Here is a 55,930-nt window from a genome sequence, read left to right as displayed (position 1 = left end):
CCAGGGCCGTTACTACGCCACTTACGACAACGTGTCGGGCTCGCACAATGGCATTAAACTGCGTCAGGAAAACCTGTTGGGCAGCTACGATCTGTTCTACCCGGTGGGCGGCAGCACCAAATTGTTCGGCGGTGCCACGGCCGGCCTGACCAAAATGACTCAGGAGTCCCCAGGTTTCAGCCGCGACAGCAACATCGGTTATGCCGTCGGCGGCCAGGTTGGCGTGTTGCAGCAAGTGTCGCAAAACACCTCGGTCGAGATGGGTTACCGTTACCTGCGCAGCAACGCCAGCACCGAGATGAGCGAGCGCGGTGGCAGCAAACAGGGTTCGCTGGACCTGACCAGCAGCGCCCAGACGTACCTGTCGGCGAACTACGCTTTCTGATAAGTAATGCCTGTCAGATAGGCGCAATCCCTGTAGGAGCGAGCCTGCTCGCGATGCGGTCAGCACATTCGACATTGATGTCGACTGACACACCGCTATCGCGAGCAGGCTCACTCCTACAGGTTCCGCGAGCTGACTGAGAACTATGCTGCTGGAGATAACGATTTGCCTAGGAGAGCGTTATGAAACTGCTGGTCGTCGAAGATGAAGCGCTGTTGCGCCATCACCTGCAAACCCGCCTGACGGACAGCGGCCACGTGGTCGAGTCCGTGGCCAACGCCGAAGAGGCGCTGTACCAGACCGAGCAGTTCAACCACGACCTGGCGGTGATCGACCTTGGCCTGCCGGGCATGAGCGGGCTCGACCTGATCCGCCAACTGCGCTCGGGCGGCAAGACCTTCCCGATCCTGATCCTCACCGCGCGCGGCAACTGGCAGGACAAGGTCGAAGGCCTCGCCGCCGGTGCCGATGATTACGTGGTCAAGCCATTCCAGTTCGAGGAGCTCGACGCGCGCCTGAATGCTTTGCTGCGCCGCTCCAGCGGATTCACCCAGTCGACCATCGTCGCCGGGCCGCTGCTGCTCGACCTCAACCGCAAACAGGCCTCCCTGGATGAACAACCGCTGGCGCTGACCGCGTACGAGTACCGAATCCTCGAGTACCTGATGCGGCATCATCAGCAAGTGGTGGCCAAGGACCGCTTGATGGAACAGCTCTACCCGGACGACGACGAGCGCGATCCGAACGTCATCGAAGTGCTGGTCGGGCGTTTGCGCCGCAAACTCGAAGGCCCGTCCGGTTTCAAACCAATCGATACCGTGCGTGGCCTCGGCTACCTGTTCAATGAGCGCTGCACTTGATTCGTTCTCTTCGTGTCCGGTTGATGCTCGCCGCCACGATCCTGGCGGTGCTGTTCATGCTGGCGTTGCTGCCAGCGATGCAGGGCGCGTTCAGCCTGGCGTTGCAGGATTCCATCGAGCAGCGCCTGGCATCGGATGTCACCACGTTGATCTCCGCCGCACGGGTGGAAAACAACTCCCTGCAAATGCCGGCGCAGTTGCCCGATGAGCGCTTCAACCTGACTGACAGTCGCTTGCTCGGCTACATCTATGACCGCGAAGGTCACCTGGTGTGGCGCTCGAAGGCCACCCGCGAAGAGAAGATCAACTACAAACCGCGTTACGACGGACGCGGCAACGAATTTGCGCGTATTCGCGAGGCCGACGGTCAGGAATTCTTCGTCTATGACGTCGAAGTCAAACTGCTCGGCGGCAAAAGCGCGGCGTTCAGCATCGTTGCCCTGCAACCGGTGCGCGAATACGAAGTCACCCTCGAAGGCCTGCGCGAAAACCTCTACCTCGGTTTCGGCGCCGCGTTGCTGGTGCTGCTGGCGCTGCTGTGGATCGGCCTGACCTGGGGCTTGCAGGCCTTGCGCCGACTCAGTCAGGAACTCGACGAAATCGAAAGCGGCGCCCGCGAAAGCCTCAGCGAACAACACCCACGCGAACTGCTGCGCCTGACCGGCTCCCTCAACCGCTTGCTGCACAGCGAACGCGAACAGCGCAGCCGCTACCGTGATTCCCTCGACGACCTGGCCCACAGCCTGAAAACCCCGCTGACCGTGCTGCAAGGCGTCAGCGAAGACATGGCCCAACGCCCGGAAAACCGCGATCAGGCCTGGATGCTGCAAACCCAGATCGAACGCATGAGCCAGCAGATCGGCTATCAACTGCAGCGCGCCAGCCTGCGCAAAAGCGGACTGGTACGCCACCAGGTGCGCCTGCGTCCGGTGTTGCAAAGCCTGTGCGACACACTGGACAAGGTCTACCGCGACAAACGCGTGCGCGTCGCTTTCGACCTGCCGGATCAGTGCTACGTGCCGATCGAACAAGGCGCGCTACTGGAAATGATGGGCAACCTGCTGGAAAACGCCTATCGCCTGTGCCTGAGCGAAGTGCGCATCAGCGTGCGCGAAACCCTGAGCGGGGTTGAGTTGTGCGTGGAAGATGACGGGCCGGGCGTGCCGCCGGACCAGCGTGCTCGGATTCTGCAAAGGGGCGAGCGGCTGGATCGACAGCATCCGGGGCAGGGGATTGGGCTGGCGGTGGTGAAGGACATTATCGAGAGCTACAGCGCGAAGCTGACGCTGGGGGATTCGTCGATGGGCGGCGCGGCGTTCCGGATTCATTTCCCGGTGGTTTGATGGTGTTTTTACGGGCCTCATCGCGAGCAGGCTCGCTCCCACAGGGGTTCTCCTGTGTAGTCAGATTTTGCGAGCGACGCAGATTCAAATGTGGGAGTGAGCCTGCTCGCGATGAGGCCCGCCCATACAACGCAAATCCCACAGAATCTCAGCAGTAAACAGCGCTGTTTAAAACACATCTCCAGACACTCACTCAGGCTACACCTCCTTGCGCCGTTACCTACGACTACGCCAGAATTCGCCGGCTTGTGCGCCTGGGGCGTGGGCTCTATCGTTTCCGGGTCGCTGACGAATCAGCGATCGGGTTTAGCAGCCCGGGTCTCTCTAGACGCACAACGTCCGTCGTTCATGTCATGGCGGCTTTGCGTGGGGCACTTCGGTGCGCCGGGTTCTAGAGTCCTGGTCTGCTAACCCGCGTACAGCCGCCACCTCTTTTTCGTTTAGCAGCGATGTGTTGCGGCTCCATTACTCTAGGAGCTTCATAGGTTCAAGATCACACCCAACCCACCAGAAGCCGACGACGTTTCGCCCTACGAGTCCACCGACTCCAAAAAGCTCAACGAAGCCGCCGACCGCGCCCTCGATTACTGCCTCAAACCGGTCATTCCCAAAGACACTCCTCGTAAACCCAGCACGATTTACCTCGTGGCCCCTGATACCGATGACGAAACGCTGCTGGTCAACGCCTGCGAATCCATGGCGTCGGCGAGTGTGATGCTGAGTAATTTTGCGGGGTTGATGGAGGGGCCGCATCGCAACACCGTGTTGGGGATTCAGCAGGTGGTGATGCTGGGGGAGCTGGCGGTGAATCGGATGCTGGACAGGCTTGATCCGCCGTAGGCGTTCAGTCAGGTAGACCGCGTTATCGTTCTTCGCGAGCAGGCTCACTCCTACCGGGATCTTCAGTGAATACAAAATTTGCGTTCACACCGATCAAATGTGGGAGTGAGCCGGCTCCGGGCGGCGTTCCGACGATGGGGTCAGCCAATTCAACCCAAAAATCAGTTCTCTTGTGCGCGATAAGCCCCAGGTGTAAGGCCAGTCCACTTCTTGAACGCCCGGTGAAACGCCGAAGGCTCGGAAAACCCCAACTGCTCGGCAATCTGTTGCAACGACAGATCCGCCCGCCCCAAATAATAAATCGCGATGTCCCGGCGCAACTGATCCTTCAATTCCTGAAAACTCGACCCTTCTTCCCGCAAGTGCCGGCGCAAGGTCTGCGGGCTGATGTGCAGGTGCGCGGCCACGGCTTCGAGGTCTGGCCAGCGTGCACTGTCGCGGCTGAGCAAACGGCGCAACTGACTGCTCAGGCTGTCGCCGTCATCCGGGCGCGACAGCAGGTCGGCGGGAGAGTGTTGGAGGAAATGTTTGAGGGTGCGCTCGTCCTGCAACAACGGCATGTGCAGGTAGCGGCTGTGAAACAGCAGGCTGCTCTGGGTCGCGGAAAACACCATGGGGCAGGGGAACAGCAAGTCGTATTCGGCACCGTGCTCGGGCCTTGGATAACTGAACGTCGCCTGCTCCAGGCGTATGCGCTGGCCGATCAGCCAGCTGCCGAGGCGATGCCACACCATCAACTGGCTTTCGGTGAGGAAATGGTCCGGGTCCTGGAATTTCGAGTCATCGAGGCTCAGGCGGATCATGTCGTCTTCGCGGGTCAGGGTCAGGCGCGGGCCATCAGGGAATAGGCTGTAAAACAATAAGCCGCGATGCAGCGCCTTTTCCAGGTTACGGCAGTGAATCACGGCATGGCACATCATCGCGAAACTGCCGGTTTTACTCGGCACCGGCCCGAATCCAAGGTACTCGTCGTCGAGTGCCAGCCACAAACCCTGGATCAATCGCGTGAACTGCTCCGGTGCGATCCGCGCGCGCGGCTCATCCAGCAACTCGGGGCTGATGCCGAGCTGTTGCAGCAAATTTGAATAGTCATAACCCAACCGGCGCGCGCCACCGAGGGCGGCACGGGCGAAATGACTGGCGATAGTGCGTTCGCGCATAGAAGGCAGGTCCGTCCATTGAGCGTCGGATGGTAGCCGTGGTGGCCGACGATGAACAAGGCGGATATCCGCCAAATTGCAGGATGTGATTTAGTCGAAGGGCGGAAATCCGCCACACCAATGTAACCGAACAGTGACCCAGAAAAACCTGTAACCCTTGATGTCAAAAGGCATGCAGGCATTTTTAGAAAGGTGGCACGGGCCTTGCGATACAACCAGCAGATGCCTGCCGGTGCGCAGCTCGACAAAACAAATCCCTCCAGTGCAGGAGGGTTCGCAAATGAGGTGTCGTTGACAACAGATGGATGTTGTCGCGGGACGCTCTTGAGGAACTTTGCAATGACGACTCGTCAGCCACTGTACAAATCCCTGTATTTCCAGGTGATCGTTGCTATTGCCATCGGCATCCTGCTCGGTCACTTCTACCCGCAGACCGGTGTGGCCCTCAAGCCGCTGGGTGACGGGTTCATCAAACTGATCAAAATGGTCATCGCGCCAATCATCTTCTGTACGGTCGTCAGCGGTATCGCCGGCATGCAGAACATGAAGTCGGTCGGCAAAACCGGCGGCTATGCGCTGCTGTACTTCGAGATCGTTTCCACCCTTGCCTTGCTGATCGGTCTGGTCGTGGTCAACGTCGTGCAACCGGGCGCCGGCATGCACATCGACGTGACGACCCTGGACACCAGCAAAATCGCTGGCTTCATCTCGGCCGGTAAAGACCAGAGCATCATCGCCTTTGTCCTCAACGTGATCCCGAACACCATCGTCGGCGCCTTCGCCAACGGCGATATCCTGCAAGTGCTGATGTTCTCGGTGATCTTCGGTTTCGCCCTGCATCGCCTGGGTGCTTACGGCAAGCCGGTGCTGGACTTCATCGATCGCTTTGCTCACGTGATGTTCAACATCATCAACATGATCATGAAGCTCGCTCCAGTCGGCGCATTCGGCGCGATGGCCTTCACCATCGGTGCCTACGGTGTCGGCTCGCTGGTTCAGCTGGGTCAGCTGATGATCTGCTTCTACATCACCTGCATCCTGTTTGTGCTCCTGGTACTGGGCGCCATCTGCCGCGCGCACGGTTTCAGCGTACTCAAGCTGATCCGCTACATCCGTGAAGAACTGCTGATCGTACTGGGCACTTCGTCGTCGGAATCGGCTCTGCCACGCATGCTGATCAAGATGGAACGCCTGGGCGCGGATAAATCGGTTGTGGGTCTGGTAATCCCGACTGGTTACTCCTTCAACCTCGACGGTACGTCGATCTACCTGACCATGGCCGCTGTGTTCATCGCTCAGGCGACTGATACCCCAATGGACCTCACCCACCAGATCACTCTGCTGCTGGTGCTGTTGCTGTCCTCCAAAGGTGCTGCGGGCGTGACCGGCAGTGGTTTCATCGTGCTGGCAGCCACCCTGTCGGCCGTAGGTACTCTGCCGGTGGCCGGTCTGGCGCTGATCCTCGGTATCGACCGCTTCATGTCCGAAGCCCGTGCGCTGACCAACCTTGTTGGTAACGCTGTTGCCACCCTCGTGGTCGCCAAGTGGGTGAAAGAGCTGGACGAAGACAAGCTGCAAGTCGAGCTGGCTTCCGGCGGTCGCGGTATCTCCGACGAGCGTGAAGTAGACGACCTGGGCGTGGCTGAAGGCCCAACCCCAAGCAACGTCAAGTAAGACTGGCTGCATCGAAAAACCCGCTTCGGCGGGTTTTTTGATGCCTGGGATTTGAGCGTAACGGTCACCGTTGCTGACACTTCAGGTGATTGCTGCAATGGGTTTGCCTGCCTAGGCTGGAAGCATCGTTTACGGAGAACGCTCATGCCCGGTCCACTGGTATCACTCAAGGTTCTGGATTTCTCGACACTGCTGCCGGGGCCGTTTGCCTCGTTGTTGCTGGCGGACATGGGCGCGGAAGTCTTGCGCATCGAATCGCCGACCCGAATGGATTTGCTTCGGGTGTTGCCGCCGCACGATCACGGGGTGTCGGCCAGCCACGCTTATCTCAATCGCAACAAGCGCAGCCTGGCGCTGGACCTCAAGCAGCCCGAGGCGCTGGAGGTGATCAAGCAGTTGCTGGTGGACCACGACATCGTGCTGGAGCAGTTCCGCCCCGGCGTGATGGAACGCCTGGGCCTGGGTTATGAAGCCTTGAAGGCGATCAATCCACGGTTGATCTACGTGTCGATTACCGGTTACGGCCAGACCGGCCCCTACAAGGACCGCGCTGGCCATGACATCAACTACCTGGCGCTGGCGGGACTGGCAAGCTACACCGGCCGCACCGAGAGTGGGCCGTTGCCGTTGGGCATGCAGGTGGCGGATGTCGCCGGAGGTTCGCTGCACGGTGTGATCGGCTTGCTGGCGGCGGTGATCGCTCGGCAGCAAAGCGGGGTGGGGCAGCATCTGGATGTGAGCATGACCGACTGTGCCTTCAGCCTGAACGCCATGGCCGGGGCCGGGTACCTGGCCTGCGGCGTAGAGCCGGGCAGGGAAGATCAGATGCTCAATGGCGGCAGTTTCTACGACTATTACCGTTCGCGGGACGGGCGCTGGTTATCGGTGGGCAGTCTGGAGCCGCCGTTCATGAAGCAGCTATGTACGGCGCTGGGGCTGGAAGAGTTGGTGACGTTGGGCCTGTCACCTCAGCCTGCCCAGCAAAAGAAGCTGAAGGACGCGCTGCAGACTGAATTCGAGAAATACGACTTTACCGAGTTGTGCGGGCTGTTTGCCGAGCTCGATGCGTGTGTCGAGCCGGTGCTGACCTTGGGTGAGGCGGTTCGGCATCCGCAGTTGCAGGCGCGGGAACTGGTGACCGAGGTGCCGCGAGGGGATGGCACGAGCCAGGCGCAGATGGCGTGTCCGTTGAAGTTTTCGGACGGGTTGCCAGAGCCAAGGCATATTGGTGCGGCATTGGGTGAGCATACGGATCAGGTGTTGGGGGAGTTGGGGTTTGGTGCTGAGCGGATTGCAGCATTGCGGCGTGCCAAAGTGATTCTCTAGCGCCTCTACCGGCCTCATCGCGAGCAGGCTCGCTCCCACAGGGATCTTCGGTGTGACACAAATCCAATGTGGGAGTGAGCCTGCTCGCGATGAGGCCGGCACAGCCACCACAAATCCTGCTACTCGACCCGCATCTCCCCACTAAACACCAACGTACTCCGGCACCTGCGACACAAATACCGCCGACCCTGCCGCACCAGACCATGGCGCTGCGCCGAAAACGGGAAATCGCTGTCAACGCACGGGCATTTGTAGATGTAGCGGGTCACGCTGCGGCGTTTGACGTCGTAGGTGTGGCAGCGATTGGGCGGCAGTTCGTACACGCCACGCATGATCAATTGCCACTCTTCGCCATGGGGCTGAATGCGGTCGCCAAACAGTTGATGGGCGATCAGGTGCGCCACTTCGTGGGCCACGGTCTGCTTGAGAAAGTCTTCGGTGTTTTCCCGGTACAGCTGCGGGTTGAAGCGCAGCAGGTTCTCGTGCAAATGCGCGACACCGGCTTTTTGACCGCGCAGCTTGAGGCTCACCACGGGGCGTTTGAAAGTTCGTTTGAAAAAGGATTCGGCCAGTTGGTAACAGTCTTCGACGCGGGTATTGAGTTGCTCGGGCATGCTTGATGGATCTCCAGAGACGTCGAGTATGCCGCAACGCCGGGGCCTTGCGAATCGCCGAGGCGCCGAATGGTCGTTACCCCACACACATTAGAAGGCCGCCTTGCGGCGGCCTGTGTTGGCAGATCTTGTTTTTGGGTGGAATGTTGCTAATTGGTATAGACCGGCCCCACGCCGAGTCCCCAGACAATCACTGTAAACGCCATGATGGCGACCAGCACCACAAGGCCTACGGCAAGTACCGAACTGGAAAACAGGAAGCCCTCGTCTGATGGAATGTTCATGAAAGTGGGTAGCCCCACATACAGTAAATACACCGTGTAGCAGATGGCCGCCGTCCCGACGATCATCCCCAGCCACATGTGTGGGTACAACGCCGCCAGACCGCCGATGAACAGCGGGGTCGCGGTATAGGTCGCAAATGCAACGCAGCGGGCCAGACTTGGATTGGCGTCATAGGTACGGGCCATCCAGTGGATGAATGCGCCCATGACCGCAACACCGCCGAGCATCGCCAGGTACGACATGATCGTCATCCATAGCGCGCTTTCCTGGGTCAACATCACCGGCGCCCGGCTGCCGATGACCCAACCGACCTGAGTGGTGCCGATAAACGCCGACACAGCGGGGATCGCCGCCAGAATCAGCGTGTGAGTCAGGTACATGTGGCTGATGCTTTCCTCTTGGTCGCCACGGATTTCTTTCCATTCCTGGTCGGGGTGGGTGAAGAGCCCCACTACGTGATGGATCATGCCAGTCACTCCTCTTGTTTTTACCGTCGCCCCCCAGTGGAGCGCCTACAGGCCAAAGTGGCCACGTAAGTAAAAGGTCTGGATATGTGTGCGACCTTATGTCGCAGTATAGAAAGGTCTTAACGGCGCAGGTTGTAGGGCGTTAGAGCAAATTGCGCTGTAAACGCCCCTGTTAATCGCCGTAGGGTCTGTTGGGTCAGAGGAGAAGGGCATACGCGACCTGTAGCAGCTGGCGAAGCCTGCGTTCGGCGGCGAAGCCGTCGTAATACCATGCACCTCGGTGTGTCAGGCGAACCGCGTAGCCCGGATTGACGACGGCTTCGCCGCCGAACGCAGGCTTCGCCAGCTGCTACAAAGATTGCGTCGGCGCATAATTCCTTTGGGTATCCGGCTTTCGCCAAGTACTTCGCCGACGATGGGTTTTTGCGTAAAATGCCGGCCTTTCGTCACACCTCACGGATTTCGCGTCATGGGCACTCTCACGGTCAACCAGAACAAACTGCAAAAGCGCCTTCGCCGCCAGGCGGGTGAGGCTGTTGCCGATTTCAACATGATTGAAGACGGCGACAAGGTCATGGTCTGCCTGTCCGGTGGCAAGGACAGCTACACCCTGCTCGACGTGCTTTTGCACTTGCAGAAGGTCGCTCCGATCAAGTTCGAGATCGTGGCCGTGAACATGGATCAGAAACAACCAGGCTTTCCTGAGCACGTGCTACCGGCCTACCTCAAAGAATTGGGCATCGAGTATCACATCGTCGAGAAAGACACCTACTCGGTGGTCAAGGAGCTGATTCCGGAAGGCAAGACCACCTGCTCGCTGTGCTCGCGCCTGCGTCGCGGCACGCTCTACACCTTTGCCGACGAAATCGGCGCGACCAAAATGGCCCTCGGTCACCACCGCGACGACATCGTCGAGACGTTCTTCCTCAACATGTTCTTCAATGGTTCGCTCAAGGCCATGCCGCCCAAGCTGCGTGCCGACGACGGCCGCAACGTGGTGATCCGCCCGCTGGCCTACTGCAACGAAAAAGACATCCAGGCCTACTCGGACTTCAAGCAATTCCCGATCATCCCGTGCAACCTCTGCGGTTCCCAGGAAAACCTGCAACGTCAGGTGGTCAAGGACATGCTGCACGAGTGGGAGCGCCAAACCCCCGGCCGTACCGAAAGCATTTTCCGCAGCTTGCAGAACGTGCAACCGTCGCAATTGGCGGACCGTAACCTGTTCGACTTCACCAGCCTCAAGATCGACGAAACCGCCATGTCGCGGTTCGTCAACGTGGTCAACCTCTAACACAATCACTGTAGGAGCCAGCCTGCTGGCGATGGCGGTGGGTCAGACACATCATTGTTGACTGACTCACCGCCATCGCCAGCAGGCTGGCTCCCACAGGGGTCTATTCACTTATTCATCAGGAGAGGGCATGCGCGATTACAAGTGGCTGCACGAATACTGTCTGAACCGTTTCGGCTCGGCAGCAGAACTGGAAGCCCATCTGCCCGTTCCCAAGACCCCGGCGCAATTGCGCAAGATCAGCGACGACCGATACCTCTCGACCATGGCGCTGCGCGTGTTCCGCGCAGGGCTCAAGCACAGCCTGGTGGACGCCAAGTGGCCGTCGTTCGAAGAAGTGTTCTTCAAGTTCGACCCGGAAAAGGTCGTGCTGATGAGCGCCGAACACCTTGAGCGCCTGATGCAGGACGCGCGGATCATCCGTCACCTGGGCAAGCTCAAGAGCGTGCCGCGCAATGCACAGTTCATCCTGGACGAGGCACATGAGAGGGGCAGTTTCGGCGCGTTGATCGCCGATTGGCCGGTGACGGATATCGTCGGGCTGTGGACGTACCTGAAAAAGCGCGGCCATCAATTGGGCGGGTTGTCGGCGCCGCGCTTCTTGCGCATGGTCGGCAAGGACACGTTTGTGCCGAGCTACGACGTGGTCGCGGCGTTGAACGCGCAGAAGATCGTCGACAAGGTGCCGACCAGTTTGCGCGACCAGGCGTTGGTGCAGGATGTGTTCAACCAGTGGCATGAACAGAGTGGCGGGCGGCCGATGAGCCAGATTTCGATGATGCTCGCGTATACAGTGAATCATTAACACCGAGGGGCGGCCTTCGCGAGCAAGCTTCGCTCCTACAGGTACGGTGGCGCCCTTGTAGGAGCGAGGCTTGCCCGCGAAAGCGTCCGATCAAGCGACTGAGATTTCACCCTCGCCCGCCAACTTTCGGTTCAACTGAAACCGCCACCGCACATACAACAGCGCCGAACAAAACACCGCCAGGCTCGCGCCCATTTCCAGCAAGCCAAACAGCTGCCGGTTCGGGTCATACGCGGCCAGTGCGCCCTTGATGAAATACAGATTCACCACAAAACACATCCACGAGTGCCCACGTGCGCTGCCGATGATCATCCCCGGCGCCAGCAACAGCAGCGGCACCAGTTCGATCAACAAAATCACCCACGGCCGGGCGCCGTGCAGGTCGGCAAATAGCAGGTAATAGGCGCACAGCAGCCCTAGCAACCCGAAAAAGCAAAGCAGGCTGATAACCCGCATCGCCCGGACCCGCGGTTCGAGCCACTCGATGGAGGGCAGAATCTTCGGCTTTTTCGCCACGTCAGTTCCCCAGTTTTTGCGCAGTCTTCGCCAGACGCAGGCCCAAGGCCCGGCACAGCGCGACTTCATGTTCATTCAAACCGCTTTTGCCATCCGCCCCGGCGTGATGACTCGCGCCATACGGCGTGCCGCCGCCACGGGTTTCCAGCAGCGCCGATTCACTGTAAGGCAGGCCGGTGATCAGCATGCCGTGGTGCAGCAGCGGCAACATCATCGACAGCAGCGTGGTTTCCTGACCGCCGTGCAGGCTAGCGGTGGAGGTGAACACTCCCGCGGGTTTGCCCACCAGGGCGCCTGTCAGCCAAAGATTACTGGTGCCATCGAGGAAGTACTTGAGCGGCGCCGCCATGTTGCCGAACCGGGTCGGGCTGCCCATGGCCAGGCCCGCGCAGTTCTTCAGGTCGTCGAGGCTGGCGTACAGCGCGCCTTCGTCGGGGATGTCCGGCGACACGGCTTCGCATTCCGTAGAAATCGGCGGGACCGTGCGCAGACGCGCTTCCATCCCAGCCTGCTCGACGCCACGGGCGATCTGCCGGGCCATCTCATTGGTCGAACCGCTGCGGCTGTAATACAGAACCAGAATGTACGGCGCACTCACGGCAGCAACTCCAGCACATTCTCCGGCGGACGGCCGATGATGGCTTTGTCACCGACTTCGAGAATCGGTCGCTCCATGAGTTTCGGATTGGCGGCGATGGCGGCGATCAGTTGCGCCTCGTTCAGACTGCTGTCGGCCAGATTGAGGGTTTTGTACTCGTCCTCGCCGGTGCGCAGCAGTTGCCGGGCGCTGATGCCGAGTTTGGTCAGCAGGCTTTGGATTTGCGCGGCGTCCAGCGGGGTGTCCAGGTAGCGGACCACGGTCGGGGCCAGGCCACGGGCTTCCAGCAGTTCGAGCGCACCGCGGGATTTCGAGCAGCGCGGATTGTGATAAAGCGTCAGATCGGTCATGTGCGGGTCGCATCTTGCGTAAGGTGGCGGCTATTCTAACTGTGCAGCGCGCAATCCAGAACCTCGGGGAGGCGATGGGTCGCAGGCGCATTCAATTTTGAACAAGGATCAAGACATGACAAGACGACTGGCAGCGGCATTGGCGATCATGGGTACGTTGATGCTGGGGGGCTGTGGCAACGACTATGGCATCGACCAGAACGGCCAGAAAGTCGCCGCCGAACGTCTGGACAAACAATGGCTGGTGCTCAACTACTGGGCCGAATGGTGTGGCCCGTGCCGTACCGAGATCCCGGAGTTGAATGCGCTGGCCGATCAGCTGAAGGACAAGAAGATTGGTGTGTTCGGGGTCAATTTCGACAATGTGCAGGGCGAAGAGCTGAAAAGTGCCAGTGAGAAACTGGGGATCAAGTTCACTGTGCTGGCGTCAGACCCGGCGGATCTTTTCGAGTTGCCGCGCAGCGAGGCGTTGCCGGTGACGTACATCATCGATAACAAGGGCAAGGTGCGCGAGCAGTTGATGGGCGAGCAGACAGCGGCGGGGGTGATGGAGAAGCTTAAGGCGTTGCAGGCAGTCAACTGATCCGTTAGACGTAACGCGACCTGTAGCAGCTGGCGAAGCCTGCGTTCGGCTGCGAAGCAGTCGTAAACCCTGAGAATGCGGTCTATCTGTTAGACCGCACAGCCTGATTTCACGACTGCTTCGCAGCCGAACGCAGGCTTCGCCAGCTGCTACAAGGGTTGCGTTGCGTCGATCAACCCTCTTCAAGCCACCAACGCAACGGCTTGCCTTGCGCCGGCCAGAAGCGCATCTGCTCGATCGGCGAAACGTCCCAGCGCTGCACATTTTCCAGGGCCTGCATGAAGCGCTTTTCCTGCTCCATCACGGCTGGCGCGCACAGCTTGCGGGTGCTGCCGATCTTGCCGAAGCTCAGCTTGTCGCCTTCCAGCGTGTACGGCGCAAACCAGTGGTTGCAGCCGCCATTGCCGTAAGCCCGGCCGTCTTCACCAAGGATGATGGTCAGGTGGCTGTAGTCCATCAACGGACGTTCGCCGATCCATTCCAGAATGTAGCTGCGGTTTTGTTGCAATTTCACCGGCTCGGCGGCGCAGCCCAGCAGGCTGGCACCGACCAGGGCGGTCAGGGCGAGGCGTTTCATCACGCGGGCTCCTGGCATTTCGGGCACAGGTGCTTCTCGCCAACGGTGCTCCAGCCCAACTCGGCAGTCCGCGCGGTGGCGGCAGGCTTTTCAGCCTTGTTGCCCAGCTTGGCGTCAACTGCGAACTCGAAACTCAGCTCTTTGGCGCAGCTGTCGCAATTGACTTTCCAGGTGTGGATCGCCAATTCGCCGAACACCGGACCACTGGCCACCGCGACCCATTGGCCGGGCGGGTTGATCAAGTGGCGAACCGTTTCCACGGTCAGGCGCATGGACAAGTCCTTGGCACCTTTGAGGGTCACGACCAGCACGTCATTGTTACGAATCGAGCCGCCGTTGCCGGTGACTTGATAACGCCCCGGCACGAGGGCGCGGCATTCGGTGAGGGTGTGTTGCGGGTTCATCAGGTTATAGCGGAAATCGTGTTCGACCATGGGTCCTCCAAATATGCGCGGTATGCTATCACGGGCCTGCACGCAGCATGGCGTGGGCATATGACCTTCGATCTGGTTCAAATTACCGGCCGACTCATGGCACACTGCCGCTTTTGCATCTCTAAGGAACGGACATGGCGTTAATCGAATGTTTTGAGTGCAAGCAACGCATCAGCTCCACGGCGCCTGCTTGTATTCATTGCGGTGCACCGGCGGGAACGGTGCAAGCGACCACTTCGACGGCAGCGCCCGTGCAGGCGCCGCTTTCTTTCGGGCGTTTGCCAGAAGATGAGAAAGTCGCCAGGGTGACCCCGGCCGCGTTTGGACGTAAACGCAAAACCGAAGTCCCGGCCGAAACGGCGGCGCCGATGGCCGCCCCCAACGGCGTGCGTCCGGTGGAACTCTGGCTGAAGCTGATGATTTTCTTTCTGCCGCCGTTTTTTGTCTGGTTCCTGCTACGTCGCGGGCATTCAGTGGGGCAACGCTTGTTGGGGTTCGGCTGGCTGGGCCTGATGATCCTCTTGTCCAAGGCCTGATCGGCTCAGCCCTCGACTCGATTCTGCGGCGTGCCGGCGGCCCAGGCCGCGATATTCTGCAAAGTCGTCGTGGCAATCGCGTACAGGGCTTCGCGGGTCAGGAAGGCCTGGTGCGCGGTGATGATCACGTTCGGAAAGGTCAGCAGCCGCGCCAGCACATCGTCCTGCAACGGCAGGTCGGACCGGTCCTCGAAGAACAGCTGCGCTTCCTCTTCATAGACATCCAGCCCCAGATAACCCAATTGGCCGTCCTTCAACGCGTCGATCAGCGCCGGCGTGTCCACCAGACCGCCGCGTCCGGTGTTGATCAGCATCGCGCCCGGCTGCATGTGCGCCAGTGATTCGCGGTTGATCAGGTGTTTGCTCTGCTCGTTGAGCGGGCAGTGCAGGCTGATGATCTGCGACTCGGCGAGCAGCTCCGGCAAGCTCAGGTAACGAGCACCGAGGGCTTCGACTTGCGGGTTGGGGTAGGGGTCGTAGGCCAGCAATTGGCAGCCGAAACCGTTCATGATTTTCGCGAAGGTTGCGCCGATCTGCCCGGTGCCGACCACGCCGACAGTCTTGCCCACCAAGTCGAAACCGGTCAGGCCGTGCAGGCTGAAATCCCCTTCGCGGGTGCGGTTGTAGGCGCGGTGCAGGCGCCGGTTGAGCGCGAGGATCAGCGCCACCGCGTGTTCGGCCACCGCATGCGGCGAGTAGGCCGGGACCCGCACAATCGAAAGCCCCAAAAGCTTTGCGGCCTCGAGGTCGACATGGTTGTAGCCCGCCGAGCGCAGGGCGATCAAGCGTGTGCCGCCCGCTGCCAGGCGTTCCAGCACCGGGGCGCTCAGGTCATCATTGATGAATGCGCAGACCACCTCGTGATGCTCCGCCAACGCCACCGTATCGAGGCTCAGCCGCGCCGATTGAAAGTGCAGCTCGATATCGGCGGGCAGCTCGGCGCCGAGGAAGCTGTCGCGGTCGTAGGTCTGGCTGCTGAAAAGAATCGTGCGCATACGGTCCTCCTGGATAACTCGGTCACGATGTAGCAGCTGGCGAAGCCCTGTGGCGAGGGGATTTATCCCCGTCCGGCTGCGCAGCAGTCGTAAACCCGGTATGCACAGTTTTCCTGAAACACCGTGGTTGAATGGTTTCACGACTGCTGCGCAGCCGGACGGGGATAAATCCCCTCGCCACAGGGCTTCGCCAGCTGCTACAGAACCCGGTGAGCTTAGCGCCGATGGTGTTCGGCGCCATTGCGCTGCATCAAGCGTTTATTCGGGCGTGGGCGGCCAGACGATTGATCGCCCGGTCGAGTTCTTCCAGCGCGCCGGGGGCTTTCGGGTCCTGTTGCTTGAGCAGGGTTTCGCTGCGCTGGCAGGCGGCGCGCAGTTGCGGGACGCCGCAATATCGGGTCGCGCCGTGCAGGCGGTGGACGCGTTCGATCAGGGCGTTCTGGTCATTGATTTCCCGAGCCAGGCGAATCGCCTCGCGGTCGGCTTCCAGGGAAGCCAGCAACATCGCCAGCATGTCCGCTGCCAGATCGGCTTTGCCGGCGGCCAGGCGCAAGCCTTCGTCGTGGTCGAGCACCTGCAATTCATGGGCGCCGCCATGGCTGTCGCTGGAGCGCTCCGGCCCGTGATTGCGCAACGCCAGGCCGGTCCACTTCAACACCACCTGGGCCAGTTGCCGTTCGCTGATCGGTTTGGTCAGGTAATCATCCATACCGCTTTGCAGCAGCGCGCGTTTTTCGTTGGCCATGGCGTGGGCGGTGAGGGCGACGATCGGCAGCGGCGTGCAATGGCGCTCACTTTCCCACTGACGAATCGCTTCGGTGCTTTGACGCCCGTCCATGCCGGGCATTTGCACGTCCATCAACACCAGGTCAAAGGTCTCGCTCTGCACGGCTTTCACCGCGGCGTAACCGCTTTCCACCGCGAGCACCTTGGCGCCCATGTCTTCGAGCAGGGTTTGCACCAGCAACAGGTTGGCCGGGTTGTCGTCGACGCACAGCACCTTCGGCGCGCGGCTGGATACCGGTTCGCCGGGTTCGCTGCGCTGCTGGCGCGGGTTGACCAGATCGGACAATGCCCGGCGCAACTTGCGGGTGCAGGCCGGTTTGGCCTGCAGCTGACTGTGCGGGTTGGGTACCGAAAGGTGAAACAGCGTCTGTTCGGTGGTCGGGCACAGCACCAACACTTTGCAGCCCAGGTGCTCGAGGTCCCAGATGTGCTGGTTGAGGCGCTCCGGCGGCATGTCGTTGCTGGTGATGCCGAGCACCGCCAGATCGATCGCCTGATCGGTCTGATGCGCGCCGGTCACGCCATTGGTCAGGCTTTCCAGGGTATTGAACGGCGTCACGACCAGGCCGCAATCTTCCAGTTGATGCTGCAAGGCCTGGCGCGCCAGTTCATGGTTTTCCAGCACCGCCACGCGGCGCCCGAGCAGCGGTGGGGCGGGAAGGTCTTCGGCATCGTCGCGGGTCTTGGGCAGGCTGAGGCTGATCCAGAATTCAGAGCCTTCGCCCGGCGTGCTGTCGACGCCGATCTCTCCACCCATCTGTTCGATCAGGCGCTTGGAAATCACCAGCCCGAGACCGGTGCCACCTGGCTGGCGGGACAGCGAGTTATCGGCCTGGCTGAACGCCTGGAACAGGGCGCGCACGTCCTGGTTCGACAGGCCGATGCCAGTGTCCTGAATGCTGATGCGCAGTTGCACGCTGTCTTCGTGTTCTTCCTCAAGCATGGCCCTGGCGACGATGGTGCCTTCGCGGGTGAACTTGATCGCGTTGCTCACCAGGTTCGTGAGGATCTGCTTGAGTCGCAGTGGATCGCCCACCAGCGACAACGGCGTATCGCGATAAACCAGGCTCACCAGCTCAAGCTGTTTGGCGTGGGCGGCCGGGGCGAGGATGGTCAGCGTGTCCTGCAGCAGGTCGCGCAGGTTGAACGGAATATTGTCGAGCACCAGTTTGCCGGCCTCGATTTTCGAGAAGTCGAGGATCTCGTTGATGATCCCCAGCAGGCTGTCGGCAGACTTTTCGATGGTGCCCAGATAGTCGAGCTGTCGCGGGGTCAGCTCGCTTTTTTGCAACAGGTGGGTGAAACCGAGAATACCGTTGAGCGGCGTGCGGATTTCATGGCTCATGTTGGCCAGGAACTCGGATTTGATCCGGCTCGCTTCCAGGGCTTCCTTGCGCGCCAGGTCCAGCTCGATGTTCTGGATCTCGATGGTTTCCAGGTTCTGGCGCACGTCTTCGGTGGCCTGGTCGACGCTGTGCTGCAATTCTTCCTGAGCATTTTGCAGCGTGCCGGCCATGCGGTTGATGCCCGACGCCAGTTCATCCAGTTCCTGACTGCCAAGGGGCGGCAGGCGGGTTTCCAGGTGACCGTCCTTGAGTTGTGCCACCGCCAGTTTGATCTGGCTGATCGGCCGATTGATCGTTCGGCCCATGCGCAAGGCGAGCAGCGCCGCGCCGGCCAGGCCTGCGCCAATCAGCAGCAGGCTGGCGAACAGGCTGCGGTAACCGCGCAGCAGCATGCCGCTGTGGGACAGTTCGAGCTCGACCCAGCCCAGCAGGCGCTCGGCTTCATCAGGTATCAGGTCGCCAGCCAGGTTGCGGTGCTTGCCGAACACCGGCAGCAAATAACGTGTCGCATCGTTGCCACTGCGGCGCAGCATCTGCGAGCCATTGCCCATCGGCGCCGGGTTGAGCATGGTCGGGCCGGCGTGGGCCACGGGGGTGCGGTCGGGGGCGAGGAAGGTCACGGCGCGCACGTCCGGCGTTTCCAGCGACTGCGTGGCGATGCGCTCCAGCAACTCATTGTCTTTGTGGCCCATGGCCGGGGCCACCAACGGCGCGAGCTGTTCAGCGATCATCTCGCCGCGCTGCATCAGTTGGGTTTGCAGGTCGGATTGCTGCGTCCAGGTGAAATAGCCGCCCAGGACCAGCGCCATCAGAGTGGTCGGCAACAGGGTCAGCAACAGCACGCGGCCTTTAATTCCCAGTTTCTTGAGCACGCATCTCTCCTGCATCCAGCTATTGATTGACCTGCGCGTACGTCCGGCACGCGCCACCGGGCCAGTGTAGCGATTTGCAGGCAGGCAATCTTCGTAAAATTGATGTCGTCATTCGTCGGCCGGGTCGCCGCTTTTGCGTCACGGGCAAACCTTGGGTTGCCCATCGTCAGGCAATCTTGAATAATCGCCAACTGAGAATTATTTGCAGATACTCATGACTCCCATCTCTGTTAGCCATCCCCGCATCCTGTCCATCGAAGACGACCTCATCCTTGGCGCTTATGTGCACGAGCATTTGGGCCGTTGTGGTTTTCAGGTGACCTGGTGCCAGAACGGGCAGGAAGGCCTGGACATTGCCCGCGAGCAGCCCTTCGATGTCGTGCTGATGGATATTTTGCTGCCGGGGCTGAACGGACTGAACGTGCTGACGCAATTGCGCCAGAGCCATTCCACCCCGGTGGTATTGATGTCAGCGCTGGGCGCCGAGGCGGATCGCATCAGCGGTTTTCGCCTGGGGGCCGATGATTACCTGCCAAAACCCTTCAGCATGGCCGAGTTGCGCGTGCGCATCGAAGCGATCCTGCGCCGGGTGGCGCTCGACCGTCGGCCGGAGCCGGCAGCGGTGGCGTCCCCCATCGATAGCCTGCGTTTCGATGATGAGGTCTGTGAGGTTTTCTATGGCGAACACGCCGCCGGCCTGACCCGTAGCGAGTATCGACTGCTGGACACACTGAATCGCAATGGCGATGAAGTGCTGAGCAAAGCCTTCCTTTATCAGCACGTACTGCAACGCGGTTTCGCCCCCCATGACCGCAGCCTCGATATGCACATCAGTCAGATCCGCCGCAAACTCAAAGGCATCGGCTACACCGAACGGGAAGTGCGTACGGTCTGGGGCAAGGGTTACGTATTGAGTGCCGGCGATGAAATGGTCTGACCTGCCGGGCCGGCACTCGCTGTTCTGGAAACTGGCGTGTTTGCTGGTGGCGTTCTGTCTGCTGATGATCTGGCTGAGCTGGTCCTGGGGCCGCTACATGGAGCAACGAAACCAGTACCTGTCGGATCAGGCCCGACGCACGCTGGTGGGGTATGCCGCCGAGGCCGAACAGGCGTGGCGTCAGGGGCATAGCGAGGGTATCGATGCCTGGCTGCAAGGTATGAAACAGCGCGAGACAGGCTGGGTTGGCGTCATCGGCGGTGATTTACAGTCGTTGAGCAGCCTGCCGCTGACGGACAAGGAGATCGAACACCTGACTTTTCTGCGCGGCCTGGATTGGCCTATTCACAAGAAACGTCTGCCGTGGCTGCGCGTGCCTTTCCCCGGCGATTCCTACGCCGGCAGTCTGGTCATCGAACTACCCCAGCGCTTCATGCCCGGACAATACCGGGTGTTCTGGCGCGTGATCACCAACGGCATCATCCCGGGATTGTTCACGCTGTTGCTGTGCGTCGGTCTGTACCGGCTGTTGGTCGTGCCGTTGAACAGCCTGCGCGAACAAGCCAACGCCTGGCGTGCCGACCAGTTGAGCGTGCGCGTGTCGAGCAGCACCACCAATCGCACGGATGAACTCGGTGAGTTGGGCCGGGCGTTCGATCACATGGCCGAGCGGCTGCAAAGCACTGTGGCCCTGCAACAGCAATTGCTGCGCGACCTGTCCCATGAACTGCGTACGCCGCTGAGCCGTTTGCGGGTCGCCAGCGAAAGCGAGCAGGGGCTGGCGCAATTGCGCGAGCGCATTGGCCGGGAAGTCGATGGCATGCAGCGGCTGGTGGACGACACGTTGCAACTGGCCTGGCTCGACACCGAGCGCGCGCCGTTGCCCGACGAAGCGATTCAGGTCCAGGCGCTGTGGGAAATGCTCACGGAAAACGCCTGCTATGAAAGCGGCTGGCCGGCGAGCCAGTTGCAGTGTGTGGTGGATTCGTCGTGCTGGGTCCGGGGCAATCTCAACACCCTGGCGCAGGCGCTGGAAAACATTCTGCGCAACGCCATTCGTCATTCACCGAGTGGCGGCATCGTGCGGCTCGGCGGTCAGCGCGATGGCGACTTCTGGCATTTGTGGCTGGAGGATGAGGGCGGCGGGGTGGCTGAAACGGACCTTGAACGGATCTTTTGTCCATTCATTCGGCTCGACGGTTCTCGGCCGGGGGATGGCGGGTTCGGGTTGGGGTTGAGCATTGCGCGCAATGCGGTGAAGCGTCAGGGCGGGAGTCTTTGGGCGCAGAACACTGATTTTGGGTTGCGGTTGAATATGCGCTTGGTTGCTGAGATTGATGGCGTCTTCAAAGACGCCATCGCGAGCAGGCTCACTCCCACAGTGGATGTGTGCCGACCTCAAATCGTCTGATCAACCCCGATCCCTGTAGGAGTGAGCCTGCTCGCGATGAGGCCCGTCGCTCACCATCACGAAAAAGTCTCACCGCTGGTGAGACAATTTTCCTGGACCCGACAACCGTCGGATCTATAAGACGTGTCACGCTGAAGTGAAAGTCGCACCACCGGTGCGACAATTCCCTGGTCGCACAACTTGATCATTTTTCTCCCAGTGCAAACCTTGATTAAAGCAGCACTGTTCGGGCGCAGCGACGTCCAGCCGGTAAAAGTGTCAGCACTGCTGACACAAATTCGCCCGCTCGGCGCGAGCGTTGTTCAGTTAGAGTTTTTGAGCTGCTGCCCAGATCTGTGTCGAGCAAACAGCCGCTTATTCCCATAAGCCATAAGCACCACACTTTGCGTGATATGGCCTGCGCGGGTTTGCCGGTATGATAGGCGCCCCCGCAGTCTGGATTGCGAATACGCCATGACCTTGCAGTACCCAACCATCGCCGATTGCGTCGGCAACACTCCGCTGGTCCGTTTGCAGCGCCTGCCTGGCGCCACCAGCAATACCCTTTTGCTCAAGCTCGAAGGGAATAACCCGGCGGGTTCAGTCAAGGACCGGCCGGCGCTGTCGATGATTACCCGCGCTGAATTGCGCGGGCAGATCCACGCCGGCGATACGCTGATCGAAGCGACCTCGGGTAACACCGGTATCGCTTTGGCGATGGCTGCCGCGATCAAGGGTTACAAGATGATCCTGATCATGCCGGATAACTCCAGCGCCGAACGTAAAGCCGCGATGACGGCCTATGGCGCCGAGCTGATTCTGGTCACCCAGGAAGAAGGCATGGAAGGCGCGCGCGACCTCGCTCAGCGAATGGAAGCCGAAGGCCGTGGCAAGGTGCTGGATCAGTTCGCCAACGGCGATAACCCCGAAGCGCACTACACCACCACCGGCCCGGAAATCTGGCGCCAGACCGAGGGCACCATCACCCATTTCGTCAGTTCTATGGGCACCACCGGCACCATCATGGGCGTCTCGCGCTACTTGAAAGAGCAGAGCGACAACGTGCAGATCATCGGCCTGCAACCGATGGAAGGTTCGGCGATCCCGGGCATCCGTCGCTGGCCGCAGGAATACCTGCCGAAGATCTACCAGGCCGAGCGCGTGGACCGGATCGTCGACATGGCGCAAAGCGAAGCCGAAGACGTAACCCGTCGACTGGCCCGTGAAGAAGGCATCTTCTGCGGCGTGTCTTCGGGCGGCGCCGTGGCAGCGATGCTGCGCCTGTCCCAGGAAGTTGAAAACGCGGTGATCGTCGCGATCATCTGCGACCGTGGCGACCGTTACTTGTCGACCGGCATTTTCGACGCGCCCAACTGATGGCCAAGCAAGAGAGAGGCCTGCGCTTCCAACCCACCGGTGGCAGCAAGGCCCCGCAAATTCCGACCGGCAAAAAGCAGCGCTTGAGCATCGAGCGCCTGGCCAATGACGGTCGCGGTATCGCGTTTTTCGAAGGTCGCACCTGGTTCGTCATCGGCGCATTGGCCGGTGAAGAAATCGAGGCGCGCGTGTTGGGCGCCCACGGCAAAGTGGTCGAGGCGCGCACCGAACGTGTGTTCCAGGCCAGCGAATTGCGCCGTCCGGCACCGTGCCCGCATGCCGGTCGCTGCGGCGGTTGCAGCGTGCAACATCTGCCGCACGCCGAACAACTCGCCCTGAAACAGCGCATGCTTGCCGAGCAACTGTCCAAGGTCGCCGGTGTCGAACCCCAAGAGTGGGCAGCGCCGTTGAGTGGTCCGGAATTCGGTTACCGCCGTCGCGCCCGAGTGGCGGTGCGTTGGGACATGAAGGCGAAAAAGCTCGAAGTCGGTTTCCGTGCGGCGGGCAGTCAGGACATCGTGGCCATCAACGAGTGCACGGTGCTGGTACAGCCCTTGCAGCCGATCATGACCCGCTTGCCGGAAATGCTCAGACGTTTGAGCAAACCTCAGGCGCTCGGGCATGTGGAATTGTTCGCCGGATCGTCATTGGCAGTTCTGCTGCGGCACATGGCGCCGTTGTCCGACGCCGACCTGACGATCCTCAAGGATTTCTGCGCGTTCCATGAAGCGCAATTGTGGCTGCATGGAGAGGGCGAACCACAACCGGTCGAAGTCGATCAGTCGTTGGGCTATCGACTTGAGCAGTGGGATTTGAACCTGGCGTACCGGCCGGGGGATTTCATCCAGGTCAATGCCGGGGTCAACGAAGCGATGATCGCCCAGGCGCTGGACTGGTTGAAGCCGACAGCGGATGAGCGCGTTCTCGATCTATTCTGTGGGTTGGGTAACTTTGCTTTGCCCTTGGCCAAAGCCGTTCGCGAAGTGGTGGCGGTCGAAGGCGTGCAGGCGATGGTCGAGCGGGCCGCCGAAAATGCGGCTAGCAACAATCTTCATAATGCGAAGTTTTTTCAGGCCGATTTATCCCAGCCTTTGACCGATGCCGAATGGGCGCGCGAAGGCTTTTGTGCGGTACTCTTGGACCCACCGCGTGACGGTGCTTTCGAGGTCGTGCGCAAGCTGGCGTCCCTGGGCGCCAAGCGGTTGGTGTACGTGTCTTGCAACCCGGCAACGCTGGCGCGCGATACGGCCGAATTGATCAAGCAGGGCTACCGGTTAAAACGTGCCGGGATTCTCGATATGTTTCCTCAGACGGCACATGTCGAGGCCATGGCGTTATTTGAAGCGAGCTAGGACGGCTCGTCTGGTCCGACTGGCCGCCCATGCAGCTCTCGCATTAGCCCCGTGAGGGTAATCGGGCAATGAAGGTCAGCGATTTGACGCATTGAATCTGCGTCGTAGGGAAGGTAAGCAAGATGGTACAGGTGAGAGCACACCAGCCGATCAACACCGACGGCAGTATCAATCTCGAGGCTTGGCTCGATCATGCGGTCAGTGTCGATCTGGCACTGGATCGCGAAGCCTTGAAGGACGCGTGCGAGTTCGCTCGCGCGTCTGAACAACAAGCCAATGCGGCGAAGAATCTATGGTCCGAAGGGACCTCCAGTTTCCGCACGGGCCTTGAGATCGCCGAGATTCTCGCCGACCTCAAACTGGATCAGGATTCGTTGGTCGCGGCGGTCTTGTACCGCGGCGTGCGCGAAGGCCAGATCGAACTGCCGGCAGTCAGCCAGCGCTTCGGTCCGGTGGTCGCCAAACTCATCGACGGCGTGTTGCGCATGGCGGCGATCAGCGCCAGCCTCAGCCCACGTCAATCGTTGGTGCTGGGCACCCAGGGCCAGGTCGAAAACCTGCGCAAAATGCTGGTGGCCATGGTCGACGACGTTCGCGTCGCACTGATCAAACTGGCTGAGCGCACCTGCGCGATCCGTGCGGTGAAAACCGCCGACGACGAGAAGCGCAACCGCGTTGCCCGTGAAGTCTTCGACATTTACGCGCCGCTCGCTCACCGTCTCGGCATCGGTCATATCAAGTGGGAACTGGAGGATTTGTCCTTCCGTTACCTGGAGCCCGATCAGTACAAGCAGATCGCCAAGTTGCTCCACGAGCGGCGTCTTGATCGCGAGCGCTTCATCGCTGATGTGATGAGCCAGCTCAAGAATGAATTGCAGGCCACCGGCGTCGATGCCGACATCAGCGGCCGGGCCAAACACATCTATTCGATCTGGCGCAAAATGCAGCGCAAGGGTCTGGAGTTCAGCCAGATCTACGACGTGCGCGCGGTGCGCGTGCTGGTGCCGGAAATGCGCGATTGCTACACCGCGCTCGGCATCGTCCACACCCTGTGGCGGCACATCCCGAAAGAGTTCGACGATTACATCGCCAACCCGAAAGAGAACGGCTACCGCTCGCTGCACACCGCGGTGATCGGCCCCGAGGGCAAGGTGCTGGAAGTGCAGATCCGCACCCACGCCATGCACGAAGAAGCCGAGCTGGGCGTTTGCGCGCACTGGAAGTACAAGGGCACCGATGTCAAATCTGGCTCCAACCACTACGAAGAGAAAATCTCCTGGCTGCGTCAGGTCCTCGAGTGGCATGAAGAGCTGGGCGACATCGGCGGTCTGGCCGAACAACTGCGGGTCGATATCGAGCCGGACCGGGTCTACATTTTCACCCCGGATGGTCACGCCATCGACCTGCCGAAGGGCGCGACGCCGCTGGACTTCGCCTACCGTGTACACACCGAGATCGGTCATAACTGCCGTGGCGCGAAGATCAACGGGCGCATCGTACCGCTCAACTACAGCCTGCAAACCGGTGAGCAGGTCGAGATCATCACCAGTAAGCACGGCACACCGAGTCGTGACTGGCTGAACTCGAACCTGGGTTACATCACCACCTCGCGAGCGCGGGCGAAGATTGTTCACTGGTTCAAATTGCAGGCCCGCGATCAGAACGTCGCCGCCGGCAAAACCTTGCTCGAACGCGAACTCACTCGCCTTGGCTTGCCGGCGGTGGACTTCGACAAGCTGGCCGACAAGGCCAACATGAAGACCGCCGAGGACATGTACGCCGCATTGGGTGCCGGCGATTTGCGCCTGGCACAACTGGTGAACCTGGCGCAGCAACTGGTCGAACCGGAACGCGGCAACGAGCAACTGGAACTGATCCCGCGCAAAGCCACCGGCTACAAACCGGGCAAGCGCGGCGACATTCAGATCCAGGGCGTCGGCAACCTGATGACGCAAATGGCCGGTTGCTGTCAGCCATTGCCGGGGGATGCCATCGTCGGTTACATCACCCAGGGCCGTGGCGTGAGCATTCACCGTCAGGACTGCGCCTCGGTGCTGCAACTGGGTGGGCGCGAGCCGGAGCGGATCATCCAGGTCAGCTGGGGCCCGGTGCCGGTGCTCACCTACCCGGTGGACATCATCATCCGCGCCTACGACCGGTCCGGTTTGCTGCGTGACGTGTCGCAAGTGCTGCTCAATGAGCGGATCAACGTGCTGGCGGTCAACACCCGCTCGAACAAAGAGGACAACACCGCGCTGATGTCCCTGACCATCGAGATTCCGGGGCTGGATGCACTGGGTCGGTTGCTGGGGCGAATTTCCCAGTTGCCGAACATCATCGAAACCCGGCGTAACCGTACCCCGTGAAGACACGCCCTCTGTAGGAGCGAGGCTTGCCCGCGAAGGCGTCATACCTGACACACCGCCTTCGCGGGCAAGCCTCGCTCCTACAAGTGCAATGTGTAGAGACTGATTGATGTATTCACTTGAAGATTTGCTGCACCTGATGAGCCGTCTGCGCGACCCGCAGTTCGGCTGCCCGTGGGATATCAAGCAAACCTACGCCACCATCGTCCCGCACACCCTTGAAGAGGCTTACGAAGTCGCCGACGCCATCGAGCGCGGTGACTTCGATCACTTGCAGGGTGAGTTGGGCGATTTGCTGTTCCAGGTGGTTTATTACAGCCAGCTGGCCCGGGAAGAAGGGCGCTTTGAATTTGCCGGCGTCATCGACAGCATCACCCGCAAGCTGATCCGTCGTCATCCTCATGTGTTTCCCACCGGGGATCTGTACGCTCCGCTGGATGTACCGCGCCTGAGTGAAGAACAGGTCAAGCAGCGCTGGGAAGAGATCAAGGCTGAAGAGCGCGCCGAGAAATCTGCCGCACCCGAACAGCTGTCCTTGCTCGACGACGTGCCCGCCGCACTGCCGGCGCTGTCTCGTTCGGCCAAGTTGCAGAAGCGCGCAGGGCAGGTCGGTTTCGACTGGCCGGACGCCTTGCCGGTGCTGGACAAGGTCCGCGAAGAACTCGATGAAGTACTCGAAGCCATGGCCGACAACGACTCGGCAGCCATTGCTGATGAAGTCGGTGATCTGCTGTTTTCCGTGGTCAATCTGGCGCGTCATTTGAAGGTTGATCCGGAAACTGCACTGCGTGGCGCCAACAGCAAATTCGAAAGACGCTTCCGTTTTATCGAACAGGCATTGCGCGACACCCTCCGTCCCATAGAAAATTGCACCCTCGAAGAGTTGGACGCCCTATGGGGTGAAGCCAAACGTCAGGAAAAGAATTTGCCCAGCTGCGGTTGAGCAGTTGCCTAAGTGAGAAATAAGCACCATGAGCATTTCCCTTCGCGACCAGTTGCTCAAAGCAGGGCTGGTCAACCAAAAGCAGGCCAAACAGGTCGGCAAAGAGAAACAGAAGCAGCAACGCCTGGCCCACAAAGGCCAGATTGAACTCGATGACTCCCAGCAGCGTGCGGCTCAGGAAGCGAAGGCCGAGAAGGTCAAGCGCGACCAGGAGCTGAACCGTCAGCAGCAGGAAAAAGTCGAGGCCAAGGCCCGCGCGGCCCAGATCAAGCAGTTGATCGAAGTCTCGCGCTTGCCGAAGCTGACCACCGAGGACTACTACAACTTCGTTGACGACAAGAAGGTCAAGCGCATCTCCGTCAACACGCTGATGCGCAACCAGCTCAGTAATGGTTTCCTGGCAATCGTGCACCATGCCGGCGGTTACGAAGTGATCCCACGTGAGGCGGCCCTGAAGATCCAGGAGCGCGATCCGCAGCGGATTGTGCAGCTGAATGTGAAGACCGAAGAAGTCGCTGCCGAGGACGATCCGTACGCGGCCTATCAGATTCCTGATGATCTAATGTGGTAAACAATTAGTTGTTACTTTTGGCTTCTACATGCCTGCTAGTAATTGCGAATATTTGATCTATTGAACTTGAAAGCTCGTGTCGCTACGATCTTTCAAGTTCTTCTTTTTCAGTGTTTATCCTTTCTGCTATAGAGTCGTCGTGACGTGTTTGTTGTCGTGCGTGTCGTTATTGTGTGGAGGTGTTTATTTGAACAAGGGGGCGAAATTATCGGAATGAACTGTTAAGTATAAGGATATTACAAATGCTAGTCAGCATTGCTTCGTTGTGTCAGCCAACTTTTAAACCGAACTTTACACACTTGAGAGCGCCCGGCCAATCAATCACTGAGTACGTCAAGAGTGAATTGGGTATACGGGTTGAACATGTTCGCAGGAAAATAAAGATTGCTGCAAAAGCCGCGCGTGAGGATCATGGTGGATCGGAGTGCCTTTTCTTCACGCTGCCGGAATTCTTCTGGAATGTCCCTTGGCGTGAAGTCGACAGTGAGGAGGAACTACAGGAACTGACCACGGCTTATCTGAACGAGGTGCCGCAATACGTTCAGTCGTTGATGAGTGACTTGCCGACGGAGCAGTACGGAAAGATTGTATTGCTAGCGGGAAGTTGCGCGACGCTTATCAAGGTTGGAGAGGGGGATGACAGCTATTACGATGTTATTAATTATTTGTTGTCCATGACTAATCATAATTATAAGGCTAGTGGTACGCCGCTCATGTCGATGTGGCCGAAGCGATATGTCTCGGGTATCGATTTTGGCGTAAATGTCGGGTTCGTGGATGGATATTGGCTTTTTCAGCTTTCTGATGAGGTTGCTGTAAAGGTCAAAGATAAAAGTAGTGTAGTGGCGGAACATAGTTATTGGGATAATTATGGCGAGGCCTTCGTGAATAGCATTGTTCCGAATTGCCCGTACAGCATTAATATGTGTCTTGATTATTATGCTCTGAAAGAGAATGAACGTGATAAGGAACTTGAACTTTCTGGTGCGAAGATTGATTTTCTGATCGCATGTGGTATGTCCCTTGATGCAGATAAACTCCATCCCACTTCCCTACAGTTTGCTGTCAGAAATGACGGGATGGGGAGAGGAGAGTGTGAAGTGGTGAAGCTTGAGGCGGGGCTAATTGTTGATGACGTCGTTTCGGTGCTTGTGGACGACACAATTTATTTGGCGGCTGTTCAGCTGTATTGAACAGGGTCAATTTCCATTTGGGTCGACTGCAGCCTGCCTGCGTTGGCGGCAGGCTGCACCGCTGTAGAATTTGATTTAACTGCTCATGGTCTCACGGGCCTTTTCAAGCACCTCCAGCTCGGCCTTGTACTGGTGAGCATCGGTTCCGGAGTGGAACATCCCCACGAGCATGTCTTGTTGGTGTACATCCCAGATACGGATACCGGCGGCTACACCTTCGTGGGATTTATGTGAATCGTCGCGTTCAGTTACTTTTACAGTCATCTGCTAGCTCCAATCTCTGTTATCTGCAGCAAGGCGTGTGCAGGACTCAGTTATATATTTTGGTAGCTTGCTAAGTAAACGGTTGAGTTCGGTAACGGTTTTTTGCGAAATCCACAAAAGTCATGCAGCCCGCCAAACACGCGGCATTCGGTCGCAGGGCGTTGAGTTTCATGACAAAAGCTTCATGTTCACGCCGATGAAAACCTCGAGTTCAACACCGAACCTGTAGGAGTGAGCCTGCTCGCGATGAGGGAGTGCCAGTCGACATCAATATTGTCTGACACTCCCTCATCGCGAGCAGGCTCACTCCTACAGGGATTGCGGTGTTCCACATTTTTTCAGGCACAAAAAAACGCCCCGAACCAGTCGGGGCGTTTTTATGTGCGGCACAGCTGAGGGGTATTACTTACCCTGCCAGCGCTTCAGTACCAGGGTAGCGTTGGTGCCACCGAAGCCGAAGCTGTTGCTCATCACGGTGTTGATGGTGGCGTCTTCGCGAGTCTTGGTCAGGATCGGCATGTCTGCCACTTCCGGGTCCAGTTCGTCGATGTTGGCGGAACCCGCCATGAAGTTGCCTTCCATCATCAGCATGCAGTAGATCGCTTCGTGAACGCCGGCGGCGCCCAGGGAGTGACCCGACAGGCTCTTGGTGGAGCTGATGGCCGGAGCCTTGTCGCCGAACACTTCACGCACACCTTTCATTTCCGCGACGTCGCCGACCGGAGTCGAAGTGCCGTGGGTGTTCAGGTAGTCGATCGGTGCATCGACGGTGGACATGGCCATCTGCATGCAGCGGATGGCGCCTTCGCCGCTTGGAGCGACCATGTCGTAGCCGTCGGAGGTCGCGCCGTAGCCAACGATTTCCGCGTAGATCTTCGCGCCGCGAGCCAGAGCGTGTTCCAGCTCTTCGACCACGACCATGCCGCCACCGCCGGCGATGACGAAACCGTCACGCTTGGCGTCGTAGGCACGGGAAGCTTTTTCCGGGGTTTCGTTGTACTGGCTGGACAATGCGCCCATGGCGTCGAACAGGAACGACTGGCTCCAATGCTCTTCTTCACCGCCGCCGGCGAACACGATGTCCTGCTTGCCCATCTGGATCTGTTCCATGGCGGTACCGATGCAGTGAGCACTGGTGGCACAGGCAGAAGCGATGGAGTAGTTCAGGCCCTTGATCTTGAACGGCGTTGCCAGGCACGCGGAAACGGTGCTGCTCATGGTCCGCGTTACACGGTATGGGCCGACGCGCTTGACGCCTTTTTCGCGCAGGATGTCCAGCGCTTCCATCTGGTTCAGCGTGGAGGCACCACCGGAACCGGCGATCAGGCCGGTACGCGGGTTGGAGACTTGCTCATCGGTCAGACCGGAGTCGGCGATGGCGTCTTTCATGGCCAGGTAGGCGTAAGCCGCCGCGTGGCCGACGAAGCGATAGATCTTGCGATCGATCAGCTCTTCGAGGGGAAGGTCAATGGAGCCGGAAACCTGGCTACGCAGACCCATTTCGGCATATTCCGGGTTGAACCGGATGCCAGGGCGGCTTGCACGCAGGTTAGCGGAGACGGTCTCTTTGTCATTGCCCAGGCACGATACGATGCCCAGACCAGTGATAACGACGCGGCGCATGCGGATAACCCTTAGAAGTTGTCAGTGGAGGTGAAAACGCCGACCCGAAGGGCTTCGGCGGTGTAGATCTCGCGGCCGTCGACACTGACCGAACCATCGGCGATGGCCAGGTTCAGCTTGCCCTTCAGCACGCGCTTGATCTGAATGTTGTAGGTGACTTTCTTGGCGGTCGGCAGGACCTGGCCGAAGAATTTCACTTCGCCCGAACCCAGCGCACGGCCGCGGCCCGGCAGACCTTGCCAGCCGAGGAAAAAACCGACCAGTTGCCACATGGCGTCGAGGCCCAGGCAGCCTGGCATCACCGGATCACCTTCGAAGTGGCAGGCGAAGAACCACAGGTCCGGAGTGATATCCAGCTCGGCGACCAATTCACCTTTGCCGTACTTGCCACCCTCGGCACTGATATGGGTGATGCGATCCACCATCAGCATGTTCGGGGCGGGCAGTTGTGCGTTACCTGGGCCGAACAGCTCACCGCGACTGCAGCGCAGCAGGTCTTCCCGAGTAAAGGCGTTTTGTTGGGTCATGCGAGCTCCTCAATAGTCCCATGCGGCAGGGTGGGGCAAATCTTCCCGGCCGACCGAAGCGTTCATGCTTCAAGTCAGCAGCCTACTCATAGACTATTGCGTTGTGGTGAAAGTCACAGCACCAAGGACATGAATGTACACTTGTGCACTGAAATTATTATTCAAGCCCCTTTTCGGGCCTGTTCGGGTGCCTAAGACTGCCGCACTTTCGCCTTTCACGCCAGTCGCAGATGGTCGAAAGGCCTGCACTACTGCACCCAGCGCTGCAGAATCTGCTGCAGATCAGTGCGTTTGAAGGGCTTGGCCAGGTAATCGTTCATTCCAGCCGATAAACACGCTTCACGGTCGCCCTGCAAGGCATTGGCGGTCAGGGCGATGATCGGCAAGTCTGCGCAGCCGGGCAACTGGCGGATCTGGCGGGTCGCTTCGTAGCCATCGATGATCGGCAGTCGGCAATCCATCAGAATCGCTTCGAAAATCAGGCTCTCGGCACTCCGCACCGCCTGCGCGCCATCGGTCGCGACGCTGACAGTAAAGCCCAGACTGCGCAACATTGCTTCGATGACCGTCTGGTTGACCGGATTATCCTCAACCAGCAGCACATTGCGCCCTTCGCCATGGCCGTCGCCGGCCTGTGTTCGTGACTTCAGTTCCGGCAGCGACTGCTTATAGAGCGCCAGCGGAATTTCAAGGGTGAACACCGAGCCCAGGCCTTCTTCGCTCTGGGCGCGCAAGGTGCCGCCCATCCGTTCGGCCAGCGTGCGCGCAATCGGCAACCCCAGTCCGGTACCGCCGTAACGCCTTGAAATAGAACTGTCGGCCTGCTGGAACGCATTGAACATCAATTCCAGGCTTTCGGCCGAGATGCCAATCCCGCTGTCGCGCACAGTGCAGGTGAACCACAGCAATTCGTGATCAAGTGACTGCCATTGCGGTTCGATGCTGACGCGGCCTTGTTCGGTGAACTTCAGCGCATTGCCCACCAGGTTGACCAGAATCTGTCGGATTCGCGTCGGGTCGCCCTGAACCTGCAACGCGCGCATGTCCTCGGGAATCGCCAGGGCCAGATCGAGCCCGCGTTGTACCGCGCTGTGCTGGAACGACTGGGCGCAACTGCTGATCAGGTCCGCGAGGTTGAACGGAATGTGTTCAAGCTCCAGTTCCGAACGCTCGATGCGCGAGAAGTCGAGGATATCGTTGATGACTTTGAGCAGGTGTTCGGTGGACTCCGAAGCCAGCGCCGCGTACTCGATCTGCTCCTCGGTCATGTCGGTGGTTTCCAGCAGTTGCAGCATGCCCAGCACGCCATTCATCGGCGTACGCAATTCGTGGCTCATCATCGCCAGGAAATCGGACTTGGCGTTGTTGGCCTTTTCCGCTTCTTCGCGGGTCTGGATCAATTGCGCCATGGCCTGATGCTGCTCACGGCTGGCCTGCTCAAGGCCCTGCGCGAGGTTGTTGATGTGTTGCGACAACGCACCCAATTCAGTGTCATCGACGATCGGCAGCGGCGTCTTGTAGTCGCCTTCCTGGATCGCCTTCACGGCGTTCCCGATGTCGCGGATCGGCTGCGACAGGCTGCCGGCCAGGCGCCGGGCCACCAGAAATGTAAACAGCAGGGCGAACAAGGCGAGGATCCCGGCCTTGAACAGGATTTCCTGCTGGCGCTGGCTGAAGGCGTCATTGGACAAACCGACGATCACCCGCCCCAGATAATCCTCGGGCGGGGCCGTGTTGGCGACTTTGCTGCCCTGGAAAAAATCATTGTTCAGGGCGATCCGTTGCAGCCGCACCGGCGCCTGGAACACTTCGACCTGGTGCGAGCGGGTGTGGGTTTCCGACGGTTGCTCGACGTACACCAGAATCCGGTTGGCGCTGTCCTGGACTTCCAGAAAGCGCACGTTCGGGGTGGCTAGCGTGGCCTTGAGCAGACTTTCGAGGACCTCGTTGTTGCCCGAAATCACCCCGTATTCCGTGGCGGGCGCCAGTTGGTTGGCGATCAGCTGACCGGTGTGGTTGAGCTCCTGACGCAAGTCCTGGATCCGCACGAAAGTAAAGAAGCTGATCAGCAACAACGTCAGCAACAGGGCAGGGCCGAGGCTGATGATCTGCGTGCGGGTATTGATGTCCCAACCGCGACGGAAGGTCATGGGCGGCGTTCTCCTTCGGCCAACTGTGCTGCGACAAATGCTTCAGTCACCTGTTCAATACCCAATGAACGAGCCACCTGCGGGTTACTTAACACTTTGAAGTGTTGCGGATACAACGCGCGCGGCCAGTCTGTGGGCGGGCGATCGAGCAATTCGCCGAGCACTTCCAGCCAATCGTTCTGATCGCTGTAGGTGCTGGCCAGGCTACCGGCCTTGACGAACGCGGCGTTCGGGCCGACCAGCGCAAGTTGCCGCGAGTAGCTGCTCAATAGCAGGTTTTTTGCGGTTTTCGGGTTGTACAAATCGGCATCGTCGAGTCCCAGCAGCACGTCGCAGTTCCTTAGCAACTCCTGTAAGGGGCGGCTGTCGTTGGTGTTGTCCCATCGCCCGGCGATCACTTCCAGGCCCAACGCTTGCGCCGACAGACGCAATTCCTTGAGCAGGAATTCGCTGTGACTGTCGTACAGCACGCCGATGCGTCGGGCCTCGGGCAGGATGAGCCGGGTCAGGCGCAATTGCCGATCCAGCGGCGGATCGCTCCAGAGCAGGCTGAGGTGCGATGGAAAGTCAGCGCCGAACCGTTGATGGGCTTGCAGGCGACTGATGCGCAGCACCAGCGTCGGCGGACCTTGTGTCTCTTGCAGACGCCAGTCGAGGCTCGGCAGATCGAGCAGGATCAAACGGGTATCGGCGGGTAGATTGCCCGGCCTCGGCAAGCTGTCCAGGGCCTGGAAGCGCACGCTGTCGGCAGGGCGCATGCCGCTCAGCGCCTGCACAAAGGATTGCACGCCGGGGCTGTCTTCGGCGCCGGTCAGCAGAATGTCGGCGGCTTGTGCCGGCAGGCTGCCGAGCAGACCGCCAAACACTAGACACAACCCTGCCAGCAGGCGGCCAAGGGTTGGCGACTTCCGCGACAGGCGATGCAGCATTTAAAACGTCAGCTCCGCGCTGAAGTAGAGCACCCGACGCTCGTCGTAGTTGTTATCGACGAAGGTGGTGGGTTGATGGTCGAGGCGTTGCTGGAGCACGCCGGCGAGTTCCAGGCTGGCCTTGCCCAGGCGGATGCGTTTGGCGATGCGCGTGTCGACGCGTTCGAAGCGGTAGCCGTTGAGGGCGTCGTCACCATAATAGAAGAGGGCGCTGTTCCAGCCGTGGCCCCAATTGCGCAGCCAACCGGCGGAACCGCTGTTGCGCGCAGTGAACAGCTCATCCTGCGGATTGCTCGCCTCGGCGTCGACGTAGGCGTACGTCAGGCGCAGGCGATCGGCGCTGCTCAGACGCCAGTCCAGCTGGGTTTCCGTGCCCTTGAAACGTGAGCTGTTGGAGTTGCTGGCGATGTACTGATTGTTGCGCAGCGGTTCGCTGATCATGCCGCTGATTTCGTCGTAGAACAGCTTCACATCGACCGTCAGCCCAATCTCTGCGAAGTAGCCGTTGTAGCCCAGTTCGCGCGAGCGCATGCGTTCCTGTTCGAGGTCGCCGGGGCCGCGGGTCTTGACGAAATACCGGGCGCTGGTCTGACCGTAGGCGCTGGGTCGCAGGTTGGTAACCTGGTAACTCCAGTTGACGTTGTTTTCGAACATGTCCGGTGAGCGGATCGCTTCCGAGTACACCGCGCGCAGGCCGTGGCGCGGGTTGATCAGATAGTTGACGGCGACCCGCGGGGTCAGCGAGCTGCCGGTCAATTGCGTGTCTTCGAACATGGCTCCGCCCTGCAGCAACCAGTGCTCGGTGGCGCGCCACTCGAGTTGGCCGAATGCCCGCCAAGTGGTGTCATCAAGCGTGCCATTAAAGTAGGTCTCGGAATCTGCCCGGTCGTAACGATAGTTCATGCCGCTGACCAGTCGCAGACTGTCGGACAGGCTGAGGGTGTCTTGCAGTTCGAGGTCGTAGCGCGATTCCCGAGCGCTCTGGTCGATGTCGCCACAAAGGGTTTGCCGGGCGCCGTTGCGCCATTGCGCCAGCACCTGATTCCCCAGCGCACGTTCCGCCGCTGTGCCGGCCGGTGCGCCAGGACCGGTAAAACGCTCGATGTTGCGCGCCAGGCGTTCGGTGTAGTTCGGGTTGAGCTGCCAGAGTTCGGTCAGTTCCGGGCTGAACGACACCTCGGCGTCACAAGCGCGCCAAGTCTGCTGACGGTCCCAGTGCTGAGCCGAGCCTTGGATATAAAGGCTGTGATCAGGATTGATGTCCAGGTTCCAGCGCAACGAACCGGCGTAGTCCTTGGCAATGACGTCGGAATTGTTCCCGGCGGCGGTAATCCCGGAGAACACCGGGCGGTAGGTATAAGGCCGCTGGTTGGTTCCGTCCTTGGCGTTCAATTGCCAGTCGATGCTCTGGTTTTCACTCAGCGTCTGGCTGACGGCAAGGTTGAAGCGGTTCAAGCGGCGACTGTCGCGATAATCGGCACCGTTGCGGTTGGTGTCGAAGCCGTCGTCCTGTTGGCCGGACAGTGACAGGCGCAGGTCGCCGCCGTCCCAACCCAGGCCCTGGCTGGCATAGAAGTCGTTGATGCCGCGCTGGCCACGGGTGACTTTCATCCGCGTGCCGTGGCTGTCGGCCGGGTTGCGGGTGATGATGTTGACCACCGCCATCAGCGCATTGGCGCCATAACTGACGGTGTTGGGGCCGCGGAAAACCTCGATGCGCTCGATGTCTTCCATGGCTACCGGAATATCACTCCAGTCCACCGTGGCCAGGCCGGCGCGGTACACCGAACGGCCGTCGATCAACACTTGCATGCGCCGCGCTTCGGTGGCGTTGGTGCCGTGGTAGTTCACCGCCGCCTGGTTGCCGCTGATGTTGCCAACCATCATGCCCGGCACCAGCCGCAGCAATTCGCTGATGTCCCGCGCGCCGCTGGCGTTGATCAATTCGCTGTCGATCACCGTCATGCTTCCCGGGACGGCGGCCGGCGACTGCTTCAGGCGGGTGGCCGTGAGCACTTGCGGCAGCGGTTCGTTGTCGAGAAACAAGTCGTCGGCCAGCAATGGCGAGCTGAAAATCAGTGCCAGAACCAGCGGCGAGCGAGGTGAAGGAGAGCCAAACGACACGAAACGTCCTTGATAACGATTAGTTGGCGCGCATGTTAACCGAGCTGATCGACTTTTCCATTCACGATGCCGGCATTTTCCTAGGATTTATTGGTCTTCTTCCTACAAGTGTCGGTAATTGACACGGGGGCTGGCCGCCACTGGGACGCTCCGTATAATGCCGACATCGCCACTGGTATGGATTAACGGATTGCATATGACTGAACAGCGCCCAATTGCGGTCCTGGGAGGCGGAAGTTTTGGTACCGCCGTGGCTAATCTGTTGGCCGAGAACGGGCATCAGGTTCGGCAGTGGATGCGTGACCCCGAACAGGCCGAGTCCATTCGGGTCAATCGCGAGAACCCGCGTTACCTCAAAGGCATCAAGATTCTTCCGGCGGTAGAACCGGTGACCGACTTGCAGGCGACCCTGGACGCCTGCGACCTGTGCTTTGTCGCACTGCCGTCCAGCGCGTTGCGCTCGGTACTGGTCCCGCATGCCGAGCGTTTGAGCGGAAAACTGCTGGTGAGCCTGACCAAAGGCATCGAAGCCCATACATTCAAGCTGATGAGCGAGATCCTCGAAGAAATCGCCCCGCAAGCGCGCATCGGCGTGCTGTCCGGGCCGAACCTGGCCCGTGAAATCGCCGAACACGCGCTGACTGCCACGGTGGTCGCCAGCGAAGACGAAGAACTCTGCCAACGGGTCCAGGAAGCGCTGCATGGCCGCACCTTCCGCGTGTACGCCAGCGCCGACCGTTTCGGCGTGGAGTTGGGCGGGGCGCTGAAAAATGTGTACGCGATCATCGCCGGCATGGCGGTGGCGCTGGGCATGGGTGAAAACACCAAGAGCATGCTGATCACTCGCGCGTTGGCGGAAATGACTCGCTTCGCCGTGAATCAGGGCGCTAACCCGATGACGTTCCTGGGGCTGGCGGGCGTGGGCGACTTGATCGTCACCTGCTCGTCGCCGAAAAGCCGCAACTACCAGGTCGGGTTTGCCCTCGGCCAGGGGTTGAGCCTGGAAGATGCGGTGACCCGTCTGGGTGAAGTCGCCGAAGGCGTGAACACGCTGAAGGTGCTCAAAGCCAAGGCTCAGGAAGTGGGCGTCTATATGCCGCTGGTCGCCGGGTTGCACGCGATCCTGTTCGAAGGGCGCACTTTGAATCAAGTGATTGAACTGTTGATGCGCGGCGAACCCAAAACCGATGTCGACTTCATTTCCACCAGCGGTTTCAACTGATCACGCTTTCCAGATAAAGCAGGGAGTTGCACATGAACGATCCGAAAACAGAAGCCACCTACGAGTCCATTCTGCTGCGGGTGTTATGGATGATCGTCTTCTTGCTGGTCTGGCAAGTGGCGCAGTTCATCCTCGGCGCGGTGGTGCTGGTGCAACTGATCTATCGTTTGATTTATGGCGCCCCGAGCGCCAGCCTGATGAACTTCGGCGACAGCCTGAGCCAGTTCCTGGCGCAGATCGGTCGTTTCGGCACCTTCCACAGCGACCAGAAACCCTGGCCGTTCGCCGACTGGCCGACGCCGCGTACACCGGAAGGCGAAGCGCCGCACGCCGTGCCGCCAGCGCCACATCCGGCCCGAGATGAGGAGCCGAAACTATGAAACTCTGGGTATTGCGTCATGGTGAAGCCGAGCCTTACGGCTCGCGTCCAGACTCCGAACGGGCATTGACTCCACATGGTTGTGAAGAGGTGCTGCTTAGCGCCGCCGAGCTGATCGGTCAGCCAATTACAGCCATCTACGCCAGCCCGTTTTTGCGAGCACAGCAGACCGCGCAGCTGGTGCGTGAAGCGCTGGGCTTTCAACCGGACATTCGCACTGTTGAATGGCTGACCCCCGGTTACAGCCCGCAAGCGGTCGCAGAGCAATTGGTGTCGGTGGATTACGCGCTGCTGGTCAGTCATAACCCGTTGGTGGGCAACCTGCTGGGTTTCCTGCAGAACGGGCATGTGCAGGACCCGGAAAAAGTGGGAACCGCCGGCCTTGCCGAGCTCGAAGGCGATTTGCCGGTGGCCGGGGCAATGAAACTCAACGGCATCAAACACCCGTAAAGCAGCTTTGGCTTTGGCTCTGGCTTTGGCTTTGGCTCTGGCTTTGGCTCTGTTCTGGCTTTGGCTTTTGCCGTTGTAGGAGCGAGGCTTGCCCGCGAAGCTTTTGGCGTCTTTGAAGGCCCCTTCGCGGGCAAGCCTCGCTCCTACAAGACCGGCGGTGTTGCAGATTTTGTGTGAAATAGTCGACCAAGCAACCGCTTGGTTGACTACGCTTGCTCCAGACCAAAAATAAAGGAGCGAGTCGCATGTCTGCTGCTTTTCGTTTGCCGCTGGACGTCTTCTACGAGCGTGAAGCTCGTCATCCCCGCCAGCGATTTCTGGTCCAGCCTACGGGCGGTGGACAGGTCGAGACCCTGACCTGGGCCGATGTCGGCCATCAGGCTCGCTGCGCTGCGCACTGGCTGCGGGCCCGCGAATTGCCCCAAGGCAGCCACATCGCCCTGATCTCGAAAAACTGCGCCCACTGGATCATCGCCGACCTGGCGATCTGGATGGCCGGGCACGTGTCGGTGCCGTTGTACCCGAACCTCACCGCCGAATCCGTTGCGCAAGTGCTCGAACACTCCGAAGCAGCGCTGGCGTTCATCGGCAAACTCGATGACTGGCCGAGCATGTCCCGCGGGGTCAGTGCCGATCTGCCGACCATCAGCCTGCCCTTGCATCCGCCCGGGACCTTCGATTTCAGTTGGGCCGACTTGCAGCGCAGCTCGCCGATCCAGGACGACCCCAAACCCGCCGCCGATCAGTTGGCGACCATCATCTACACCTCCGGCACCACCGGGCTGCCCAAAGGCGTGATGCACAGCTTCGGCAATCTGGGGTTCGCCACCACGCGCGGCACCCAGTTGTTTGGCCTCAATGAGTCGGACCGACTGTTGTCCTATCTGCCGCTGTGCCACGTCGCCGAACGGATGTTCGTCGAGCTGGCGTCGATCTATACCGGGCAAACCGTGTTTTTTGCCGAAAGCCTCGACACCTTCCTCACGGATTTGCAGCGGGCGCGGCCGACTGCGTTGTTTGGCGTGCCGCGGATCTGGACCAAATTCCAGATGGGCGTGTACAGCAAGATCCCGGCAAAACGCCTCGACTTCCTGCTCGGCCTGCCCTTCATCGGCAAGCGGGTAGGGCACAAAGTACTCGCCGGGTTGGGGCTGGATGCGTTGCGCGTGGCGTTGTCCGGCGCCGCGCCCGTGCCGCAGACCTTGCTGCTGTGGTACCGCAAACTGGGGCTGGATGTGCTGGAGGTCTACGGCATGACCGAGAGCTGCGGTTATTCCCACATCGGCCGCCCCGGCGACAACAAACCCGGCTGGATCGGCAAGCCTTGCCCGGAGGTAGAAGTGCGGATTGCCGACTCCGGCGAAGTCATGGTGCGCAGCGGTGCGACCATGCTCGGTTATTTCAAGGACCCCGGGAAAACCGCTGAAACCATCACCGAAGACGGCTTCCTGCGCACCGGTGACAAGGGCGAGGAAGATGCCGAAGGCAACCTGCGCCTGACCGGGCGGCTCAAGGAAATCTTCAAGACCAGCAAAGGCAAATACGTCGCCCCGGCACCGATCGAAAATCGGCTGGCGGTGCATTCGCGGATCGAACAAGTGTGCGTGGTCGGCGATGGCTTGAGTGCGCCGCTGGGATTGTGCGTGCTGTCGGCGGTCGGTCAGCAGGATGCCAGCGGAACGGCGCGGGCGGGGCTGCATTCAAGCCTGGAAAAACTGCTGGAGGAGGTCAATGGCGTGCTCGACAAACACGAACGCTTGCGTCGACTGGTGGTGGTCAAGGACAGTTGGGCCGTGGAAAACGGCTTCCTGACGCCGACCCTGAAGATCAAGCGCAACGTGATCGAAGCAGCCTACGGTGACCGGTTTGAAGAATGGAGCGAGCGCAGCGAGGCGGTGCTGTGGCAGGATTGATCCACGAATAAAACCAACAAAGGAAAGCAACGATGAGTCTGTGGCGTACCACTCCCAACGTCGAGCAGTTGAACGCAATCCAGAAAAACACCATCGGCGAAGTGCTGGATATTCGCTTCGAAGCCTTTGATGAAGAGTCCCTGACTGCGAGCATGGTCATCGACCACCGCACTCATCAGCCTTACGGTTTGCTGCACGGCGGTGCCTCGGTGGTACTGGCAGAGACGGTCGGTTCCATGGCCAGTTATCTTTGCATCGATGCCAGCAAGTTCTATTGCGTGGGTCTGGAAATCAACGCCAACCACTTGCGAGGGCTGCGCAGCGGGCGGGTGACGGCAGTGGCCAAACCGATTCACATTGGGCGCACGACCCATGTCTGGGATATCCGTTTGAGCAGTGATGAGGGCAAGGCCAGTTGCGTGTCGCGGTTGACCATGGCGGTGGTGCCGCTGGGCGAGAATCCACCAACCCGCTGATTGTCGAGCGAACCACATTTTCCTGCCCGATAATTTCCTGTGGCGAGGGAGCTTGCTCCCGCTGGGCTGCGAAGCAGCCCCTACCGGTGCACCCCGATCTCCAGTCCCACGGCGACCGGTTTTGCGGCTGCTGCGCAGCCGAACGCGAGCAAGCTCGCTCGCCACAGTATTGTCAGCGCACACTGAATGGCTCATGCCCCTGACCGGACTGTCATCATTCCTGGCACTTACAGTCATTGCCGCAGCCTCGCGTCTTGCGGACAATCAACCCCTGTTCTCGCTCATGGATTTGCCGGTATGTCGCAACAGATATTTTTCGCCCACGCCAATGGCTTTCCTTCGGGCACCTACGGCAAATTGTTCGCGGCGCTGGCGCCCGAGTATCAGGTGACGCATCTGGAACAGCACGCCCACGATCCGCGTTTTCCGGCGGACGACAACTGGCAAAACCTGGTGGATGAGCTGATCCACCATCTGAAACAGCAACCGGAACCGGTCTGGGGCGTCGGCCATTCCTTCGGCGGTGTTCTGCATCTACACGCGGCGTTGCGTTGCCCTGAACTGTATCGCGGCGTGGTGATGCTCGATTCGCCGGTGTTGACCCGTGCCGATCAATGGGTGATCCGAGCGGCCAAACGTTTTGGTTTTATTGATCGTCTGACGCCCGCCGGCCGTACATTGGGGCGTCGGGAAGAGTTTGCCGACCTGCAAGCGGCGCGACTCTATTTCGCGGGTAAAACCCTGTTCCGCAGCTTTGATCCGGAGTGCTTCGACGCTTACCTGCAACACGGTTTGCAAAAAGTCGGCGACAAGCTGCGCCTGCGTTTCGACCCCGCCACGGAAATCAGCATCTACCGTGGCGTCCCGCACACCAGTCCAGGCCAGGCACGGCAGTTGAAAGTGCCGCTGGCGGTGGTTCGCGGGCACAAGAGCCGGGTGGTGATGCGTCATCACGCAAGCTCCGTGGGGCGCATGCCGCTGGGCGAATCACTGACCATGCCCGGTGGCCACATGTTTCCCCTCGAACGTCCGCAAGACACCGCCACGCTGCTGAAAAACCTGTTCAGCCGCTGGGAAGGTCGTCGCCAGCAGGATTGCGCATGAGTAACGTCGTCGAAGAAGTTCGCCTGAGCCTGCCGCACATCGAGCTGGCCGCGCACCTGTTCGGTCCTGAAGACGGGCTGCCGGTGATCGCCTTGCACGGCTGGCTGGACAACGCCAACAGCTTCGCCCGACTGGCGCCGAAGCTCAAAGGTCTGCGCATCATCGCCCTCGACATGGCCGGTCACGGTCACTCCGGGCATCGTCCGACCGGTGCCGGTTACGCGATGTGGGACTACGCCCACGACGTGCTACAAGTCGCCGAACAGCTGGGCCTGAAGCGTTTTGCACTGATGGGACACTCCATGGGCGCGATCGCTTCGTTGATCATCGCCGGGTCGATGCCGGAGCGCGTCACGCATCTGGCGTTGATCGACGGCATCATTCCTCCTACAGACAAAGGCGAAAATGCCGCCGAACGCATGGGCATGGCCCTGCAAGCGCAGCTGGATTTGCGGGAAAAACGCAAACCGGTCTACAGCACGCTGGACCGCGCCATCGAGGCACGAATGAAAGGCCTGGTGGCGGTCAGTCGTGAAGCCGCCGAGCTGCTGGCCCAACGTGGTCTCATGCCGGTGCCGGGCGGTTACACCTGGCGCACCGACAACCGTCTCACGCTACCGTCGCCGCTACGTCTTACAACCGAGCAGGCGATGGCCTTCGTCAAGCGTGTCAGTTGTCCGGCATTATTGGTGGTTGCAGCTGACGGCATGCTCGCCAAACATCCCGAACTGCTGGAGCGTCTACCCTTTAGCCGTGAACAGCTGCCAGGCGGCCATCATTTGCACCTGAATGACGAACCCGGCGCCGACCTTGTCGCAGACTGTTTCAATCGGTTTTTCGCCGTTCCTTGACTTGCGCCGGGCAACTGTCGAGGCTGGGCGGGTTGAAATGGGAGACAACCATGATAGATCTCTACACCGCTGCGACCCCGAATGGCCACAAGGTCTCTATCGTGCTCGAAGAACTCGGCCTGCCCTACAAGGTGCACGCCTTGAGTTTCGACAAAAAGGAACAGAAGTCACCGGACTTCCTCAAGATCAATCCCAATGGCCGGATTCCGGCGATTGTCGACCGCGCCAACGGCGATTTCGCCGTGTTCGAATCCGGCGCCATCCTGATTTACCTCGCTGAACTGAGCGGCAAACTGCTGCCCAAGGATCCCAAGGGGCGCTCGGTCGTCCTGCAATGGCTGATGTTCCAGATGGGCGGGATCGGCCCGATGCAGGGCCAGGCCAATGTGTTTTTCCGCTACTTTCCGGAAAAACTTCAGGGTGCCATCGACCGCTATCAACATGAAACCCGTCGCCTCTATGAAGTGCTCGATACGCGCCTGCAAGCCGCGGAGTTTCTGGCAGATGAGTACAGCATTGCCGACATCGCCACCTTTCCTTGGGTGCGTGGCCATGAGTGGTCCGGTGTCGAAGTTGAAGGGTTGCCGGCCTTGCAGCGCTGGATGGCAAGCATGGAAGCGCGTCCGGCGGTCCAGCGCGGTTTGCTGGTGCCCGAGCGCATCGATGATGCCAGTGTCGTCAAGGGTGCCCAGGCCATGCTGATCCGATGAGTCTATCCATGCGTTCATTCAGTGTGCTTGCGCTGTGTTGTTTCAGTCCATTTTTGTTTGCCGCCGATGTCCCAGGCAGTCAGGACTTGCCGATCGTGCCGCGTATGGCCGATGCGCAGATCGTCGACTATCGCCCGGGCGTCGAGCTTGAACGAATTTATCCGCTGGGATCGATCCGTAAAATCAGCGGCCAGTTGCGCTTCGATGGCCAGGTCAGCGCCCGGGGAACCGCGACGTCGGTGACCTACGAGTTGCCGCCGGAGCACTCGTCAACTGACGCTTTCACCGCCGCCCGTGAAGCCTTGCAGAAGCAGGGTGCCGGATTGCTGTTCTGGTGTCAGGCGCGTGATTGCGGTGAAAGCAGCCTCTGGGCCAATGATGTCTTCGGCAACGCCAAGTTGTACGGTGCCGACGATCAACAGGCGTACTTGTTGTTGCGTCTCGCGGCGCCCCGGGACAATACGCTGGTGGCGCTTTACAGCATCACTCGCGGCAATCGCAAAGCCTATCTGCACGTCGAACAGTTCGACGCTGCTGCCCCGCTAGGCGATTTGCTACCGACCTCGGCGACCTTGCTGAGAGAGCTAAAAAGTACGGGGGAACTCGATTTTCCGAAGTTGAGCGCTGATCCCGATGACACCTGGCTGCGCTTGATTTCTCGCGGCCTGAACCTCGACACAACCTTGCGGGTCAGTGTTTCCGGAGCCAAGGCCGAGGCTTGGCGTCAGGCGCTGATCGGGCAGGGCGTGCGGGCGGCGCGAATGGAAGCCGGCAACGCCGAAGGCTCTGGCCTGCACATCGAACTGTTGCGATAAGCTTTATCAGGCGAGCGCACCCGGTGCGTTCGCCTATTCTTTTCTGACTGATTCTTTCGAGACTTTACATGCCCAATAACGATCGGCTGTTGGTGCAGATCCTGCTCCTGGTGCTGTTTGGCGCGAGCTTCTGGGTGATGGCGCCGTTCTGGTCGGCGCTGTTCTGGGGCGCAGTGCTGGCCTTTGCCAGTTGGCCGTTGATGCGGTTGCTGACCCGTTGGCTCAACGGCCGCGAATCCCTGGCGGCGGCGTTGCTGACCCTCGGCTGGATGTTGCTGGTGGCAGTGCCGCTGGTGTGGCTCGGGTTCAACCTGGCGGACCATGTGCGTGATGCCACGGCGTTCATCAAGGATGTGCAGATGGACGGTTTGCCGGAAGCGCCGACCTGGCTGGGTGGTGTTCCGTTAGTGGGCGAGCGGTTGGTCGTGATCTGGAACAGCATCGATCAGCAAGGCGCGGCGATGATGGTGGCGATCAAACCTTATCTGGGGCAGGTCGGCAACTGGCTGCTGGCACGCAGTGCGCAGATCGGGGGCGGGATTCTCGAGCTGACATTGAGCATCGTCTTCGTCTTCTTCTTTTATCGCGACGGGCCGCGGCTGGCGGCGTTTGTCCATGTCTTGCTGGAAAGGCTGATCGGTGATCGCGCCGGGTACTACATCGAACTCGTGGCCGGGACCGTGCAGCGGGTGGTGAACGGGGTGATCGGCACGGCAGCGGCGCAGGCGGTTCTGGCGTTGATCGGGTTTTTGATTGCCGGGGTGCCTGGGGCACTGGTGCTTGGCATCGTGACCTTCATGCTCAGCCTGATTCCAATGGGTCCACCGTTGGTGTGGATTCCGGCCACCGCGTGGCTGGCCTGGAAAGGCGATTACGGGATGGCGGTGTTTCTCGGGTGCTGGGGCACGTTCATTATCAGTGGCGTCGACAACGTGCTTAAGCCGTACCTGATCAGCCGGGGCGGGAATTTGCCGTTGGTGATCGTGTTGCTGGGCGTGTTTGGTGGGTTGATTGCGTTCGGGTTTATCGGGCTGTTCATCGGGCCTACGTTGCTGGCGGTTGCGTACAGTCTGTTGACTGACTGGAGCAAGAGTCATGCGCGGGTAGATGATCGCCGGCCTTAAGTTTTTGGTGGGGCTGAGGGCCTCTTCGCGGGCAAGCCTCGCTCCTACAGGATTAACGCGACTCCGAAAATTGACGCACGACCTGTAGGAGCGAGCGGTGCGGCGATCCGACTTGCCCGCGAAGTTTTTGACTTAGGTTGCGACGTTCAGGTACTTGCCCACCGTCGCCACGTTATCGAGCGAATACTGCCTGCTCAGATTGGCGATCATCTTGTTCAGCGCTTCATTGACGTTGAACTCGTCGCTGGTTTTCTCGCGACCTGCTTGCAGCGACGTTTTCAGTTCATCGCTACTGACACCACCGCTGCTGTCACTGTCCAGCACTTTGAGCAACGCGGCGCTGGTGTCGGTGCTGGTCGATGAAGTGCTGTTGCTGGCCTGCAACGCGCTGCTCAATTCGGTGGCGGTCACGCTGCCATCGCTGTCCGTATCAAGCTGGCTGAACAGTTCTTCACTGGACACCTGCTGTGGTGGCGGTGGCGGCGGGGTGAGGCTGGCGGCGAGTTCGTCCTTGCTGACGGTGCCGTCTTCGTTCTTGTCCAGGGCCGAGAAAATTTCTGTGCTGTCGGCACTGCTGCCAGCGCTGGTCAGACCCGTGCTCAGTTCGTCACTGCTAATGGCACCGTCACCGTCGGTGTCCAGGGCGCTAAGCAGCGCATCAGCCAGTTCGGTGTTCGGTGCCTGGTCATGCGGCGGAGGCGGCGGTGCCATCGCCGCCATTTCCTCGCTGCTCAGGCTGCCGCTGTCGTCGCTGTCCAGGTCGCCAAAGTTCTTGCTCAGGCTGACCAGAAGACCGTCGTCGGTTTTCTGCGACAGGGCGCTTTTAAGTTCGTCCTGATCCACCGCGCCGTCGCTGTTGCTATCGAGTTTGACGAACAGTTCTTTCTGGAATTGCTGGCTGCGGGCGCTGTTGGTTGTGGTGCTGGTGCTGGTATAGCTCGTGTAATTACTGACGCTACCAATCATTGGGCTCACTCCCTGGAATGGAAAACCGGCAGGTGCACCGGCTTATGCAGCGTCAAGGGGCAAGGTGTCGTGGGTGTGTGGGGTTTGTACCGAGTGGTACACAAGTCACAGGCCAGACCCCGACCCTGTAGGAGTGAGCCTGCTCGCGATAGCTGTCGATCATTCAACATAGATGTCGACTGATCTACCGCTATCGCGAGCAGGCTCACTCCTACAGGGGATGTGTGTGGTTCAGGTGCGGGGCAGGCGGATGACGGCGGTGAGACCACCACCGGGCGTTTCTTCCAGGCTCAATTGCCCGCCCAAACGTTCCGCCGCCTCGCGAGCGATGGTCATGCCGAGGCCAACACCGCCTGAGTTGCGATTACGCGAACCTTCCAGCCGAAAGAACGGCTCGAACACCGCTTCACGTTTGTCCGCCGCAATCCCCGGGCCGTGGTCGATGACACGGATCACCAGTTGCTCGCGGTTGTCTTCGAGGGTGATCCGCGCGTGCCCGGCATAGCGCAGGGCATTATCCAGCAGGTTGTTGATGCATGAGCGCAAGGCCATCGGCTGCACTAGCAGCGGCGTGCAGTGGCCGCTGGCCTGGACGTCGGCGCCCTGGTCCTGGGCGTTTTCGCTCAAGGATTCGACCAGAGCTTGCACATCCATCCATTGCCCGGCTTCGCTGGTGCGCTGTTCGTGCAAATACGTAAGGGTGGAGTCGAGCATGCTGATCATGTCATCCAGGTCCTGGCGCATCTGGCCCTGCAGCTTGTCGTCTTCGATCTGTTCCAGCCGCAACTTGAGGCGAGAGAGCGGCGTGCGCAGGTCGTGGGACACCGCGCCGAGCATCCGCGAGCGCTGCTGCACTTGTTCGATAATTCGTTTCTGCATCAAATTAAAGGTGTAGGCCGCTTGCCGTGCTTCCCGTGGGCCGGACTCATCCAGCGGTGCGCTGTCGAGGTTTTCGCTCAAGCGTTCGGCGGCGTCGCTTAACCGCTGGATCGGCCGACTGAGCAGTTTGGCGCCGTACCAGGCGGCAATGATCAGCGAAACAAACTGGAACGTCAGCGGCACCAAGGGGCCGCCGAACCATGGCCGCGGTGGCCGGTTTTCGAAGCGTGGGTCCATGGGCGGGCGCTGTCTGTCCATGCCTTCGGAAAACGCCGGTGGCGGCGGTGGAGGCGGCGGTGGACCGTAATGGTGAAACCAGGCAAATGCCAACAAGTGCGCCAGGATGATCGCCAGCAGCAGCACGCCAAACAGGCGGCCGAACAGCGTATCGAAGCGCGCCCGCATCAGCCGATGTCCCTCGCGTCGAACAGATAACCCTCGCCGCGAACGGTCTTGATCAAATGCGGGGCTTTCGGGTCATCGCCGAGCTTCTGGCGCAGGCGCGAGACCAGCAGGTCGATGCTGCGATCAAACGCTTCAATCGAACGGCCACGGGCGGCGTCCAGCAGTTGTTCACGGCTGAGCACCCGACGCGGACGTTCAATGAACACCCAAAGCAGGCGGAATTCGGCGTTGGACAGCGGCACCACCAGGCCATCGGCGGCGATCAATTGGCGCAGCACGCTGTTCAGGCGCCAGTTGTCGAAGCGAATATTCGCACGCTGTTCGGTGCGATCGTCGCGCACTCGACGCAGAATGGTCTGAATTCGCGCGACCAGTTCCCGTGGCTCGAAAGGCTTGGCCATGTAGTCATCGGCACCCAGTTCCAGGCCGATGATCCGGTCGGTGGGTTCGCAGCGCGCGGTGAGCATCAGGATCGGAATGTCCGATTCGGCGCGCAGCCAGCGGCACAGCGACAAACCGTCTTCGCCGGGCAGCATCAGGTCGAGCACCACCACGTCGAAATGCTCCGCTTGCAGCGCCAGGCGCATGGCGGCGCCGTCGGTGACGCCGCTGGCGTGAATGTTGAACCGGGCCAGGTAGTCGATCATCAGTTCGCGGATCGGGACGTCATCGTCGACGATCAGGGCACGAATGCTCCAGCGTTTGTCGTCACCGGGCGCTTTTTGATCATCGTTCAGAGGTGCTGGGGTGCTGTGCATGCGTGCGTTCATCTGCCAGGTAGGCTGCCAACCACAAAGATGGGCTGCGAGGTTGTGGTTCCAGCATAGGCGTCCGGCCCGGGGGCGGGAAGTGCTGTAAGGACGTGTTGCGGCTGCCGAGGGTAGCGAGGAAGGGTGTTGTGGGCGTGTCGTGTGTGTATCGAACTCGACACAATTGGCGCAGGGGCTAGTCTTGCTTGAGTCTTCGGGACGATTTACCGATCATCGGGTCCCGCAGTGGCGCTGGTTCCGCTACAATGCGCGCCGATTTCGTCCTGCCTGAGAGCCCGCTCATGTCCGTCTGCCAGACTCCTATCATCGTCGCCCTGGATTTCCCCACCCGTGACGCCGCACTGAAGCTGGCCGACCAGTTGGACCCGAAGCTGTGCCGGGTCAAAGTCGGCAAGGAGCTGTTCACCAGCTGCGCCTCGGAAATCGTCGGCACCCTGCGTGACAAGGGCTTCGAAGTGTTCCTGGACCTCAAGTTCCACGACATCCCGAACACCACCGCCATGGCAGTGAAGGCTGCGGCGGAAATGGGCGTATGGATGGTCAACGTCCATTGCTCCGGCGGATTGCGCATGATGGCCGCCTGCCGAGAAGTACTCGATCAGCGCAACGGCCCCAAACCGCTGTTGATCGGCGTGACCGTGCTGACCAGCATGGAGCGTGAAGATCTGGCGGGTATCGGCCTGGACATCGAGCCACAGGAGCAAGTGCTGCGTCTGGCGGCATTGGCGGAAAAAGCCGGGATGGACGGTCTGGTGTGCTCGGCCCTGGAAGCCCAGGCCCTGAAATCGGCGCACCCTTCGCTGCAACTGGTGACCCCGGGGATTCGTCCGGCGGGCAGCGCCCAGGACGATCAGCGCCGTATTCTGACCCCGCGTCAGGCGCTGGATGCCGGTTCTGATTATCTGGTGATTGGTCGTCCGATCAGCCAGGCGGCGGATCCGGCGCAGGCGTTGGCAGCCGTCGTGGCCGAGCTGGCTTAAGCAGCGACTGCTCAAACCATTCGCGGGCAAGCCTCGCTCCTACAAGTGCATCACCGTACCTGTAGGAGCGAGGCTTGCCCGCGAAGCTTTTATACCTTCAACACCAACTTCCCGAAATTCTCGCCGCTGAACAATTTCATCAGCGTCTCCGGGAACGTCTCCAGCCCTTCGACAATGTCTTCCTTGCTCTTGAGTTGCCCCTTGGCCATCCACCCGGCCATTTCCTGTCCGGCGGCGGCGAACTGCGTGGCGTAGTCCATCACCACAAAGCCTTCCATTCGTGCGCGGTTGACCAGCAACGACAGATAGTTGGCCGGGCCCTTGACCGCTTCCTTGTTGTTGTACTGGCTGATCGCGCCACAAATCACTACCCGCGCTTTCATGGCCAGACGGCTCAGCACCGCGTCGAGAATATCGCCGCCCACGTTATCGAAATACACGTCGACACCTTTCGGGCATTCACGCTTCAGGCCCGCGTGCACGTCTTCGTTCTTGTAGTCGATGACGCCGTCGAAACCCAATTCGTCGATCAGGAACTTGCACTTGTCCGCGCCGCCCGCGATGCCGATCACGCGGCAGCCTTTGATCTTGGCGATCTGCCCGGCAATGCTGCCCACCGCGCCAGCTGCGCCGGACAGCACCACGGTGTCACCTTCCTTCGGTGCGCCGACATCGAGCAGCGCGAAGTAGGCCGTCATCCCGGTCATGCCCAGCGCGGACAGGTAACGCGGCAGCGGTGCCAGTTTCGGATCGACCTTGTAGAAACCTCGTGGTTCGCCGAGGAAGTAATCCTGCACGCCCAAGGCACCGTTGACGTAGTCCCCGACCGCAAACCCGGGATTGTTCGAGGCAACGACTTTGCCTACACCCAATGCGCGCATGACTTCGCCGATACCGACCGGCGGAATGTAGGACTTGCCTTCGTTCATCCAGCCACGCATGGCCGGGTCCAGGGACAGGTATTCGTTTTTGACCAGGATCTGACCCGCAGCCGGTTCACCGACTGGCACTTCCTGATAGGTAAAGGTCTCGCGGGTTGCCGCGCCCACCGGACGTTTGGCGAGCAGGAACTGGCGATTGGTCTGGGTAGTCATGACTGGCACTCAAGATGAATGAAGCCTTGTTGATAGACCTTCATGATTGATGCTGCAAGTTTGGCTGATGCGGCGAATGCACATCGATCCAGTGCAGTGATAGTTACAGGCACGGTTCTATCACTGCCACTCATGGTCGCCCAACCGGGCTTCTGATAGTGCTGCCGTGCCACGCGCCCCTGTGGCTAGACTGCGAACACGCGATCCCTCGCATCTTCTCTTTGAGGACATAACAATGAGCATGACGTTTTCCGGCCAGGTCGCTGTTGTGACCGGCGCTGCCAACGGTATTGGCCGCGCGACCGCCCAGGCATTCGCCGCTGAAGGGTTGAAAGTGGTGGTGGCCGACATGGACACGGCCGGGGGCGAAGGCACCGTGGCACTGATTCGTACGGCGGGCGGCGAAGCGACCTTCGTGCGGTGCAACGTCACGCTGGAAAATGATGTAAAAAATCTGATGGACGAGGTGGTGAATACCTACGGCCGTCTGGACTATGCCTTCAACAATGCGGGCATCGAGATCGAGAAAGGCAAACTGGCTGATGGCACGATTGATGAGTTCGACGCGATCATGGGCGTCAACGTCAAAGGCGTCTGGTTGTGCATGAAGTACCAGCTGCCATTGCTGCTGGCCCAGGGCGGTGGCGCGATCGTCAACACCGCTTCGGTGGCGGGCCTCGGTGCTGCGCCGAAGATGAGCATTTACGCAGCGTCGAAACATGCTGTGATCGGCCTGACCAAGTCGGCGGCGATCGAATACGCCAAGAAAAAGATTCGCGTGAACGCGGTGTGCCCGGCGGTGATCGACACCGACATGTTCCGTCGTGCCTATGAAGCGGACCCGAAGAAGGGCGAGTTCGCCAACGCCATGCACCCGGTCGGGCGCATCGGCAAGGTCGAGGAAATCGCCAGCGCGGTGCTGTATCTGTGCAGCGATGGCGCGGCGTTTACGACCGGTCACTCGCTGGCAGTGGACGGTGGTGTCACCGCGTTCTGACAATTGGCGTTTGCCATGTAGGAAAAAGCCCGCATGCGTGCGGGCTTTTTCATGGTGCCGTGAAAGGGACGGACATTGTGTTTCAAATGGTTAGAACCGAGGGTTTTGGCGGCGTTGTCGCACATCCGATCAAGCGCACCTGTGATTAACTGCTCCCCGCAAATGGACAGGAGTTTGCTTGCTCATGGAATTGAGAATCGATCGACAGGCATTGGTGCCGGTCGTACAGCAAATCGTCGACGCGCTGGCCGTCTGGCTACGTCAGAGCGAGGTGCTGCCAGGGACGCGTTTACCTTCTGCGCGGCAAATCGCGCGGGTCAATCTGCTCAGTCAGTCCAGCGTCGTCGAAGCCTGTGAGCGGCTGGTGACTCAAGGCGTGCTGGCTTCGCGTCATGGCGCCGGTTTCATTGTCGCCGCGCCGGTGCTGGCCGCTCAGGGGCAACAGGAATGCCTCTGGTACGAAGGGGCGGAAGTGAAGCAGGGCGACCTCTCGGGCAAACTTTTATTAGGCTGTGGCGGACTGCCCGAAAGCTGGCGTGAAACGGACGACCTGAGCTACGCGATCCGTCAGGTCAGCCGTACCGACATGGCCGGGTTGTTCAACTACAGCACGTCATGGGGCCTGCCAGCCCTGCGTGTGCAGATCCTCAAACGCCTTAAACAGCTCAGTATCGAAGTGGACGAAAACCGTATTCTGACCACCGCCGGTGCCAGTCATGGGCTCGATCTGATCGTGCGCACTTTGCTCAAACCGGGTGATTGCGTGGTAGTGGAAAGTCCGGGCTATCCACTGTTGTTCGACCTGCTCAGGCTGCACGGCGTGACGATGATCGAGGTGTCGCGTACCCCGCGTGGGCCGGACACGGCGCAGCTTGAAGCACTGTTGCTCAAGCACGAACCCCGAGCGCTGTTCATCAACAGCTTCTACCACAACCCGACGGGCAGCAGCCTGACGCCCGCGGTGGCGCAGCAGGTTATGCAACTGACCAAAACCCATGGCGTGCTGGTGATTGAAGATGACGTCTATGCGGATTTGCACAGCGGCCCCGGCACCCGCCTCGCTGCGTTGGGTATCAATGACAATGTGATTTACGTCGGCAGCTACTCGAAAACCCTCAGCAGTTCATTGCGGGTCGGCTTTGTCGTGGCCCGTGACGAGATAATTGCGCAACTGGCCGAGGTCAAGATGATCAGCAGCATGGGCGCCTCACGGTTCTGCGAATCGGTGCTGACGTGTCTGTTGGCCAGCGGCGCGTACCGCAAACTGGTCCAGCGTCAGCGCCAGCGTTTGAACACGGACAGAGAGGCGGCCTTGCAAGTACTCGAAGACGCCGAGTGGGAGGTTTTCGGCAAGCCAGCCGGCGGCCTGTTCATCTGGGCGCGATCGCGGATGTCCGACTACGCTCAGGTGCGCAAACAGGCCCGGCGCTTCGGTGTGCTGCTGTCTTCTTCCAGGGCATTCAGTCCCGACGGCCAGGCCAATGACTGGCAGCGCATCAACGTGGCTTATGCCTGCGATCCTCGTGCTCGGGCATTTTTTCAGGCGACCACTGCGAATCGACCTAAAGCGTTCTGAAAACGACGCGGGCGTAGCTTTTTGCCATTATTCCGACGCCAGAGACTTGTGCTGGCGTATGCCCGTTGCGAATCTGCGTCAACAGACTATGTCAGGGGACTAAGTGCAATGATTTCGGCCGTGCAAGGACGTTTTGCCAACCTCGGTATGGCAAAAAAAATGGGTGTCGGGTTTGTATTGGTGTTGCTGCTGACGGCCCTGGTGGCAGCCATCGGCGTTTGGTCCCTGCAAACCATCAGTCATCGTTTCGACGGGCTCAAGCAGATGTCGTCGCTCAACAGCGGTTTGCTCAAGGTGCGACTGCTTGAGCAGGAATACGCCTTGCACGGCAACCCGAAAACCGTCGATGCGCTGCACGAGGGTGTTGATGGCCTGATCGCCCTGGCGACGCAGCTCAAGGCGGCATCAGCGGCCAACGTGCCGGTGATGAATGACGTCGAGCAATCCCTGGGGGCTTATCGCAAGGCCTTCGACGAGTTCGTCTCGCTGAGTCAGGCCAAGGACCTGGCCCTGGAAATGGCCAGTTGGTCGGTGTCCAGCGTCGCCAACAACCTTGATGTCCTGCAAGCAGGGCTTGCCGATGACGGCGCCTATACCTTGAAAGAATCCGAAGGCAAGGACGGTGGACAGTTTATCGAGCAGGCCAATCAGGTCAGCCAGGTGTCGCGGCTGATGCTGCAGGCCATGAACGAAGCGCGTGTGCGTCTGGACCAGAGCCGCAAGGGCGACGACAGCGCCGGCCAGGGCAAGATCGAGCAGGCCGATCAGGCACAGGTTCAGGCCGAGCAGTTGAAAACCACGGTCAAGGATGAGGGCTATCAGACTGTCCTCAATGAAGTGGCGGGGCACATCAACAGTTTCAGCGAGAAACTGACCGAGTACACCGGTCTGTTGGCCCAGGAAAAAACTGTCTACGAACAACTGCACCAGCGTGCTGCGCAAGTGGTGGAGCGGGTCGATCAGGCCTATGTCGCCGAAGACCAGTCGATGCAGGCCGAGTTGAAAAAGAACTCGATGCTGATCATCGGTTCCTCGGCGCTGGCGTTGCTGGTCGGGTTGATTGCGGCGTGGGTGATTACCCGGTTGATCGTGGCGCCGCTGCGCAGCGTGATTCGTGTTGCGCAGCAGATCGCCGCAGGTGATTTGAGTGCGACGGTTGAAGTGACGCGCCGTGACGAGATCGGCCAGTTGATGCAGGCCATGCAGCAGATGGGCGCGGGGCTGAGCACCATCGTCAGTGGTTTGCAGGCCGGTATCGAGCAGTTGGCGAGTTCCGCGCAATCGCTGTCGGCGGTGACCGAGCAGACCAACCTGGAAGTCAGTAGCCAGAAGGAAGAAACCGAGCAGGTCGCCACGGCGATGAATCAGATGACGGCGACAGTGCACGACGTTGCGCGTAACGCGGAGGAAGCTGCGCAGGCTGCGCAAACGGCGGACGGCAAGGTTGAAAGTGGTCAGCAGGTGGTGCGTCAGAGCATGGCGCGGATCGAGCAGCTGGCGGACTCGGCGACTTCGGCCAGTTCGAGCATCGAGAGCTTGAGCGCGGAAATCCAGAACATTGGCACGGTGCTCAGTGTGATCAAGAGCGTTGCCGAGCAAACCAATCTGTTGGCGCTGAATGCGGCGATTGAGGCAGCTCGGGCCGGCGAGCAGGGCAGGGGCTTTGCGGTTGTGGCGGATGAGGTTCGGGCGCTGGCCAAGCGAACTCAGCAATCGACCGAGGAGATTGAGCGTCTGGTGAGTGCCTTGCGTTCGGCGGCGCAGTCGTCGGTGCAGCAGATTCAGAACAGTGGTGAGCTGGTGAAGCTGGCGGTGAGTGACGCGTTGCAGACTGAGAGTGCGCTGGGGAGTATTGCGGCGGCGGTGTCGTTGATTCAGCAAATGAACCAGCAGATTGCGGCGGCCGCGGAGGAGCAGAGTTCGGTGGCTGAGGAGATTAATCGCAGTGTGACGAGTATTCGCGCGAGTGCGGATCAGTCTTCGTTGGCGATGCGGGGGAATGCGGCTTCCAGTATTGAGCTAGCGCAGTTGGGGGTTGAGTTGAAAGGGATGGTCGGACACTTTCGACTCTGATCTGGCTCCCCCATATGTACACAGATCTACTGTAGGAGCGAGGCTTGCCCGCGAAGGCGGCCTGACAGCCGACCTGTCTCTCTCAGGTGTACATATCCATTCCTGCGGTAACGGCTGCTTATGGTTTCGCCCTTACGGCGAGTCCCTTTTGCAAACGCCCAAAAGGAACCAAAACGCTTCGCCCCAGCGTCCAGCCCCTCGCCTAGGCTCGGCGTTCCCTCGCTCCGGCATTCATCTGGGGGCATCGCCTCCGGTTGGCTTCGCTTCAACCTCCTCTCGATGTGTGCGGCTTCGCCGCACGGCGCTACGCGCCCACCCCCAGATGAACGCCTCCACTCGGCTTCCCGAAGGGGCGGGCAGATCAAGATCAAAAGCTGCAGGCGAGCTAACGCTCGGCCTATTGAGTGGTGAGGAGCGAAAGCATGTACGCCAAACCCCTTGTAGGAGTGAGCCTGCTCGCGATGGCGGCCTGACAGCCGACCTATCTTTCCCGGTTGTGCTCGCCCACCAAACCCAACCCAAAAAAAAGCCACCTGTTTCGGTGGCTTCTTCGATTCTTCTGATCAGTCGTAGATCACTTTCTTCTTCCAGTCCGCATCCGCCTCGACGTCTTTGAGGCCTACATTCAATTGATTTGCCTCGCTCTCAACCGCCGCGATGTTGTCCATCACCATGGCATTGGCGCGCGCGAGGAGTTTTTCCAGGTATTCGAGTTGTTCGGCGTAGACCTGTGGTTCCTGCTGTTTACGCAGGT

General features: G+C 60.1%; 53 protein-coding genes and 1 pseudogene (2 of these 54 running past the window's edge). 33 read left to right on the top strand and 21 right to left on the bottom strand.

What is annotated here, in order from left to right; translation table 11 throughout:
• The 4 genes from ACYZTY_RS20590 to ACYZTY_RS20575 form a co-directional block, all read left to right on the top strand.
• On the top strand, positions 1 to 385 hold the 3' portion of the coding sequence (locus ACYZTY_RS20590; protein WP_461955248.1) for a hypothetical protein. 218 nt of this gene lie to the left of the window's left edge; 385 of the gene's 603 nt are visible here — the last part of the coding sequence; its start codon lies off the left edge, out of view; the stop codon is at positions 383 to 385.
• 182 nt (positions 386 to 567) lie between these two features.
• A complete protein-coding gene (locus tag ACYZTY_RS20585; RefSeq protein WP_461955247.1) occupies positions 568 to 1,245 on the top strand; it encodes a response regulator in 678 nt (225 codons plus the stop codon).
• Entirely contained in the window at positions 1,242 to 2,588 is a 1,347-nt protein-coding gene (locus ACYZTY_RS20580) for an ATP-binding protein (RefSeq protein ID WP_461955246.1), read from the top strand. Before ACYZTY_RS20585 ends, ACYZTY_RS20580 begins: the two co-directional genes overlap by 4 nt.
• A 492-nt stretch (positions 2,589 to 3,080) precedes the next feature.
• Positions 3,081 to 3,428 (top strand): DUF6124 family protein, encoded by a 348-nt coding sequence (locus tag ACYZTY_RS20575; protein WP_461959365.1) that lies wholly within the window; start codon positions 3,081 to 3,083, stop codon positions 3,426 to 3,428.
• 161 nt (positions 3,429 to 3,589) lie between these two features.
• On the opposite strand, the gene ACYZTY_RS20570 is transcribed toward ACYZTY_RS20575, so the two are convergent.
• On the bottom strand, positions 3,590 to 4,588 hold the full coding sequence (locus tag ACYZTY_RS20570; protein ID WP_461955245.1) for an AraC family transcriptional regulator: 999 nt from the start codon (positions 4,586 to 4,588) through the stop codon (positions 3,590 to 3,592).
• 339 nt (positions 4,589 to 4,927) lie between these two features.
• On the opposite strand from ACYZTY_RS20570, the gene ACYZTY_RS20565 reads away from it, so the two are divergent.
• Both ACYZTY_RS20565 and ACYZTY_RS20560 read left to right on the top strand, forming a co-directional pair.
• Positions 4,928 to 6,262: a dicarboxylate/amino acid:cation symporter gene (locus ACYZTY_RS20565; protein ID WP_461955244.1), complete on the top strand. Its 1,335-nt coding sequence runs from the start codon at positions 4,928 to 4,930 to the stop codon at positions 6,260 to 6,262.
• Positions 6,263 to 6,406: 144 nt separating this feature from the next.
• A complete protein-coding gene (locus ACYZTY_RS20560) occupies positions 6,407 to 7,588 on the top strand; it encodes a CaiB/BaiF CoA transferase family protein (RefSeq protein ID WP_461955243.1) in 1,182 nt (393 codons plus the stop codon).
• A gap of 119 nt (positions 7,589 to 7,707) precedes the next feature.
• Here the strand turns inward: ACYZTY_RS20560 and ACYZTY_RS20555 are convergent, their stop codons facing one another.
• Positions 7,708 to 8,202 carry a SprT family zinc-dependent metalloprotease gene (locus ACYZTY_RS20555; RefSeq protein WP_010457127.1) on the bottom strand — a complete coding sequence of 165 codons (495 nt, stop codon included), beginning with the start codon at positions 8,200 to 8,202 and terminating at the stop codon, positions 7,708 to 7,710.
• A gap of 149 nt (positions 8,203 to 8,351) precedes the next feature.
• Entirely contained in the window at positions 8,352 to 8,954 is a 603-nt protein-coding gene (locus ACYZTY_RS20550; RefSeq protein WP_131060286.1) for a Yip1 family protein, read from the bottom strand.
• 469 nt (positions 8,955 to 9,423) lie between these two features.
• Here ACYZTY_RS20550 and ttcA point away from each other — a divergent pair, with 469 nt between their 5' ends.
• Both ttcA and ACYZTY_RS20540 read left to right on the top strand, forming a co-directional pair.
• Positions 9,424 to 10,248 (top strand): tRNA 2-thiocytidine(32) synthetase TtcA, encoded by an 825-nt coding sequence (ttcA, locus tag ACYZTY_RS20545; RefSeq protein ID WP_461955242.1) that lies wholly within the window; start codon positions 9,424 to 9,426, stop codon positions 10,246 to 10,248.
• 130 nt (positions 10,249 to 10,378) lie between these two features.
• The gene (locus ACYZTY_RS20540; RefSeq protein ID WP_461955241.1) at positions 10,379 to 11,053 is read left to right on the top strand and encodes a DNA-3-methyladenine glycosylase I; all 675 of its coding nucleotides are present in this window, start codon (positions 10,379 to 10,381) and stop codon (positions 11,051 to 11,053) included.
• Between the two features lie 90 nt (positions 11,054 to 11,143).
• Here the strand turns inward: ACYZTY_RS20540 and ACYZTY_RS20535 are convergent, their stop codons facing one another.
• The 3 genes from ACYZTY_RS20535 to arsC are packed head-to-tail and all read right to left on the bottom strand — an operon-like array spanning position 11,144 to position 12,517.
• Positions 11,144 to 11,569, bottom strand: a complete 426-nt coding sequence (locus ACYZTY_RS20535) for a DUF2069 domain-containing protein (protein WP_461955240.1) — start codon at positions 11,567 to 11,569, stop codon at positions 11,144 to 11,146.
• A gap of 1 nt (position 11,570) precedes the next feature.
• On the bottom strand, positions 11,571 to 12,167 hold the full coding sequence (gene wrbA, locus ACYZTY_RS20530) for an NAD(P)H:quinone oxidoreductase (RefSeq protein ID WP_109633953.1): 597 nt from the start codon (positions 12,165 to 12,167) through the stop codon (positions 11,571 to 11,573).
• Positions 12,164 to 12,517, bottom strand: a complete 354-nt coding sequence (gene arsC, locus ACYZTY_RS20525) for an arsenate reductase (glutaredoxin) (protein WP_461955239.1) — start codon at positions 12,515 to 12,517, stop codon at positions 12,164 to 12,166. Before arsC ends, wrbA begins: the two co-directional genes overlap by 4 nt.
• 115 nt (positions 12,518 to 12,632) lie before the next feature.
• On the opposite strand from arsC, the gene ACYZTY_RS20520 reads away from it, so the two are divergent.
• Positions 12,633 to 13,100, top strand: a complete 468-nt coding sequence (locus tag ACYZTY_RS20520) for a TlpA disulfide reductase family protein (protein WP_461955238.1) — start codon at positions 12,633 to 12,635, stop codon at positions 13,098 to 13,100.
• A gap of 172 nt (positions 13,101 to 13,272) precedes the next feature.
• On the opposite strand, the gene ACYZTY_RS20515 is transcribed toward ACYZTY_RS20520, so the two are convergent.
• Both ACYZTY_RS20515 and ACYZTY_RS20510 read right to left on the bottom strand, forming a co-directional pair.
• Positions 13,273 to 13,677 carry an META domain-containing protein gene (locus ACYZTY_RS20515; protein ID WP_461955237.1) on the bottom strand — a complete coding sequence of 135 codons (405 nt, stop codon included), beginning with the start codon at positions 13,675 to 13,677 and terminating at the stop codon, positions 13,273 to 13,275.
• Positions 13,677 to 14,111 carry a hypothetical protein gene (locus ACYZTY_RS20510; protein WP_461955236.1) on the bottom strand — a complete coding sequence of 145 codons (435 nt, stop codon included), beginning with the start codon at positions 14,109 to 14,111 and terminating at the stop codon, positions 13,677 to 13,679. The genes ACYZTY_RS20515 and ACYZTY_RS20510 overlap by 1 nt, the downstream gene beginning before the upstream one ends.
• Positions 14,112 to 14,245: 134 nt before the next feature.
• Between ACYZTY_RS20510 and ACYZTY_RS20505 the strand changes: the two genes are divergently transcribed.
• The gene (locus ACYZTY_RS20505) at positions 14,246 to 14,647 is read left to right on the top strand and encodes a hypothetical protein (protein WP_461955235.1); all 402 of its coding nucleotides are present in this window, start codon (positions 14,246 to 14,248) and stop codon (positions 14,645 to 14,647) included.
• Positions 14,648 to 14,652: 5 nt separating this feature from the next.
• Here ACYZTY_RS20505 and ACYZTY_RS20500 read toward each other — a convergent pair whose 3' ends face one another.
• Together ACYZTY_RS20500 and ACYZTY_RS20495 are read right to left on the bottom strand one after the other, a co-directional pair.
• Complete coding sequence (locus ACYZTY_RS20500; RefSeq protein ID WP_461955234.1) at positions 14,653 to 15,642, bottom strand: 2-hydroxyacid dehydrogenase; 990 nt, start codon at positions 15,640 to 15,642, stop codon at positions 14,653 to 14,655.
• Positions 15,643 to 15,892: 250 nt separating this feature from the next.
• Entirely contained in the window at positions 15,893 to 18,646 is a 2,754-nt protein-coding gene (locus ACYZTY_RS20495) for a response regulator (RefSeq protein ID WP_461955233.1), read from the bottom strand.
• A 214-nt stretch (positions 18,647 to 18,860) separates the two neighbouring features.
• On the opposite strand from ACYZTY_RS20495, the gene ACYZTY_RS20490 reads away from it, so the two are divergent.
• From ACYZTY_RS20490 to ACYZTY_RS20455, 8 genes are all read left to right on the top strand, one after another.
• Positions 18,861 to 19,583 (top strand): response regulator transcription factor, encoded by a 723-nt coding sequence (locus tag ACYZTY_RS20490; RefSeq protein ID WP_461955232.1) that lies wholly within the window; start codon positions 18,861 to 18,863, stop codon positions 19,581 to 19,583.
• On the top strand, positions 19,570 to 20,994 hold the full coding sequence (locus ACYZTY_RS20485; protein ID WP_461955231.1) for a histidine kinase sensor domain-containing protein: 1,425 nt from the start codon (positions 19,570 to 19,572) through the stop codon (positions 20,992 to 20,994). The genes ACYZTY_RS20490 and ACYZTY_RS20485 overlap by 14 nt, the downstream gene beginning before the upstream one ends.
• Positions 20,995 to 21,447: 453 nt before the next feature.
• Positions 21,448 to 22,350 (top strand): cysteine synthase CysM, encoded by a 903-nt coding sequence (cysM, locus tag ACYZTY_RS20480; RefSeq protein WP_461955230.1) that lies wholly within the window; start codon positions 21,448 to 21,450, stop codon positions 22,348 to 22,350.
• Positions 22,350 to 23,702, top strand: coding sequence for a 23S rRNA (uracil(1939)-C(5))-methyltransferase RlmD (gene rlmD, locus ACYZTY_RS20475; protein ID WP_461955229.1), 1,353 nt, complete (start codon positions 22,350 to 22,352; stop codon positions 23,700 to 23,702). The genes cysM and rlmD overlap by 1 nt, the downstream gene beginning before the upstream one ends.
• A gap of 122 nt (positions 23,703 to 23,824) precedes the next feature.
• On the top strand, positions 23,825 to 26,068 hold the full coding sequence (relA, locus tag ACYZTY_RS20470; protein ID WP_461955228.1) for a GTP diphosphokinase: 2,244 nt from the start codon (positions 23,825 to 23,827) through the stop codon (positions 26,066 to 26,068).
• Between the two features lie 109 nt (positions 26,069 to 26,177).
• Positions 26,178 to 27,011, top strand: coding sequence for a nucleoside triphosphate pyrophosphohydrolase (mazG, locus tag ACYZTY_RS20465; protein ID WP_461955227.1), 834 nt, complete (start codon positions 26,178 to 26,180; stop codon positions 27,009 to 27,011).
• A 28-nt stretch (positions 27,012 to 27,039) separates the two neighbouring features.
• The gene (locus ACYZTY_RS20460) at positions 27,040 to 27,582 is read left to right on the top strand and encodes a DUF2058 domain-containing protein (protein WP_461955226.1); all 543 of its coding nucleotides are present in this window, start codon (positions 27,040 to 27,042) and stop codon (positions 27,580 to 27,582) included.
• Positions 27,583 to 27,824: 242 nt separating this feature from the next.
• Entirely contained in the window at positions 27,825 to 28,775 is a 951-nt protein-coding gene (locus ACYZTY_RS20455; RefSeq protein WP_461955225.1) for a hypothetical protein, read from the top strand.
• Between the two features lie 75 nt (positions 28,776 to 28,850).
• Here the strand turns inward: ACYZTY_RS20455 and ACYZTY_RS20450 are convergent, their stop codons facing one another.
• The 6 genes from ACYZTY_RS20450 to ACYZTY_RS20425 form a co-directional block, all read right to left on the bottom strand.
• Positions 28,851 to 29,039 (bottom strand): hypothetical protein, encoded by a 189-nt coding sequence (locus tag ACYZTY_RS20450; RefSeq protein ID WP_461955224.1) that lies wholly within the window; start codon positions 29,037 to 29,039, stop codon positions 28,851 to 28,853.
• A gap of 402 nt (positions 29,040 to 29,441) precedes the next feature.
• A complete protein-coding gene (gene fabB, locus ACYZTY_RS20445) occupies positions 29,442 to 30,662 on the bottom strand; it encodes a beta-ketoacyl-ACP synthase I (protein WP_461955223.1) in 1,221 nt (406 codons plus the stop codon).
• 11 nt (positions 30,663 to 30,673) lie between these two features.
• Positions 30,674 to 31,189 (bottom strand): 3-hydroxyacyl-[acyl-carrier-protein] dehydratase FabA, encoded by a 516-nt coding sequence (gene fabA / locus ACYZTY_RS20440; protein WP_111451717.1) that lies wholly within the window; start codon positions 31,187 to 31,189, stop codon positions 30,674 to 30,676.
• Between the two features lie 248 nt (positions 31,190 to 31,437).
• Positions 31,438 to 33,339, bottom strand: a complete 1,902-nt coding sequence (locus ACYZTY_RS20435) for an ATP-binding protein (protein WP_461955222.1) — start codon at positions 33,337 to 33,339, stop codon at positions 31,438 to 31,440.
• On the bottom strand, positions 33,336 to 34,268 hold the full coding sequence (locus tag ACYZTY_RS20430; protein WP_461955221.1) for an ABC transporter substrate-binding protein: 933 nt from the start codon (positions 34,266 to 34,268) through the stop codon (positions 33,336 to 33,338). Before ACYZTY_RS20430 ends, ACYZTY_RS20435 begins: the two co-directional genes overlap by 4 nt.
• Complete coding sequence (locus tag ACYZTY_RS20425) at positions 34,269 to 36,392, bottom strand: TonB-dependent receptor plug domain-containing protein (RefSeq protein ID WP_461955220.1); 2,124 nt, start codon at positions 36,390 to 36,392, stop codon at positions 34,269 to 34,271.
• Between the two features lie 196 nt (positions 36,393 to 36,588).
• Here ACYZTY_RS20425 and ACYZTY_RS20420 point away from each other — a divergent pair, with 196 nt between their 5' ends.
• The 10 genes from ACYZTY_RS20420 to ACYZTY_RS20375 all read left to right on the top strand — a co-directional run bounded on the left by ACYZTY_RS20420 (position 36,589) and on the right by ACYZTY_RS20375 (position 45,436).
• Entirely contained in the window at positions 36,589 to 37,614 is a 1,026-nt protein-coding gene (locus ACYZTY_RS20420) for an NAD(P)H-dependent glycerol-3-phosphate dehydrogenase (protein ID WP_403106015.1), read from the top strand.
• Between the two features lie 32 nt (positions 37,615 to 37,646).
• Positions 37,647 to 37,994 carry a DUF4389 domain-containing protein gene (locus ACYZTY_RS20415; protein ID WP_010457073.1) on the top strand — a complete coding sequence of 116 codons (348 nt, stop codon included), beginning with the start codon at positions 37,647 to 37,649 and terminating at the stop codon, positions 37,992 to 37,994.
• A complete protein-coding gene (sixA, locus tag ACYZTY_RS20410; RefSeq protein ID WP_461955219.1) occupies positions 37,991 to 38,443 on the top strand; it encodes a phosphohistidine phosphatase SixA in 453 nt (150 codons plus the stop codon). The genes ACYZTY_RS20415 and sixA overlap by 4 nt, the downstream gene beginning before the upstream one ends.
• A 245-nt stretch (positions 38,444 to 38,688) precedes the next feature.
• Entirely contained in the window at positions 38,689 to 40,356 is a 1,668-nt protein-coding gene (locus tag ACYZTY_RS20405; protein ID WP_461955218.1) for an AMP-binding protein, read from the top strand.
• Positions 40,357 to 40,388: 32 nt separating this feature from the next.
• Positions 40,389 to 40,832 carry a hotdog fold thioesterase gene (locus tag ACYZTY_RS20400; RefSeq protein WP_131063372.1) on the top strand — a complete coding sequence of 148 codons (444 nt, stop codon included), beginning with the start codon at positions 40,389 to 40,391 and terminating at the stop codon, positions 40,830 to 40,832.
• Between the two features lie 297 nt (positions 40,833 to 41,129).
• Complete coding sequence (locus tag ACYZTY_RS20395; protein WP_461955217.1) at positions 41,130 to 41,936, top strand: alpha/beta fold hydrolase; 807 nt, start codon at positions 41,130 to 41,132, stop codon at positions 41,934 to 41,936.
• A complete protein-coding gene (locus tag ACYZTY_RS20390) occupies positions 41,933 to 42,787 on the top strand; it encodes an alpha/beta hydrolase (protein WP_461955216.1) in 855 nt (284 codons plus the stop codon). The genes ACYZTY_RS20395 and ACYZTY_RS20390 overlap by 4 nt, the downstream gene beginning before the upstream one ends.
• Before the next feature lie 50 nt (positions 42,788 to 42,837).
• The gene (locus ACYZTY_RS20385; protein ID WP_461955215.1) at positions 42,838 to 43,497 is read left to right on the top strand and encodes a glutathione S-transferase family protein; all 660 of its coding nucleotides are present in this window, start codon (positions 42,838 to 42,840) and stop codon (positions 43,495 to 43,497) included.
• A gap of 8 nt (positions 43,498 to 43,505) precedes the next feature.
• Positions 43,506 to 44,312 (top strand): DUF4892 domain-containing protein, encoded by an 807-nt coding sequence (locus ACYZTY_RS20380; RefSeq protein WP_461955214.1) that lies wholly within the window; start codon positions 43,506 to 43,508, stop codon positions 44,310 to 44,312.
• A 68-nt stretch (positions 44,313 to 44,380) separates the two neighbouring features.
• A complete protein-coding gene (locus ACYZTY_RS20375; protein ID WP_461955213.1) occupies positions 44,381 to 45,436 on the top strand; it encodes an AI-2E family transporter in 1,056 nt (351 codons plus the stop codon).
• A gap of 132 nt (positions 45,437 to 45,568) precedes the next feature.
• Here the strand turns inward: ACYZTY_RS20375 and xopAW are convergent, their stop codons facing one another.
• The 3 genes from xopAW to ACYZTY_RS20360 all read right to left on the bottom strand — a co-directional run bounded on the left by xopAW (position 45,569) and on the right by ACYZTY_RS20360 (position 48,444).
• On the bottom strand, positions 45,569 to 46,402 hold the full coding sequence (gene xopAW / locus ACYZTY_RS20370; RefSeq protein WP_461955212.1) for a XopAW family type III secretion system calcium-binding effector: 834 nt from the start codon (positions 46,400 to 46,402) through the stop codon (positions 45,569 to 45,571).
• A gap of 231 nt (positions 46,403 to 46,633) precedes the next feature.
• Positions 46,634 to 47,686 carry a sensor histidine kinase gene (locus ACYZTY_RS20365; protein ID WP_461955211.1) on the bottom strand — a complete coding sequence of 351 codons (1,053 nt, stop codon included), beginning with the start codon at positions 47,684 to 47,686 and terminating at the stop codon, positions 46,634 to 46,636.
• On the bottom strand, positions 47,686 to 48,444 hold the full coding sequence (locus tag ACYZTY_RS20360; protein WP_461955210.1) for a response regulator: 759 nt from the start codon (positions 48,442 to 48,444) through the stop codon (positions 47,686 to 47,688). The genes ACYZTY_RS20365 and ACYZTY_RS20360 overlap by 1 nt, the downstream gene beginning before the upstream one ends.
• Before the next feature lie 293 nt (positions 48,445 to 48,737).
• On the opposite strand from ACYZTY_RS20360, the gene pyrF reads away from it, so the two are divergent.
• Positions 48,738 to 49,436: an orotidine-5'-phosphate decarboxylase gene (gene pyrF / locus ACYZTY_RS20355; RefSeq protein WP_461955209.1), complete on the top strand. Its 699-nt coding sequence runs from the start codon at positions 48,738 to 48,740 to the stop codon at positions 49,434 to 49,436.
• Between the two features lie 89 nt (positions 49,437 to 49,525).
• Here pyrF and ACYZTY_RS20350 read toward each other — a convergent pair whose 3' ends face one another.
• On the bottom strand, positions 49,526 to 50,530 hold the full coding sequence (locus ACYZTY_RS20350) for an NADP-dependent oxidoreductase (RefSeq protein WP_461955208.1): 1,005 nt from the start codon (positions 50,528 to 50,530) through the stop codon (positions 49,526 to 49,528).
• Positions 50,531 to 50,765: 235 nt separating this feature from the next.
• On the opposite strand from ACYZTY_RS20350, the gene ACYZTY_RS20345 reads away from it, so the two are divergent.
• From ACYZTY_RS20345 to ACYZTY_RS20330, 4 genes and pseudogenes are all read left to right on the top strand, one after another.
• Positions 50,766 to 51,527, top strand: coding sequence for an SDR family oxidoreductase (locus tag ACYZTY_RS20345; protein ID WP_461955207.1), 762 nt, complete (start codon positions 50,766 to 50,768; stop codon positions 51,525 to 51,527).
• Between the two features lie 184 nt (positions 51,528 to 51,711).
• Positions 51,712 to 53,103 (top strand): aminotransferase-like domain-containing protein, encoded by a 1,392-nt coding sequence (locus tag ACYZTY_RS20340; RefSeq protein ID WP_461955206.1) that lies wholly within the window; start codon positions 51,712 to 51,714, stop codon positions 53,101 to 53,103.
• 108 nt (positions 53,104 to 53,211) lie between these two features.
• Positions 53,212 to 54,267: pseudogene (locus tag ACYZTY_RS20335) on the top strand (HAMP domain-containing protein); the annotation flags it as partial.
• 27 nt (positions 54,268 to 54,294) lie between these two features.
• On the top strand, positions 54,295 to 55,176 hold the full coding sequence (locus ACYZTY_RS20330) for a methyl-accepting chemotaxis protein (protein WP_370655173.1): 882 nt from the start codon (positions 54,295 to 54,297) through the stop codon (positions 55,174 to 55,176).
• 563 nt (positions 55,177 to 55,739) lie between these two features.
• On the opposite strand, the gene ACYZTY_RS20325 is transcribed toward ACYZTY_RS20330, so the two are convergent.
• Positions 55,740 to 55,930: the 3' portion of a hypothetical protein gene (locus tag ACYZTY_RS20325; protein WP_461955205.1), read on the bottom strand. 580 nt of this gene lie beyond the right edge of the window; the window shows 191 of its 771 coding nt (coding positions 581–771); its start codon lies beyond the right edge, outside the window — the gene reads right to left on this strand; the stop codon is at positions 55,740 to 55,742.

The sequence above is a fragment of the Pseudomonas sp. LB1P83 genome, assembly GCF_054897885.1.
This window is presented reverse-complemented; position numbering and strand designations above follow the sequence as displayed.

Excerpts from the sequence above, each read along its gene's own strand:
- mazG (WP_461955227.1), top strand. The coding sequence starts at position 26,178 with ATGTATTCACTTGAAGATTTGCTGCACCTGATGAGCCGTCTGCGCGAC.
- ACYZTY_RS20540 (WP_461955241.1), top strand. The coding sequence starts at position 10,379 with ATGCGCGATTACAAGTGGCTGCACGAATACTGTCTGAACCGTTTCGGC.
- ACYZTY_RS20485 (WP_461955231.1), top strand. The coding sequence starts at position 19,570 with ATGAAATGGTCTGACCTGCCGGGCCGGCACTCGCTGTTCTGGAAACTG.
- sixA (WP_461955219.1), top strand. The coding sequence starts at position 37,991 with ATGAAACTCTGGGTATTGCGTCATGGTGAAGCCGAGCCTTACGGCTCG.
- ACYZTY_RS20510 (WP_461955236.1), bottom strand. The coding sequence starts at position 14,111 with ATGGTCGAACACGATTTCCGCTATAACCTGATGAACCCGCAACACACC.
- ACYZTY_RS20375 (WP_461955213.1), top strand. The coding sequence starts at position 44,381 with ATGCCCAATAACGATCGGCTGTTGGTGCAGATCCTGCTCCTGGTGCTG.
- ACYZTY_RS20365 (WP_461955211.1), bottom strand. The coding sequence starts at position 47,686 with ATGCGGGCGCGCTTCGATACGCTGTTCGGCCGCCTGTTTGGCGTGCTG.
- fabB (WP_461955223.1), bottom strand. The coding sequence starts at position 30,662 with ATGCGCCGCGTCGTTATCACTGGTCTGGGCATCGTATCGTGCCTGGGC.
- ACYZTY_RS20415 (WP_010457073.1), top strand. The coding sequence starts at position 37,647 with ATGAACGATCCGAAAACAGAAGCCACCTACGAGTCCATTCTGCTGCGG.
- ACYZTY_RS20460 (WP_461955226.1), top strand. The coding sequence starts at position 27,040 with ATGAGCATTTCCCTTCGCGACCAGTTGCTCAAAGCAGGGCTGGTCAAC.
- ACYZTY_RS20400 (WP_131063372.1), top strand. The coding sequence starts at position 40,389 with ATGAGTCTGTGGCGTACCACTCCCAACGTCGAGCAGTTGAACGCAATC.
- ACYZTY_RS20390 (WP_461955216.1), top strand. The coding sequence starts at position 41,933 with ATGAGTAACGTCGTCGAAGAAGTTCGCCTGAGCCTGCCGCACATCGAG.
- ACYZTY_RS20560 (WP_461955243.1), top strand. The coding sequence starts at position 6,407 with ATGCCCGGTCCACTGGTATCACTCAAGGTTCTGGATTTCTCGACACTG.
- ACYZTY_RS20500 (WP_461955234.1), bottom strand. The coding sequence starts at position 15,642 with ATGCGCACGATTCTTTTCAGCAGCCAGACCTACGACCGCGACAGCTTC.
- ACYZTY_RS20330 (WP_370655173.1), top strand. The coding sequence starts at position 54,295 with ATGCAGGCCATGCAGCAGATGGGCGCGGGGCTGAGCACCATCGTCAGT.
- ACYZTY_RS20515 (WP_461955237.1), bottom strand. The coding sequence starts at position 13,677 with ATGAAACGCCTCGCCCTGACCGCCCTGGTCGGTGCCAGCCTGCTGGGC.
- ACYZTY_RS20585 (WP_461955247.1), top strand. The coding sequence starts at position 568 with ATGAAACTGCTGGTCGTCGAAGATGAAGCGCTGTTGCGCCATCACCTG.
- ACYZTY_RS20565 (WP_461955244.1), top strand. The coding sequence starts at position 4,928 with ATGACGACTCGTCAGCCACTGTACAAATCCCTGTATTTCCAGGTGATC.
- relA (WP_461955228.1), top strand. The coding sequence starts at position 23,825 with ATGGTACAGGTGAGAGCACACCAGCCGATCAACACCGACGGCAGTATC.
- ACYZTY_RS20405 (WP_461955218.1), top strand. The coding sequence starts at position 38,689 with ATGTCTGCTGCTTTTCGTTTGCCGCTGGACGTCTTCTACGAGCGTGAA.
- ACYZTY_RS20520 (WP_461955238.1), top strand. The coding sequence starts at position 12,633 with ATGACAAGACGACTGGCAGCGGCATTGGCGATCATGGGTACGTTGATG.
- ACYZTY_RS20455 (WP_461955225.1), top strand. The coding sequence starts at position 27,825 with ATGCTAGTCAGCATTGCTTCGTTGTGTCAGCCAACTTTTAAACCGAAC.
- ttcA (WP_461955242.1), top strand. The coding sequence starts at position 9,424 with ATGGGCACTCTCACGGTCAACCAGAACAAACTGCAAAAGCGCCTTCGC.
- ACYZTY_RS20490 (WP_461955232.1), top strand. The coding sequence starts at position 18,861 with ATGACTCCCATCTCTGTTAGCCATCCCCGCATCCTGTCCATCGAAGAC.
- ACYZTY_RS20505 (WP_461955235.1), top strand. The coding sequence starts at position 14,246 with ATGGCGTTAATCGAATGTTTTGAGTGCAAGCAACGCATCAGCTCCACG.
- pyrF (WP_461955209.1), top strand. The coding sequence starts at position 48,738 with ATGTCCGTCTGCCAGACTCCTATCATCGTCGCCCTGGATTTCCCCACC.
- ACYZTY_RS20420 (WP_403106015.1), top strand. The coding sequence starts at position 36,589 with ATGACTGAACAGCGCCCAATTGCGGTCCTGGGAGGCGGAAGTTTTGGT.
- cysM (WP_461955230.1), top strand. The coding sequence starts at position 21,448 with ATGACCTTGCAGTACCCAACCATCGCCGATTGCGTCGGCAACACTCCG.
- ACYZTY_RS20395 (WP_461955217.1), top strand. The coding sequence starts at position 41,130 with ATGTCGCAACAGATATTTTTCGCCCACGCCAATGGCTTTCCTTCGGGC.
- rlmD (WP_461955229.1), top strand. The coding sequence starts at position 22,350 with ATGGCCAAGCAAGAGAGAGGCCTGCGCTTCCAACCCACCGGTGGCAGC.
- ACYZTY_RS20385 (WP_461955215.1), top strand. The coding sequence starts at position 42,838 with ATGATAGATCTCTACACCGCTGCGACCCCGAATGGCCACAAGGTCTCT.
- ACYZTY_RS20340 (WP_461955206.1), top strand. The coding sequence starts at position 51,712 with ATGGAATTGAGAATCGATCGACAGGCATTGGTGCCGGTCGTACAGCAA.
- ACYZTY_RS20555 (WP_010457127.1), bottom strand. The coding sequence starts at position 8,202 with ATGCCCGAGCAACTCAATACCCGCGTCGAAGACTGTTACCAACTGGCC.
- ACYZTY_RS20345 (WP_461955207.1), top strand. The coding sequence starts at position 50,766 with ATGAGCATGACGTTTTCCGGCCAGGTCGCTGTTGTGACCGGCGCTGCC.
- ACYZTY_RS20570 (WP_461955245.1), bottom strand. The coding sequence starts at position 4,588 with ATGCGCGAACGCACTATCGCCAGTCATTTCGCCCGTGCCGCCCTCGGT.
- ACYZTY_RS20435 (WP_461955222.1), bottom strand. The coding sequence starts at position 33,339 with ATGACCTTCCGTCGCGGTTGGGACATCAATACCCGCACGCAGATCATC.
- xopAW (WP_461955212.1), bottom strand. The coding sequence starts at position 46,402 with ATGATTGGTAGCGTCAGTAATTACACGAGCTATACCAGCACCAGCACC.
- ACYZTY_RS20430 (WP_461955221.1), bottom strand. The coding sequence starts at position 34,268 with ATGCTGCATCGCCTGTCGCGGAAGTCGCCAACCCTTGGCCGCCTGCTG.
- ACYZTY_RS20450 (WP_461955224.1), bottom strand. The coding sequence starts at position 29,039 with ATGACTGTAAAAGTAACTGAACGCGACGATTCACATAAATCCCACGAA.
- ACYZTY_RS20360 (WP_461955210.1), bottom strand. The coding sequence starts at position 48,444 with ATGCACAGCACCCCAGCACCTCTGAACGATGATCAAAAAGCGCCCGGT.
- ACYZTY_RS20380 (WP_461955214.1), top strand. The coding sequence starts at position 43,506 with ATGCGTTCATTCAGTGTGCTTGCGCTGTGTTGTTTCAGTCCATTTTTG.
- ACYZTY_RS20550 (WP_131060286.1), bottom strand. The coding sequence starts at position 8,954 with ATGATCCATCACGTAGTGGGGCTCTTCACCCACCCCGACCAGGAATGG.
- ACYZTY_RS20350 (WP_461955208.1), bottom strand. The coding sequence starts at position 50,530 with ATGACTACCCAGACCAATCGCCAGTTCCTGCTCGCCAAACGTCCGGTG.
- fabA (WP_111451717.1), bottom strand. The coding sequence starts at position 31,189 with ATGACCCAACAAAACGCCTTTACTCGGGAAGACCTGCTGCGCTGCAGT.
- arsC (WP_461955239.1), bottom strand. The coding sequence starts at position 12,517 with ATGACCGATCTGACGCTTTATCACAATCCGCGCTGCTCGAAATCCCGC.